59 protein-coding genes, 1 pseudogene and 1 riboswitch (2 of these 61 cut by a window edge) are annotated in these 55,357 nt (G+C 72.5%); of the genes and pseudogenes, 32 read left to right on the plus strand and 28 right to left on the minus strand.

Annotated elements, in window-relative coordinates; translation table 11 throughout:
- From hisH to TR42_RS07210, 5 genes are all read left to right on the plus strand, one after another.
- Positions 1-337: the 3' portion of an imidazole glycerol phosphate synthase subunit HisH gene (hisH, locus tag TR42_RS07190; protein WP_042214414.1), read on the plus strand. It extends 320 nt beyond the left edge of the window; 337 of the gene's 657 nt are visible here — the last part of the coding sequence; its start codon lies beyond the left edge, outside the window; its stop codon occupies positions 335-337.
- A gap of 61 nt (positions 338-398) precedes the next feature.
- On the plus strand, positions 399-806 hold the full coding sequence (locus TR42_RS07195; RefSeq protein WP_143058968.1) for a hypothetical protein: 408 nt from the start codon (positions 399-401) through the stop codon (positions 804-806).
- Positions 807-880: 74 nt separating this feature from the next.
- On the plus strand, positions 881-1,618 hold the full coding sequence (gene priA, locus TR42_RS07200) for a bifunctional 1-(5-phosphoribosyl)-5-((5-phosphoribosylamino)methylideneamino)imidazole-4-carboxamide isomerase/phosphoribosylanthranilate isomerase PriA (protein WP_042214418.1): 738 nt from the start codon (positions 881-883) through the stop codon (positions 1,616-1,618).
- A gap of 67 nt (positions 1,619-1,685) precedes the next feature.
- Positions 1,686-2,270, plus strand: coding sequence for a hypothetical protein (locus tag TR42_RS07205; protein WP_143058967.1), 585 nt, complete (start codon positions 1,686-1,688; stop codon positions 2,268-2,270).
- A gap of 30 nt (positions 2,271-2,300) precedes the next feature.
- Complete coding sequence (locus TR42_RS07210; protein WP_042214422.1) at positions 2,301-3,026, plus strand: SseB family protein; 726 nt, start codon at positions 2,301-2,303, stop codon at positions 3,024-3,026.
- Between the two features lie 13 nt (positions 3,027-3,039).
- Here the strand turns inward: TR42_RS07210 and TR42_RS07215 are convergent, their stop codons facing one another.
- The 5 genes from TR42_RS07215 to TR42_RS07235 are packed head-to-tail and all read right to left on the minus strand — an operon-like array spanning position 3,040 to position 6,241.
- The gene (locus TR42_RS07215) at positions 3,040-3,741 is read right to left on the minus strand and encodes a S1 family peptidase (protein ID WP_042214423.1); all 702 of its coding nucleotides are present in this window, start codon (positions 3,739-3,741) and stop codon (positions 3,040-3,042) included.
- Entirely contained in the window at positions 3,734-4,309 is a 576-nt protein-coding gene (locus TR42_RS07220; RefSeq protein ID WP_042214425.1) for a hypothetical protein, read from the minus strand. The genes TR42_RS07215 and TR42_RS07220 overlap by 8 nt, the downstream gene beginning before the upstream one ends.
- Positions 4,306-5,067: a S1 family peptidase gene (locus tag TR42_RS07225; RefSeq protein WP_042214427.1), complete on the minus strand. Its 762-nt coding sequence runs from the start codon at positions 5,065-5,067 to the stop codon at positions 4,306-4,308. Before TR42_RS07225 ends, TR42_RS07220 begins: the two co-directional genes overlap by 4 nt.
- Positions 5,064-5,867, minus strand: coding sequence for a hypothetical protein (locus tag TR42_RS07230; RefSeq protein ID WP_143058966.1), 804 nt, complete (start codon positions 5,865-5,867; stop codon positions 5,064-5,066). The genes TR42_RS07225 and TR42_RS07230 overlap by 4 nt, the downstream gene beginning before the upstream one ends.
- Positions 5,867-6,241 (minus strand): DUF1844 domain-containing protein, encoded by a 375-nt coding sequence (locus TR42_RS07235; protein WP_042214431.1) that lies wholly within the window; start codon positions 6,239-6,241, stop codon positions 5,867-5,869. The genes TR42_RS07230 and TR42_RS07235 overlap by 1 nt, the downstream gene beginning before the upstream one ends.
- Positions 6,242-6,319: 78 nt before the next feature.
- On the opposite strand from TR42_RS07235, the gene infC reads away from it, so the two are divergent.
- The 15 genes from infC to TR42_RS14255 all read left to right on the plus strand — a co-directional run bounded on the left by infC (position 6,320) and on the right by TR42_RS14255 (position 22,184).
- Complete coding sequence (infC, locus tag TR42_RS07240; RefSeq protein WP_236623387.1) at positions 6,320-7,108, plus strand: translation initiation factor IF-3; 789 nt, start codon at positions 6,320-6,322, stop codon at positions 7,106-7,108.
- A gap of 94 nt (positions 7,109-7,202) precedes the next feature.
- Positions 7,203-7,397: a 50S ribosomal protein L35 gene (gene rpmI, locus TR42_RS07245; RefSeq protein WP_042214433.1), complete on the plus strand. Its 195-nt coding sequence runs from the start codon at positions 7,203-7,205 to the stop codon at positions 7,395-7,397.
- Positions 7,398-7,427: 30 nt separating this feature from the next.
- Positions 7,428-7,808, plus strand: a complete 381-nt coding sequence (gene rplT / locus TR42_RS07250) for a 50S ribosomal protein L20 (RefSeq protein ID WP_042214435.1) — start codon at positions 7,428-7,430, stop codon at positions 7,806-7,808.
- A gap of 13 nt (positions 7,809-7,821) precedes the next feature.
- A complete protein-coding gene (locus tag TR42_RS07255) occupies positions 7,822-8,673 on the plus strand; it encodes a TrmH family RNA methyltransferase (RefSeq protein WP_042214437.1) in 852 nt (283 codons plus the stop codon).
- 116 nt (positions 8,674-8,789) lie between these two features.
- Positions 8,790-10,541, plus strand: coding sequence for a sensor domain-containing diguanylate cyclase (locus tag TR42_RS14240; RefSeq protein ID WP_052405761.1), 1,752 nt, complete (start codon positions 8,790-8,792; stop codon positions 10,539-10,541).
- 9 nt (positions 10,542-10,550) lie between these two features.
- A complete protein-coding gene (locus tag TR42_RS07265; RefSeq protein ID WP_042214438.1) occupies positions 10,551-11,003 on the plus strand; it encodes a hypothetical protein in 453 nt (150 codons plus the stop codon).
- A gap of 32 nt (positions 11,004-11,035) precedes the next feature.
- Positions 11,036-12,529 (plus strand): GGDEF domain-containing protein, encoded by a 1,494-nt coding sequence (locus TR42_RS15405; RefSeq protein ID WP_052405762.1) that lies wholly within the window; start codon positions 11,036-11,038, stop codon positions 12,527-12,529.
- 234 nt (positions 12,530-12,763) lie between these two features.
- Positions 12,764-13,849 (plus strand): phenylalanine--tRNA ligase subunit alpha, encoded by a 1,086-nt coding sequence (gene pheS, locus TR42_RS07275; protein WP_042214441.1) that lies wholly within the window; start codon positions 12,764-12,766, stop codon positions 13,847-13,849.
- The gene (pheT, locus tag TR42_RS07280) at positions 13,849-16,431 is read left to right on the plus strand and encodes a phenylalanine--tRNA ligase subunit beta (RefSeq protein ID WP_042214443.1); all 2,583 of its coding nucleotides are present in this window, start codon (positions 13,849-13,851) and stop codon (positions 16,429-16,431) included. Before pheS ends, pheT begins: the two co-directional genes overlap by 1 nt.
- Entirely contained in the window at positions 16,428-17,012 is a 585-nt protein-coding gene (locus TR42_RS07285; RefSeq protein WP_042214445.1) for a hypothetical protein, read from the plus strand. The genes pheT and TR42_RS07285 overlap by 4 nt, the downstream gene beginning before the upstream one ends.
- A gap of 262 nt (positions 17,013-17,274) precedes the next feature.
- Complete coding sequence (locus TR42_RS14250; RefSeq protein WP_052405763.1) at positions 17,275-18,642, plus strand: HNH endonuclease signature motif containing protein; 1,368 nt, start codon at positions 17,275-17,277, stop codon at positions 18,640-18,642.
- A 158-nt stretch (positions 18,643-18,800) separates the two neighbouring features.
- Positions 18,801-20,408, plus strand: a complete 1,608-nt coding sequence (locus TR42_RS07295) for a sodium-dependent transporter (protein ID WP_074789371.1) — start codon at positions 18,801-18,803, stop codon at positions 20,406-20,408.
- Complete coding sequence (locus TR42_RS14800; RefSeq protein ID WP_074789369.1) at positions 20,405-20,575, plus strand: methionine/alanine import family NSS transporter small subunit; 171 nt, start codon at positions 20,405-20,407, stop codon at positions 20,573-20,575. The genes TR42_RS07295 and TR42_RS14800 overlap by 4 nt, the downstream gene beginning before the upstream one ends.
- A 122-nt stretch (positions 20,576-20,697) precedes the next feature.
- On the plus strand, positions 20,698-21,348 hold the full coding sequence (locus TR42_RS07300; protein ID WP_042214448.1) for a DUF6318 family protein: 651 nt from the start codon (positions 20,698-20,700) through the stop codon (positions 21,346-21,348).
- A gap of 290 nt (positions 21,349-21,638) precedes the next feature.
- Complete coding sequence (locus TR42_RS14255) at positions 21,639-22,184, plus strand: hypothetical protein (protein ID WP_236623388.1); 546 nt, start codon at positions 21,639-21,641, stop codon at positions 22,182-22,184.
- Between the two features lie 10 nt (positions 22,185-22,194).
- Here the strand turns inward: TR42_RS14255 and TR42_RS07310 are convergent, their stop codons facing one another.
- From TR42_RS07310 to TR42_RS07320, 3 genes are all read right to left on the minus strand, one after another.
- Complete coding sequence (locus TR42_RS07310; RefSeq protein ID WP_042214451.1) at positions 22,195-23,421, minus strand: DUF2510 domain-containing protein; 1,227 nt, start codon at positions 23,419-23,421, stop codon at positions 22,195-22,197.
- A gap of 90 nt (positions 23,422-23,511) precedes the next feature.
- Positions 23,512-24,561: a hemolysin family protein gene (locus TR42_RS07315; RefSeq protein WP_042214452.1), complete on the minus strand. Its 1,050-nt coding sequence runs from the start codon at positions 24,559-24,561 to the stop codon at positions 23,512-23,514.
- The gene (locus TR42_RS07320; RefSeq protein ID WP_042214455.1) at positions 24,558-25,973 is read right to left on the minus strand and encodes a hemolysin family protein; all 1,416 of its coding nucleotides are present in this window, start codon (positions 25,971-25,973) and stop codon (positions 24,558-24,560) included. Before TR42_RS07320 ends, TR42_RS07315 begins: the two co-directional genes overlap by 4 nt.
- A 254-nt stretch (positions 25,974-26,227) precedes the next feature.
- Between TR42_RS07320 and TR42_RS07325 the strand changes: the two genes are divergently transcribed.
- The 5 genes from TR42_RS07325 (at position 26,228) to TR42_RS07345 (ending at position 29,912) form a co-directional block, all read left to right on the plus strand.
- Positions 26,228-27,139 (plus strand): ABC transporter substrate-binding protein, encoded by a 912-nt coding sequence (locus TR42_RS07325; protein ID WP_052405766.1) that lies wholly within the window; start codon positions 26,228-26,230, stop codon positions 27,137-27,139.
- Positions 27,140-27,174: 35 nt separating this feature from the next.
- Positions 27,175-28,140 carry an amino acid ABC transporter permease gene (locus TR42_RS07330; protein ID WP_042214459.1) on the plus strand — a complete coding sequence of 322 codons (966 nt, stop codon included), beginning with the start codon at positions 27,175-27,177 and terminating at the stop codon, positions 28,138-28,140.
- Between the two features lie 5 nt (positions 28,141-28,145).
- Positions 28,146-28,901 (plus strand): amino acid ABC transporter ATP-binding protein, encoded by a 756-nt coding sequence (locus tag TR42_RS07335; RefSeq protein ID WP_042214596.1) that lies wholly within the window; start codon positions 28,146-28,148, stop codon positions 28,899-28,901.
- Positions 28,902-28,984: 83 nt separating this feature from the next.
- Positions 28,985-29,329: a hypothetical protein gene (locus TR42_RS07340; protein ID WP_042214460.1), complete on the plus strand. Its 345-nt coding sequence runs from the start codon at positions 28,985-28,987 to the stop codon at positions 29,327-29,329.
- A gap of 52 nt (positions 29,330-29,381) precedes the next feature.
- Positions 29,382-29,912 carry a hypothetical protein gene (locus TR42_RS07345; protein ID WP_042214462.1) on the plus strand — a complete coding sequence of 177 codons (531 nt, stop codon included), beginning with the start codon at positions 29,382-29,384 and terminating at the stop codon, positions 29,910-29,912.
- On the opposite strand, the gene TR42_RS07350 is transcribed toward TR42_RS07345, so the two are convergent.
- The gene (locus TR42_RS07350) at positions 29,892-30,377 is read right to left on the minus strand and encodes a GNAT family N-acetyltransferase (protein ID WP_042214464.1); all 486 of its coding nucleotides are present in this window, start codon (positions 30,375-30,377) and stop codon (positions 29,892-29,894) included. The two genes, TR42_RS07345 and TR42_RS07350, sit on opposite strands and share 21 nt — an antisense overlap.
- 71 nt (positions 30,378-30,448) lie before the next feature.
- Positions 30,449-31,348, minus strand: a complete 900-nt coding sequence (locus TR42_RS07355) for an NAD(P)-dependent oxidoreductase (protein WP_074789366.1) — start codon at positions 31,346-31,348, stop codon at positions 30,449-30,451.
- 82 nt (positions 31,349-31,430) lie between these two features.
- Between TR42_RS07355 and TR42_RS14260 the strand changes: the two genes are divergently transcribed.
- The gene (locus TR42_RS14260; protein ID WP_052405768.1) at positions 31,431-32,273 is read left to right on the plus strand and encodes a phosphodiester glycosidase family protein; all 843 of its coding nucleotides are present in this window, start codon (positions 31,431-31,433) and stop codon (positions 32,271-32,273) included.
- A 15-nt stretch (positions 32,274-32,288) separates the two neighbouring features.
- Positions 32,289-33,224 carry a phosphotransferase gene (locus TR42_RS07365; protein ID WP_052405770.1) on the plus strand — a complete coding sequence of 312 codons (936 nt, stop codon included), beginning with the start codon at positions 32,289-32,291 and terminating at the stop codon, positions 33,222-33,224.
- Positions 33,225-33,241: 17 nt separating this feature from the next.
- Here TR42_RS07365 and TR42_RS07370 read toward each other — a convergent pair whose 3' ends face one another.
- Positions 33,242-33,691 carry a hypothetical protein gene (locus TR42_RS07370; RefSeq protein WP_042214466.1) on the minus strand — a complete coding sequence of 150 codons (450 nt, stop codon included), beginning with the start codon at positions 33,689-33,691 and terminating at the stop codon, positions 33,242-33,244.
- A gap of 12 nt (positions 33,692-33,703) precedes the next feature.
- Positions 33,704-33,818, minus strand: a riboswitch (SAM riboswitch).
- A gap of 85 nt (positions 33,819-33,903) precedes the next feature.
- On the opposite strand from TR42_RS07370, the gene TR42_RS07375 reads away from it, so the two are divergent.
- Complete coding sequence (locus TR42_RS07375) at positions 33,904-34,749, plus strand: alpha/beta hydrolase (RefSeq protein WP_042214468.1); 846 nt, start codon at positions 33,904-33,906, stop codon at positions 34,747-34,749.
- 20 nt (positions 34,750-34,769) lie between these two features.
- On the opposite strand, the gene TR42_RS07380 is transcribed toward TR42_RS07375, so the two are convergent.
- Complete coding sequence (locus tag TR42_RS07380; protein ID WP_042214470.1) at positions 34,770-35,780, minus strand: phosphotransferase family protein; 1,011 nt, start codon at positions 35,778-35,780, stop codon at positions 34,770-34,772.
- Between the two features lie 108 nt (positions 35,781-35,888).
- On the opposite strand from TR42_RS07380, the gene TR42_RS07385 reads away from it, so the two are divergent.
- Positions 35,889-36,725: an SDR family oxidoreductase gene (locus TR42_RS07385; RefSeq protein ID WP_042214471.1), complete on the plus strand. Its 837-nt coding sequence runs from the start codon at positions 35,889-35,891 to the stop codon at positions 36,723-36,725.
- A gap of 13 nt (positions 36,726-36,738) precedes the next feature.
- On the opposite strand, the gene TR42_RS07390 is transcribed toward TR42_RS07385, so the two are convergent.
- The 7 genes from TR42_RS07390 to TR42_RS07420 all read right to left on the minus strand — a co-directional run bounded on the left by TR42_RS07390 (position 36,739) and on the right by TR42_RS07420 (position 47,890).
- The gene (locus TR42_RS07390) at positions 36,739-37,353 is read right to left on the minus strand and encodes a sugar O-acetyltransferase (protein ID WP_236623389.1); all 615 of its coding nucleotides are present in this window, start codon (positions 37,351-37,353) and stop codon (positions 36,739-36,741) included.
- 10 nt (positions 37,354-37,363) lie between these two features.
- The gene (locus tag TR42_RS07395) at positions 37,364-40,093 is read right to left on the minus strand and encodes a cation-translocating P-type ATPase (RefSeq protein ID WP_042214474.1); all 2,730 of its coding nucleotides are present in this window, start codon (positions 40,091-40,093) and stop codon (positions 37,364-37,366) included.
- 37 nt (positions 40,094-40,130) lie between these two features.
- Entirely contained in the window at positions 40,131-42,242 is a 2,112-nt protein-coding gene (locus TR42_RS07400; RefSeq protein WP_201770788.1) for a heavy metal translocating P-type ATPase, read from the minus strand.
- A gap of 76 nt (positions 42,243-42,318) precedes the next feature.
- Positions 42,319-43,794 carry a copper resistance CopC/CopD family protein gene (locus TR42_RS07405; RefSeq protein WP_042214475.1) on the minus strand — a complete coding sequence of 492 codons (1,476 nt, stop codon included), beginning with the start codon at positions 43,792-43,794 and terminating at the stop codon, positions 42,319-42,321.
- A 78-nt stretch (positions 43,795-43,872) separates the two neighbouring features.
- Complete coding sequence (locus tag TR42_RS07410) at positions 43,873-44,283, minus strand: VOC family protein (RefSeq protein WP_042214477.1); 411 nt, start codon at positions 44,281-44,283, stop codon at positions 43,873-43,875.
- Positions 44,284-44,340: 57 nt separating this feature from the next.
- Positions 44,341-46,248 carry a DUF4914 family protein gene (locus TR42_RS07415; protein ID WP_236623390.1) on the minus strand — a complete coding sequence of 636 codons (1,908 nt, stop codon included), beginning with the start codon at positions 46,246-46,248 and terminating at the stop codon, positions 44,341-44,343.
- A gap of 175 nt (positions 46,249-46,423) precedes the next feature.
- A complete protein-coding gene (locus tag TR42_RS07420; protein ID WP_143058961.1) occupies positions 46,424-47,890 on the minus strand; it encodes a bZIP transcription factor in 1,467 nt (488 codons plus the stop codon).
- Positions 47,891-48,003: 113 nt separating this feature from the next.
- On the opposite strand from TR42_RS07420, the pseudogene TR42_RS07425 reads away from it, so the two are divergent.
- The 3 genes and pseudogenes from TR42_RS07425 to TR42_RS07440 form a co-directional block, all read left to right on the plus strand.
- Positions 48,004-48,225, plus strand: a pseudogene (locus tag TR42_RS07425) (Rv2578c family radical SAM protein); the annotation flags it as partial.
- Positions 48,226-48,293: 68 nt separating this feature from the next.
- Entirely contained in the window at positions 48,294-49,994 is a 1,701-nt protein-coding gene (locus TR42_RS07435) for a recombinase family protein (RefSeq protein WP_052405772.1), read from the plus strand.
- Positions 49,995-50,109: 115 nt separating this feature from the next.
- Positions 50,110-50,580 (plus strand): hypothetical protein, encoded by a 471-nt coding sequence (locus TR42_RS07440; protein ID WP_042214485.1) that lies wholly within the window; start codon positions 50,110-50,112, stop codon positions 50,578-50,580.
- 100 nt (positions 50,581-50,680) lie between these two features.
- On the opposite strand, the gene TR42_RS07445 is transcribed toward TR42_RS07440, so the two are convergent.
- The 9 genes from TR42_RS07445 to TR42_RS07485 form a co-directional block, all read right to left on the minus strand.
- The gene (locus tag TR42_RS07445) at positions 50,681-50,986 is read right to left on the minus strand and encodes a hypothetical protein (RefSeq protein ID WP_042214487.1); all 306 of its coding nucleotides are present in this window, start codon (positions 50,984-50,986) and stop codon (positions 50,681-50,683) included.
- Positions 50,983-51,360, minus strand: a complete 378-nt coding sequence (locus TR42_RS14265; protein ID WP_052405774.1) for a hypothetical protein — start codon at positions 51,358-51,360, stop codon at positions 50,983-50,985. Before TR42_RS14265 ends, TR42_RS07445 begins: the two co-directional genes overlap by 4 nt.
- 138 nt (positions 51,361-51,498) lie before the next feature.
- Entirely contained in the window at positions 51,499-51,795 is a 297-nt protein-coding gene (locus TR42_RS07455) for a hypothetical protein (RefSeq protein ID WP_042214488.1), read from the minus strand.
- Complete coding sequence (locus TR42_RS07460; protein WP_042214490.1) at positions 51,792-52,055, minus strand: hypothetical protein; 264 nt, start codon at positions 52,053-52,055, stop codon at positions 51,792-51,794. Before TR42_RS07460 ends, TR42_RS07455 begins: the two co-directional genes overlap by 4 nt.
- Before the next feature lie 12 nt (positions 52,056-52,067).
- Entirely contained in the window at positions 52,068-52,892 is an 825-nt protein-coding gene (locus TR42_RS07465) for a hypothetical protein (protein WP_042214491.1), read from the minus strand.
- A 370-nt stretch (positions 52,893-53,262) separates the two neighbouring features.
- Entirely contained in the window at positions 53,263-53,451 is a 189-nt protein-coding gene (locus TR42_RS07470) for a hypothetical protein (RefSeq protein WP_042214493.1), read from the minus strand.
- A 231-nt stretch (positions 53,452-53,682) separates the two neighbouring features.
- Complete coding sequence (locus TR42_RS07475) at positions 53,683-54,060, minus strand: hypothetical protein (RefSeq protein ID WP_143058960.1); 378 nt, start codon at positions 54,058-54,060, stop codon at positions 53,683-53,685.
- A gap of 23 nt (positions 54,061-54,083) precedes the next feature.
- Complete coding sequence (locus TR42_RS07480) at positions 54,084-54,971, minus strand: major capsid protein (RefSeq protein WP_042214496.1); 888 nt, start codon at positions 54,969-54,971, stop codon at positions 54,084-54,086.
- Positions 54,972-55,217: 246 nt separating this feature from the next.
- Positions 55,218-55,357, minus strand: the end of a protein-coding gene (locus TR42_RS07485) for a hypothetical protein (protein ID WP_042214498.1). It continues 397 nt past the right edge of the window; the window shows 140 of its 537 coding nt (coding positions 398-537); its start codon lies beyond the right edge, outside the window; it ends in the stop codon at positions 55,218-55,220.

Consider the following 55,357-nt stretch of genomic DNA (forward strand, 5'->3'; position numbering starts at 1 on the left):
CGGGACCGTCGAGCGCCTTCAGACGTCCGTGGTGCCCAACATGGGCTGGGCGACGGTCGAGACGCCCGAGCACACCGCGCTGTTCCGCGGGATCGAGGACGAGCGCTTCTACTTCGTGCACTCGTACGGCGCGCGCACCTTCCCGCTCGGCACCACGGAGGACACCGGGCGTTTCGCCGCGCCGCTGGTGACGTGGTCGACCGCTGGCGGCGATGCCGATGCCGACCGCTTCGTGGCAGCGGTCGAGAACGGCCCGCTCACCGCGACGCAGTTCCACCCCGAGAAGTCCGGCGAGGCGGGGCTCCAGCTCCTGCGCAACTGGGTCGCGACGCTCTAGCCTCCCTGTGCCCCCAGAAGAGGGGATCGCGCGGCGCGGCCCGCGGTGCGAGGATCACGCCATGAGACCCCTGGTAGCCGCGATGACCGCGGCGGCGCTCGGCGCGATTCCCCTCACCGGCTGCGGGCTCGAGGTCACCATCTGCCACGACCTCGAGGTGACGCTCGCGCCCGCCGAGGTGGTGGCAGGTGAGAGTGTCGAGGTCACCGTGGAGACGGTGCGAGCCAACTGCGCCGACCGCGCGGTCGAGCCCTCCTATGAGGAGGATGAGCCCGTGGTGCTCACGCTGTTCGAGCGCGGCTCCGACCTCATCTCCTCCGATGTCGGGGTGCTGCTCGACGAGGACGGGCACGGCACCGCGACCCTCGAGACCTGGACCGACATGGCGCCGGGCGAGTACGTGCTCTACGAGGGCGGGTTCTTCGAGCCCGTGACGGAGCGCGCCGCTCTCACCGTCACCGCGCCCTGACGGGCGCATCGCCGGGTAGCCTGGACCCCGCCGCATCGGCGTCCATCACAAGGTTGTCCCACGAAAGCGAGACCATGACCGCGACCCCCCGCCTCGAGCTCCTGCCCGCCGTCGACGTCGCGGACGGCCAGGCCGTCCGCCTCACGCAGGGCGAGGCCGGCTCGGAGACCAGCTACGGCGACCCGCTCTCCGCGGCGCAGGACTGGGTCGCCGGCGGCGCCGAGTGGATCCATCTGGTCGACCTCGACGCGGCCTTCGGGCGCGGCTCGAACGCCGAGCTCCTCGCGAGCGTGGTCAAGGCGGTCGACGTCAAGGTCGAGATGAGCGGCGGCATCCGCGACGACGAGTCGCTCGAGCGCGCGCTCGCGACCGGCTGCGCGCGCGTCAACCTCGGCACCGCCGCGCTCGAGGACCCCGAGTGGACCGCCCGCGCGATCGACCGCCACGGCGACCGGATCGCGGTCGGGCTCGACGTGCGCGGCACCACGCTCGCCGGCCGCGGCTGGACCCGCGAGGGCGGCGACCTGTGGGAGGTGCTCGCGCGCCTCGACGCGGCCGGCTGCGCCCGCTACGTGGTCACCGACGTGAAGAAGGACGGCATGCTGTCCGGCCCCAACCTCGAGCTGCTCCAGCAGGTGTGCAAGGCCACGGATGCGCCGGTGGTCGCGAGCGGCGGCATCAGCTCGCTCGAGGACATCGCCGCGCTGCGCACGCTCACGGGCGTGGGGATCGAGGGCGCGATCGTGGGCAAGGCGCTGTACAACGGCAACTTCACGCTGCCCCAGGCGCTCGACGTCGCGGGCCGTCCCTGACGGCCGCGCATCGTCCCCCAACCTTTCGGGCCGCCCGGGCGTCTCAGTGCTGAGGGAAGGGGTGACGATGCGGTACCTGGCGACGGCGGTCCTCGCGGCGGCGGTGCTCGCCGGCTGCTCGACGGCGGCTCCCGAGCCGAGCGCGTCGCCGTCCGCGATCGCCGCGACGTGCCCCGAGACGCTCGTCGAGCCCGACCCCGTCGAGCACGGTCTCGGGCCCTTCGAGGAGGCGACCGGCACCCCGTCGCTCCCGGAGCCCGAGGCCGCGTGGTGGTGCACCTACTCGGCGCTCGACACCGCGACGCCCGATCCGGACGGCGGTGTCGCCTACGGGTGGCGGCTGCAGGGAGAGCCCGCGACCATCGCGGCCGACGACCTCGCCGCGGTGAGCGACCTGCTCGACGGCCTCGAGATCCCCGACCCGATGCGCGCCTGCACCGCGGACCTGGGCCCGCGCCACCTGCTGGTGCTCGCGTCGGGAAGCGCGCGCATCGGCGTCGCGATCGACGCGTTCGGCTGCCACGACGTGCGCCTCACCGACGACCCCTGGAGCGTCGCGCCAGGGGAGACCACGGACCCCGACCTCGTCACCGGGGTGCTGAGCCCGCCCGACGGGATGCTGGCGGCCCTGAACGGCCTCGTCGCTCCCTGAGGCGTAGGCGGGTGGCCCTAGGCTGGACCCATGACCGACGACGAGCCCCGCAAGGAGATCCCCGAGTCGATCTTCTCCGATGACGACGGCAGCGCCGACGCCCAGCTCGCGCAGGCGCTCATCCGCTACTCGCACGGCAAGGCTCCGCTCTCGGACGTGGTCGACGCGCTCGCGTACGCGCGGGTGCTCATCCCCGTGGTGGCGTCGGGGGAGAAGCGCGTCATCGGCAAGCACGGGCTCGAGCAGGACGAGGTCGCGTCGACCGGGGTCGTCGCCGTGGAGATGCCGGACGGGCGCAGCGCGCTGCCGGTGTTCACCGACGTCGACGCGGTGAAGGCGTGGAACGACCGCGCGCGGCCCATCCCCGCCGAGGGGCCCCGCGCGGCGCTCGCGGCGGTGGCCGAGGGCTGGAGCGCGCTCGTGCTCAACGCCGGCATGGAGACCGTGCTGATCCCGCGGCCCGCGGTGTGGGCGCTGGGTCAGGGCGAGCCGTGGCGGCCGGCCGTGGTCGAGGGGGCGATCGTGCCGGACGTCCGCGAGGCGATCGTCGAGGCGGTCGAGCTGGACTCCTCGCTCAGATCCGTCGACGCCGTGCCGGGACGCGGCGCCGAGGTCGCGGTGGTGCTGCGCCTGGTCGAGGGGCTCACCCGCCCCGAGGTGGACCAGGTGGTCGAGCGGGTCCAGGCCCAGCTCGCGCGCTCGAGCGTGGTCGCGCAGCGGATCGACAGCCTCGAGCTGCGGCTCTCGACCGCCTGAGCCGACAGACCGCTCAGCAGCTCGCGTCGACGGGGATCCGCGACTCCTCGTCCGTGAGGAAGGCCTGCAGCCGCGGGAGGCTCACCGCGCCCGCGAACTCCTCGAGGTCCGAGGAGAAGAGCACGCCCACCACGTCGCCGTCGGCATCGGTCACCGGCGAACCCGAGTTGCCCTCCTGCGCGAGGAGCCGCACGAAGTAGATCGGGGCGCCGTCGGGGTCGAGCGCGTTCTCGCGGCTCTCGACGAAGGGCCCGCTGACGGACTCGAGCGGCCCGCCGAGCGCGAAGCCCGTCGCCGTGAGCTCGTCGCCGGGAGCGGGCTCCTCGTCCGCGACGGTGCCGTGCTCGGGGAAGGAGCCCTCGATGGTGATGAGCGCGAGGTCGTCGTCCTCCGCGTACTCGGCGGCCGCACCGGTGTAGCCGTTGCCCTGGTAGTCGGTGAGCTCGATGACGGTCGCATCCGCGACCACGTGCCTGTTGGTGACGGCGTGCGTCTCGTCGAGCATCCAGGCCGAGCCGTTGCGGTACGCGTCGCACGTGCGCGCCCAGACGCGCAGCGCGATGCGCTCGGCGTGCGTGAAGCCGTCGCCGGCGTCCGTCGCGGCGGTGGCCTCGACCGGCGCCGGCGTCGCGAAGGGCGGCGGGCTCAGCGTCGCGCAGCCGGCGAGCAGCGCCGCGCACGCGACGAGCGCCGTCCCGACCCGGGCGTCAGCCATGCGCGGACTGGAACGCCGCGTACGCGTCCGCGACCTCGTCGCAGTAGTCGCGGATCGAGCGCTCGGAGGCCTCGACGCTCGACGCGACGTAGCGCTCGGCGTTCCTCAGCACGTCGAAGTGGTCGGCCTGCGCGTCGATGCAGCGCTCGAAGGCCTCGATGATGTCCTCGAGCTCCTCGACGCCCTCGACCCCCTTCGCGCCCTGGTTGACGGCCGCGGAGTACTCGCTCTTGAGCGTCGCGAGCTGCTGCTCGACGGTCTCGAGCTCGGCGAGCCGCATGTTCTGCGCGGAGACCTCGTCCGTGAGGTCCTCGACCGCGGCGCGGAGGTCCGCGTTCTGGCCCTCCCACGAGTCGCGCGCGAGCGCGAGCATCACCAGCGGCACCGCGAGCCCGACCACGGCGAGCAGGGACAGCGCGAAGGCGACGGGGAGCGCGCGGCGACGCGGGCGAGGGGACGATGCGGCGGGCGCCACGGCGTCGACGGCGTCGGACGCGGCGGTCTCCACCGCATCGTCCGGAGCGGACGGGACCGCCGCGGGCCCGTCGACGTGCGCATCCTCGGTCACGGAAGCCCCTGATACTGCGACGAGGTGGTGCAGCTGGACTCGGGGACGAAGAGCGACTCCTCGCTCAGCAGCGTGTTGAGCGTCGAGACGGGGACGATGAAGCTCTGGTTCGAGTAGTTCTTCGCGTAGATGACGCCGACCACGCGGCCGTCCTCATCGAGCACCGGCGATCCGGACGACCCCTGCTCGACGCTCGCGCTCGTGGCGAGGACGGTGCCGACCGCGCCGCCCAGCGGATCGGTGGTGGGGCCGAGCACCACGCCGGCGGTGGAGGTGAGGCGGCCCCCGTTGGGGTAGCCGACCACCGTGATGACGTCGCCCTCGACCGGGTCCTCCTGGGCGCGGAACGCGTACGCCGAGCCGAGGGACTCCTCGGTGGTGATGATCGCGATGTCGGCGACCGTGGTGGTGGACGCCGCGGTCGCGGCGATCGAGCGCCCGTCGTACGTGGTGATGGTGATGCGCTTGGCGTCGGCCACCACGTGCCGGTTGGTGACGAGCGTGTGCGAGTCGAGCGCGAAACCCGTCCCCGTCGCGATGAAGCCGCAGCCGACGTTGCGTACGCGCACGGTCATCCGCTGCGCCGCGGAGAACCCGTCGGGGGAGAGCGCGCCGGTGCCGTCGCCGGGCGAGACGGTGGGCTCGGGCACGAAGTCCGTCGGCAGGGCCGCGGGCTTCGCCGGCAGCGTGACGCAGGCGCTGAGCAGGAGCGCGACGGACGAGGCGAGCGCAGCGCTCGTGAGGGCGCGACGCCTCATGGGGCCACCGACTGCTGGAACGCGACGTTGGAGTCGGCAGCCGCGTCGCACAGGGCCTCGACGCTGGTCGCGAAGCTCTCGAGCTCGTCGGGGTCGTAGTCGTCGGGGGTGCGGAGGTACTCCTCGAGCTGCTCGTGCCCCTCGATGCAGCGGCTGAGCGAGCCCGCGACGGAGGTCGCGTCCGTGATGACGTTCTCGAGCGCCGCGATCTCCTCCTGGGCGAAGGCCGCATCGTCGCCCCACTGCGCGTTCTCCGACTGCAGGCGCAGGACGGTGTCCTTGGACGCCGAGAGCTGCTGCTCGACCAGGTCGAGCTGCTCCTCGGTCTCGGTGAGGGACTCGCGCGCCGCGGCGACCTGCGCACCCAGCGCGTAGGCCTGGTCGGTGATCTCTGCGACCTGCGCCTCCCAGGCCTCGGTCACGCGCCACAGGTAGGCGCTCAGGGTGATCGCGGCGAGGAGGGTGACGGACATCAGCGCGACCGCGACGATGAGGCCGACGGGACGGGAACGATGCACGACGATCCGGGGCTCGGCGGCGCGCGCGGCCTCGACGTCGGGCTCCGCCTCCGGCTCGATGAGGGGGTCCGCCGCATCGTCCTCGCCGTAGCGGTGCGCGGCGTCGATCACCTGCGCCTCGCCGACCACCGGGATCTCGTCGGTGTCGACGCGGTCGTGCGCGGCGGGCTCGGTGACCGGGGGGAAGGGGGAGCAGTGGGTCGCGACGGTGTCCGAGGCGCGCGCGGGCACGTCCGTGCCCCGTGCGTCGGCCTCCTGCCGGCTGTGCTCCCCAAGTGTCACTACGTGACCGCCCCCGTGTACTTCTCGCCGGGCCCGTCGCCGGGCCGGTCCGGGACGACCGAGGCCTCCCGGAATGCCAACTGTACGCTGCGCAGACCGTCCCTCAGCGCACGCGCGTGCTGGTCGCCGAGGTCGGGCGCGGCCGCCGTGACCAGTCCGGCGAGCGCGGTGATGATGGTCCGCGCCTCGTCGAGGTCCTGGTGCTCCTCGCCCTCCTCCGCGAGCCCGCATCGCAGCGCCGCTGCGCTGAGAAGATGAACGCTCACCGTCGTGATAAGTTCCACGGCGCTCACGTCGGCGAGATCGCGCGCGGCACCCTCCGCCGAGGCGCCTGCCGACGCACCGGGACCTGCTTCCTGGTCTTTCTGGCTCATGGTTGCTATTCTTGTCCATCGACCGGTTGCGGCAGACGCTGCAACACGCAAGTGGAGTCCACCTCCCACCCACGGACCATGAGGACCTGGGTCTCGGTTCCGGCGGTAGGCGCGATGCGTCAGCCGTCCGGCGCTGCGGTGGCCTCTGCTCGCATTCGGGCAGGGGCCTTTTCTCGTTTCCGAGGGGGATCCCGACCGGAGGTCCGTAGACGAAAGCAACGAGAAGGAGCCGCTATCAACGAGCCGCGCATCAACGAGCGCATCCGTGTCCCCGAGGTCCGCCTGGTCGGTCCGAAGGGCGAGCAGGTCGGCATCGTCCGCATCGAGGATGCCCTCCGTCTGGCGCAGGACGCCGAGCTCGACCTGGTCGAGGTGGCGCCCAACTCGCGTCCTCCCGTCGTCAAGCTCATGGACTACGGCAAGTTCAAGTACGAGGCTGCGGTCAAGGCGCGTGAGGCCCGGCGCAACCAGGCCAACACCGAGATCAAGGAGATGCGGTTCCGTCTCAAGATCGACGGTCACGACTACGAGACCAAGAAGGGCCACGTCATCCGCTTCCTCAAGGGCGGCGACAAGGTCAAGGTCACCATCATGTTCCGCGGTCGCGAGCAGTCGCGTCCGGAGATGGGCCGCCGTCTGCTGATGAAGCTGGCGGAGGAGCTGCAGGAGTACGGCGTCGTGGAGAACGCGCCGAGCCACGAGGGGCGCAACATGTCGCTCGTCCTGGGTCCGCTGAAGAAGAAGGCGGAGGCCAAGGAGGAGCAGCGCAAGGTGCGCGAGGAGCGCAAGGCCGCCGAGGCGGCTGCGCGCGAGGAGCGCAAGGCACCCAGGGCCGCGGACGCGGTCGAGGAGCCGGCCTCCGAGTAGACGTCGCGAGACGCATACAGTCTTCGGGCGCTCGACGCCCGTGAAACGTGCTGGGTTCCACCGGGCCCAGCCAGACCTAGAAGGAGAGGCAGCAATGCCCAAGAACAAGACCCACTCGGGTGCCAAGAAGCGTTTCAAGCTCACCGGCACCGGCAAGGTGAAGCACGCTCACGCGATGAACGTGCACAAGTTCGAGGAGAAGCACTCGTCGCGTAAGCGCCGTGTGGCCGGCGATGCGATCCTGTCGGACGCCGACTCGAAGAAGATCAAGAAGCTGCTGGGCAAGTAAGCCCGTACTGAAAGCCCAAGGAGACTAGATATGGCACGCGTCAAGCGGGCGGTCAACGCCCAGAAGAAGCGCCGGTCCACCCTCGAGCGCGCTGCGGGTTACCGCGGCCAGCGTTCGCGCCTGTACCGCAAGGCGAAGGAGCAGGTCACCCACTCCCTCGTCTACTCGTACGGCGACCGTCGCAAGCGCAAGGGCGACTTCCGCAAGCTCTGGATCCAGCGCATCAACGCTGCGTCCCGCGCGAACGGCATGACCTACAACCGCTTCATCCAGGGCCTCAAGGCCGCTGGCATCGAGGTGGACCGCCGCATGCTCGCCGAGCTCGCGGTGAACGACGAGGCCGCGTTCGCGACCCTCGTCGAGACGGCGAAGAAGGCCCTTCCGGCCGACGTCAACGCGCCCGCCGCGTAAGGACGCCGTCTTCATGACAGAACGCCCCGCCGGGCCTGCTGACCTCTCCGTGACGCTCTCGAATGCGAGAGCGGAGCGGGTGAAGAGAGTCGCGGCCCTGGCGGGGCGTTCTGCGCGTTCCCGCGCGGGCGTCCTGCTCGTCGAGGGACCGCAGGGGGTGCGCGAGGCCGTGCGCTTCGCCGCCGAGCGCGTGCGGGACGTCTACCTCTCCGAGGACGCGCACGCACGCCACCCCGAGATCGCGGCCGAGGCGCTCGCCGCCGGTCTCTACGTTCACCTCGGCACCGCGCAGGTGCTCGACGCGATGAGCTCCGACGCGCAGGGCGTGGTCGCGGTGGTCGACTCCACCGGCACCTCGCTCGACGACGTGATGGCCGCCGCGCCGCGGCTGGTCGCCGTGCTGTCGAACGTGCGCGACCCCGGCAACGCCGGCACCGTGATCCGCGTCGCCGACGCCGCGGGCGCCGATGCGGTGATCCTCGCGGGCGAGTCGGTCGACCCGTCCAACCCCAAGGTCATCCGCTCGACCGCGGGCAGCCTCTTCCACCTTCCGATCGCCCGCGCGCCGCTCGCCGATGCGGTCGCGGCGCTGCGCGAGGCCGGGCTCACCGTCCTGGCGGCGGACGGCTCCGGCGAGGACCTGCTCGGCGACGCGTCGGCGGGTGCGGGCGCCGGAGGCGCCGAGTCGCTGGCCGGGCCCACCGCGTGGGTGTTCGGCAACGAGGCCTGGGGCCTGCGCGACGAGGAGCTCGCGCTCATGGACGCCGTGGTGCGCATCCCCATCCACGGCCACGCCGAGAGCCTCAACCTCGGCACCGCCGCCGCGGTCTGCCTCTACGCGTCCGCCACCGCTCAGCGCGGCTGAGCGCGCGCGTCCGCGGTGCGGGCCCGGCGCGGACCTGACGCTCGCGTGCGTGGGCTGTGACGAAGACCACGCGCGGAACAGGGGTCCGAGGGCGGCGTCCGACCGACAATGGAAGGATGCGGAACCTGCTGCCCCGGAGGAGTCGAGCGCGCCAGCGCGGGCTGCTCGCGGGCACCATCATCGTGGCCGTGGTGCTCGTCGCGCTGCTGGCGACCACGGTGCTCTCCGCGATGGTGGCGAAGCGGACCATCCAGGCCGCGGCCGAGGACTCGTACGCGTACGTCGGCGATCTCATGTCGGAGCGCGTCGCCTCGTTCGCCGGGGCGGCGTCCGACGTGGTGCTCGGCACCGGCGCGGAGATCGCGCGCCGCGACGGCGATCTCACCGGCGACGCGCTGCTGCGCGCGCTCACCGACCGGCTCGACCGCGAGCCGTCGGTCGGCACGGTGTTCGTGGCCGATGCCGGCGGCTTCCTCACGGCGGTCGCACGTACCGACGACGGCTACTCGAAGCTCGAGGTCACCCCGATCGCGGGCGGCGCGGAGGTGCTGCAGGTCGACTACGACTCCGATCTGGTCGAGACGGGCCGCGACCAGGCCGTGGGCACCTACGACCTCGAGTCGCGCCCGTGGTACGTCGTGGCGCTCGAGTCCGACGGCCTCGCGTGGTCGGAGCCGTACGTCTCCGCGCGCAACGGCGAGGTGGTCGTGTCGCCTGTGACGGCGGTGCGCGAGGACGGCGAGGTGATCGCCGTGGTGGGCGCCGACCTCGACGTCGAGCTGCTCGCGGACCTGCTCGAGGACATCCCGATCGGCGACGACGCCCGCGCCTTCATCCTCACCGGCGACGGACAGGTGGTCGCGGCGCCGGCGGGGGACCGGGACGAGTTCCGCCGCCTCGTCGAGTCCGAGTCCGGCATCCCCGAGGCCGGCGACCTGGGCCTGCCGACGCTCGGCCCCCAGCCGCCGGAGGGGTCGCGGCCGCCCACGGCGTCCGAGCCGCCTCCCGACGCGATCCGTTCCGAGGGCGACGTCGTCTCGCTCGAGCGTCAGATGGACGAGAGCACCGGCCTGGACTGGGTGCTCCACCTCGACGCGCAGGCTGACGACCTCATGCCGTCGGTGTCCACCATGAGCCGCGCGACCGTGATGGTGACCGCGATCTCCTTCCTGCTCGTGGTGATCGCAGGCATCGTCGCGCTGCGGCTGTGGCTGCCGATCCGCATGCTCCGTCAGCGCGCCGCCACCGATGCCCTCACCGGCCTCGCGAACCGCTACGAGTACCACCGGCGCGCCCGCGCGATCCTGCGGTCCGCGGAGCAGTCCGGTCAGAACGTGCTGGTGGTCGCGCTCGACCTCGACAACTTCAAGCCCGTCAACGACGAGTACGGCCACGATGCGGGCGACGTGATCCTCGCGGCCGTCGGCGACGCGCTGCTCGAGTCCGTGCGATCGCGCGACCTCGCGGCCCGCGTGGGCGGCGACGAGTTCGTGGTGGTGATGCGCCTGGGCGAGCGCGGCTCCCCGGTCGAGGTCGCGCGTCGCCTGCGCGACGACGTCGCCGAGGCGATCCTCGAGTCCTGCGGCGGCGCCGCCGGGGTGGGCGTGACGGCCGGCTTCTCCGCGACGTCGGAGCTGGGTTACGAGCTCAGGCACCTGCAGTCGGCCGCGGACGAGGCGCTGGTGACAGGCAAGCGCGCGCGCAAGGGACGCAGCTACGCGTACGGGCATCGCACCACCGTCCGGGAGGACGGGCAGGCCACGGCGCAGGCTGGTGCCCCTGCGGAGGAGGGCCCCGAGGCGGCCGACGACGCGGCGCCGCAGACGTCCGACGACGCACCGACGGCTGGTAGTCTCCCCGGGAACTGAGGAGGCTCGATGGACAACACCCGCCGGCTCGACATCCCCGGAGCACGAGGAAAGGTCGAGGTCGAGGGCGTCCTCGGGCTGCTCTACAAGGTGCGCATCGACGGCGACGTGGTGAAGCGCAAGCGCGGCGCGTGGGCCGTCCCCATGCGCGACCGGTCGACCGGCCGCCTCACCTCGAACGGGGTGCTCCCGGGCTTCCAGACGCTGCGCTTCAACGGCGAGCCGATCCTCAAGATGGGCGCGCACGTCGAGACGGCAGCCAAGATCGCGATGTTCGCGCCCGTGATCCTCATCCTCTTCGGCTTCATCGGCGCGATCGCCGCGGTGCTGATGTTCCTCACCAACGTGCTCGTGGTGAAGAACCCGCAGATGCCCGCCGGCATGCGCATCGGCCTCCCGGTGCTCAACGCCTTCGTCATGGCGCTGCTGCTCAACGCGCTCATCGGTCTGCCCTTCAGCTGATCCGCGCGCCGCACGTGTCCCGTCGCCTCGCTGTGCGCAGCCCCTCCGACCCGCTGCCGTGGGCGTTCGGCGTCGTCATCGCCGCGCTCGTCGTCATCGGGGCCACCACGCTTGTGGTGCGCGCGAGCGTGACCGAGGACTCCGCGCATGCCGCGATCGAGGGCACGACCTTGGTCGGCGATGCGACCGCGGTGCAGCTCGAGGCGGCGACCCGGCCCGCCGAGGCGACGGTGCGCGGCGTGGCGGGCGTGGTCGGGCTCGACCCGAGCGCCCTCGACGACCCGGCGCGCATGCTCGACGAGCTCGGCGGGCTCATGGACGGTCAGCCCAACATCGCCGCGATCTCCATCGTGGCGGAGGACGGGTCCGAGGTGGAGATGGACCGCCGCAAGCCGGGCTTCGTGTTCCGCACGGTCGCCGCGGACGGGACGGTCGAGGTGACCGTGCTCGACGAGACGCTCGAGCCGGTCGAGACGCGCGGGGACGCGCCTGCCCGGGCACGCCCGGAACGCGCCTGGCTCGATGAGGCGCGCTCGTCGACCGAGGTCGTATGGACCGGACCGGAGCACCTCTCCGCGGTGGGGCGCACCGTGGTCCACGCGTCGATGGCCGCGTGGGGGGCGAGCGGTGCGGGCGTCGCGGTGGTGTCCGTGCGCCTCGACGCCGAGGTCTTCTCCCGGCTGCTTAGCAGCTCCTCGGCGGTGTCCTACGGCGAGGCGTCGGTGGTGGGGGAGGACGGGACCGTGCTGGCCGGTGAGGCAGGGCTCGCGTTCCCGGACGATGCCGTGACCGAGCAGGCGTCGGAGGGCGTCGTCGCGGTGGGCGACGTGGTCACGTACCAGCGTCCGGTGAGCGGATCGCTGCCGTGGACGCTCACCGTCGTGGTCGACGGCGACGACGTGCTGCCCGCGATCGCCTCGCTCGACCGCACGATGCTGCTCTACTCGGTGGTCATCGTCGTGGTGACCCTGCTCATGAGCCTGCTGCTGTGGGCGCTGCGCCGGCCCGCCGGCGAGGTGTCCGCGCGCGCCCGGACCGACGCCCTCACGGGCCTGAGCAACCGCCACCACTTCGAGGTGCGCGGCAACGACGTGCTTCAGGCGGCGCTGCGCCGCGGCGCCGGCGTGGTGGTCGCGGTCTTCGACCTCGACAACTTCAAGTCGGTCAACGACGGTGCGGGGCACGAGCAGGGGGACGATGCGCTGCGCGCCGTCGCCGACGGTCTCGCCCGGGCGGCGGGTCCGCGTGACGTGGTCGGCCGGCTGGGCGGCGACGAGTTCGCGGCGGTGCTGTGGCTCGGCGCCGACGAGGACGCGGCGGACGCGGTCGAGCGGCTGCGCGCGAGCGCGCACCTCACGCTCGCGCGGGCGGTCGGCTCGCGCTTCGACGTGGGCGTGAGCGCCGGCTGGGTCGACACGTCGGCGGGGGAGTTCCGCCTGCCGACGCTCGTGCGTGCCGCGGACGATGCGCTCGTCGCGGGCAAGCGGGGCGAGAAGGGCCTGGCGTACGAGGGCATGCACATCTGACGTGCCCGCCGGTCCTGCCGGCGCCGCGCATCGTCCTGCTACGGTGGGCGCATGAGCACGAGCCTGGCCCGCAGCATGCGCCGCGCCGCCGTGCGCCTGTTTCTCTAGGCCCGGGGAGATCCCCCGGGCCTGACGCCATGCCCGCGCCCGCATCGTCCTGCGTCTCGCCGCCGGACGTGCCCGCGCTCCCGCTAGACTTCCCCCGGTTGTTTTCGAGGCTGTGAAGGGCCACTGATGTCTGATCTTTCTCCGCTCGACGCTGCAGGCGTCGATGCCGCGGTTTCCGATGCGCTGGCGGCCTTCGCCGCCGCGTCCACCCTGGACGAGCTCAAGGAGGCGCGGCTCGCCCACACCGGGGACAAGGCGCCGCTGACGCTCGCGAACCGGCAGATCGGCGGCCTCGAGCCGTCCGACAAGGCCGCCGCGGGCAAGGCCATGGGAGCGGCGCGCGCCGCGATGGGTCGCGCGCTCGCCGTCCGCACCGAGGAGCTCGAGGCCGAGCGCGACGCGCGCGTGCTCGTCGAGGAGGCCGTCGACGTGACGCTGCCCACCTCGCGCGCTCTGGTCGGGGCGCGTCACCCCATCGAGACGATGCAGGAGCGCATGTGCGACCTGTTCGTGTCGATGGGCTGGGAGGTCGCCGAGGGGCCCGAGATGGAGGCGGAGTGGTTCAACTTCGACGCCCTCAACTTCGACCCGGACCACCCGGCGCGCGAGATGCAGGACACGTTCTTCATCGACCCGCCGTCGTCGGGGCTGCTGATGCGCACCCACACCTCGCCGGTGCAGGTGCGCGCGGCGCTGGAGCGGCGCGACTCGCTCGAGGAGGGGCGCGGCATCTACGTCGTGTGCCCGGGCAAGACGTTTCGCACCGATGAGCTCGACGCGACCCACACGCCGGTCTTCCACCAGATCGAGGGCCTTGCCATCGACCGCGGTTTGACCATGGCGCACCTCAAGGGCACGCTCGACCACTTCGCTCGTGCGCTCTTCGGGCCGGACGCCATCACGCGCCTGCGCCCCGCGTTCTTCCCCTTCACCGAGCCCAGCGCGGAGATGGACCTCCGCTGCTTCGTGTGCGGCGGGGACGATGCGGCGTGCCGCACGTGCCGCGGCACCGGCTGGATCGAGTGGGGCGGCTGCGGCATGACGCACCCCAACGTGCTGCGTGCGGCCGGCATCGACCCGGAGAAGTACACGGCCTTCGCGTTCGGCATGGGGATCGAGCGCACCCTGATGTTCCGCCACAACGTCACCGACATGCGCGACATGGTCGAGGGCGATGTGCGCTTCTCTCAGCAGTTCGGGATGGAGATCTGATGCCCAAGATTCCGCTTTCATGGCTCGCGGAGTCGGTCGCTCTCGAGCCCGGCGCCTCGCCGGTCGACATCGCCACGTCCCTGGCGAAGGTCGGTCTCGAGGAGGAGGGGATCCACGGCTCCGGTGTCGAGGGTCCTCTGGTCGTCGGCCGCGTCATGTCGTTGGTCAAGGAGGAGCAGTCCAACGGCAAGACCATCAACTACTGCCGCGTGGACGTCGGCGCCTTCAACGACCCCGAGGGTCCGGGCCACAAGCCCGACAACAAGGTCGAGTACCCGTCGTCGAAGGGCATCGTCTGCGGTGCGCACAACTTCGTCGAGGGCGACTACGTGGTCGTGGTGCTGCCCGGCGCGACGCTTCCCGGACCGTTCCCGATCTCGGGGCGCAAGACGTACGGCCACTGGTCGGACGGCATGATCTGCTCCGCGAAGGAGCTCGGGCTGGGCGAGGACCACTCGGGGATCATCGTGCTCACGTCGATGGGGTTCTCCGCTGACGACCTGACGCCGGGGCAGGACGCGATCGCGCTGCTCGGTCTGGACGAGAAGACCCTCGAGATCAACGTGACGCCGGACCGCGGCTACTCGTTCTCGATCCGCGGCGTGGCGCGCGAGTACTCGCACGCCACGGGCGCATCGTTCACGGACCCTGCTTCGCTGCCCGTTTCCGGGGCTGCGGGGGACGCGTTCCCTGTGCTCATCGAGGACCACGCGCCCGTGCGCGGCAATGTCGGCTGCGACCGGTTCGTGGCGCGCATCGTCCGGGGCTTCGACCCGTCCGCGGTATCGCCGGGCTGGATGAAGCAGCGCCTCGAGGCGGCGGGCATGCGCTCGATCTCGCTCGCGGTGGACGTCACCAACTACGTCATGCTCGAGCTGGGTCAGCCGCTGCACGCGTACGACCTCGCGACGCTTACCGCGCCCATCGTGGTGCGGCGCGCGGTGCCGGCCGAGCAGATCGAGACGCTCGACGACGTCGAGCGCGTGCTGCACGGCGAGGACCTGCTGATCACGGATTCGCTCGGTGGCCACGGCGCCCGTCCGATCGGCATCGCCGGCGTCATGGGCGGCGCGCTGACCGAGGTCTCTTCTGGGACGACCGATGTCCTTCTCGAGGCCGCGCACTTCGACCCGATCACGGTCGCGCGCACTGCTCGCCGCCACAAGCTGGGCTCGGAGGCCTCGCGTCGCTTCGAGCGTGCGGTCGACACCGCGCTGCCGCCCGTCGCGGTGCAGCGGGCTGCGAACCTGCTGGTAGAGTTCGGCGGCGGTGTGATCGAGGAGATCTACACGGACGTGAACAACGTCCCGGCGGTCGAGGCGATCGAGATGGACGCCGACTTCCCGGCGCGCATCGTCGGCGTGCCGTACACGGCCGCGCAGGTGATCGACTCTCTGACGCAGGTGGGGTGCTCGGTCGAGCGCGACGGCGAGGTGCTCATCGTGACGCCGCCGACGTGGCGCGCCGACCTGGAGGCGCCCATCAACCTGGTCGAGGAGGTCGCGCGCCTGCAGGGCTACGAGGGCATGCCGTCGGTGCTGCCCGTGGCGCCTCCGGGGCGCGGCTACACGCACTCGCAGCTGGTCCGGAAGTCGGTCGCGCGTTCGCTCGCCGAGGCCGGTCTGACGCAGGTGCTCACCTACCCGTTCATCTCCGAGGCGCGGCTCGATGACTGCCTGCTGCCTGCCGACGATGTGCGTCGTGACGTGATCCGCCTGGCGAACCCGATCTCGGCCGAGCAGCCGCTGCTGCGGACTGCCGTGATCGAGACGCTGGTGGATGCGGTGCGCGTGAACCTGGGCCGTGGCGCGCAGGACGTGGCCCTCTACGAGACGGGGCGCGCGTACCTCGGGCGTCTGGTCGGGGCGATCCCGGCGACGTACTCGGGCACGTCGATCACGCCGGACGACGTTGAGGCCTTGAACGAGGCCATCCCGGGCCAGGTGCGCCGCGTCGCCGGCGTCATGGCCGGCAACCGCGTGGTCTCCGGCTGGGACGGTCACGCGACGCCGTGGCGCTGGACGGACGCGATGGCGATGGTCGAGAAGGTCGAGCGCGCGTGCGGCGTGGTGCTCGAGATCTCGTCCGAGGTGGGGGAGCGTCAGTCGACGGCGCCGTTCCACCCGGGCCGTGTGGCGGTCTACCGCCTCGCCGGCGAGATCGTCGGCCTGGCCGGCGAGCTGCACCCGAAGGTCTGCGAGAACCTGGGCCTCCCGGCGCGGACGGTGGCGTTCGAGCTGCTGCTCGACCCGCTGATCGACGAGTCGGAGGGCGTGCTGGTGACGGCGTCGCCCGTCTCCGGCCAGGTGCTGGCGAAGGAGGACTTCGCCTTCGTGGTTCCTGCGTCGGTGGCTGCCGGTGCGCTGGTCGACGCCGTCCTGGAGGCCGGTGACGGCCTCGTCGAGGACGCGCGCGTGTTCGATGTCTACACTGGAGAGCAGATTGGTGGCGGGAAGAAGTCGTTGGCCATCAACGTGAAGATGCGCGACGCAGACCACACGCTCACGGCCGACGAGGTGCTTGAGGTGCGCAACGCGATCATCGTGGCGGCGGCAGAGAAGTTTGGGGCAATCTTGCGGTGACAGGGGTCGACTACGAGCTGCTGGCGGAGTGGGAGCCCGAGGAGGGCACTGATACCTACATCCGTCGCAAGCCCGTACGACTCAGAGATCGCGAGGCGCTCCTGGCGTTGCTGAGGCGATTCGAACGCTACGCGGGCACGAACAACTTCATGTTCTCGGCCAACGAGGAAGATTTCGATTCGACGGTCGATTTCAGCGAGCTCGTCGATCGGCTTCCGAGCCGCGTCTCGGTGCTCCATCTTCAGACCTACTCGGAACCTTTCATGGTGGTGCGGCTGACCTCGTGGGAGGGAGGCCAGACTTGGGTGGATGCGCCTGAGGGCGACGTGTTCGACAGTCCACGACGGAGCCTGATCGGTGTGATCGAAGGGAACTCGCGGCCTATCGGCTTCCGGCGAAGACTGACCAAGTCGCGTTGGCGGTGGCTGGCTCGGCGGGCGCGTGTGTCAGTGGTCGAGCGTGACCGGCGTGACGTTCTGTCCGAACGCCGCTTCGACCGACGGACGGCGATGATTGGCGCGGTCTTCGGTCTCATCGGCGGGCTCGCGGCCGTGCTCTTCGCCGCAGTGATCGGTGACTAGCGCCGTGCGTGCGTGACCGTCGGCGAGCCTGTTTTCAGGGCGCAGCTCGACGAGAGTGTGTGCAACCGCCAAACGCTGGCTTGGGAACGCTGCCCAGTTGGGTGGCACCGGGACCTCCAAGGGTGTCCCTGTGTGTCCCTTCACCCACTGAGCGCGTGCTGGGTCGGCGATGTCCCCAGGCTCGAAACTGGTCGCAAATTCCACAGGTACCAGGGGTGATATCTGGGGTTGAGTGTCAGACCCGGGTGGTTGACTGGTGGTCATGGAGATCACAGAGGCTGCGGCGGCGGTGGAGCGGGCGTTGGATGTGCTCGTGCCTGCTGAGCCTGGTGCGCTGGCGGGGTTGAGCGAGGCCGATGTCGCGGCCCGTCAGGCCGCGTGGGCGCGGATCCGACGCCTCGTGGACGTGCGCGGCGCGCTGCTGGCCGGTGTGGTCGCCAAGCGCTCCGACGGCGCGGGCGGTGGGATGGCGCGCCGGCATGGGCATCGCAACGCGGTCGGGATGGTCGCGCAGGTGAGCGGCGGGTCGGCGAAGGAGGCGCGTGACCTCATCGCCGCCGGGGAGCTGCTCTCCGGGGACGATGCCCCGCCTGGGGCTGCGGCGGCGGGGGCTACGCCGCGGTGGTCGCAGGTCGCGGCCGCGCTGCGGTCCGGGGTCTTGTCGGCGGCGCAGGCGGCATTGCTCAAGGACACCCTCGAGCGGCTCGAGGGCGCCGACGAGCGACTTGAGGCGCGCCTCGTGGCGAAAGCGCAGCGGCTGCCGCTGGCGGATCTGCGCAAGGCCTGCCTGGATGTGACCGCCCGCTGGGACCTCGACAGGTGGGAGGCGCGGGAGAAGCGTCAACGCGCCGACAGGTACGTCACCGTGTCGGAGCGGGCGGACGGCATGATCGCCCTCAGCGGCGTCCTCGATCCCGCCTCGGGGGCGGTCATCAAGACCTGGCTCGACGCGCAAGTCAGGGACGCGTTCGCCCGGCGCCGCAACGAAGGCCTGGGCCCGGCCGAGCCCGGGGAGGCCGGACGGATCCGCGCCGACGCGCTGGTCGATCTCGCCCGTCACGGGATGCGCTGCGACCAGCCGGGCGCCGGTGTGTCGACCCAGGTGGTCGTACGCGTTGATGAGCCGGGACTGCGCACCGGACTCGGGCTCGGGTCGTGCGACGCGATCTCCACCCCGATGAGTGCGGGCCAACTGCGGCGGATGGCCGTCGACGCGAAACTCCTCCCCGTCATCCTCGGCGCCGGGTCGCAAGCCCTGGACGTCGGCTACGCCCGCCGCTACTTCACCCCGGCGCAGCGGATCGCGCTGGCCGAGAGGGACGGCGGCTGCGCCTTCTGCCATGCACCCGTCTCCTGGTGCGACGCGCACCACATCCTGGAATGGTCCAGCGGCGGGCCTTCGAACCTCGCCAACGGGGTGCTCCTGTGCACCAGGTGTCATCACCGCATCCACGACGACGGCTGGACCGTCAAAGCCACCGCCACCGAGGTGTGGTTCACCCCGCCCCGCACGATCGACCCCACCCGCACACCCCGACAAGGCGGTAAAGCGGCCCTGCACGTCGACATCGGAGCGAGAGAACGCGAGCCGGAACCGGCCCGCGACCACCGCGAACCCGTACCCGTCTGACCACCCCGCCCCAAAGCGCCACCTACCCGGTGAGCGCCGCAGCGGCGCGCCCGCCGCCCGCAGTATCGTGCCCGCCCGCATCGTCCACCCTCACCAGGCACGATGCGCCGCCTCGGCATACCGTGGGAATCGCGCGCACCGCGCGGAGGGAGGCCCCGATGGCAGACCAGCCCGCAGCAGCACCCCACACCCACGAGAAGCGCGAGCACTGGTCCGGCCAGACCGCCTTCATCCTCGCCGCGATCGGCTCGGCGGTGGGGCTGGGCAACATCTGGCGCTTCCCCGGCCAGGCCTACGAGCACGGTGGCGGCGCGTTCATGATCCCGTACCTCGTCGCGCTCATCACCGCCGGTGTGCCGATCCTGTTCCTCGAGAACGCCATCGGCCATCGGTTCCGCGGCTCGGCGCCCCTCGCCATGAAGCGCGTCCACCGCAACGCCGAGGGCGTCGGCTGGCTGCATGTCGCGATCTGCTTCGTCATCGGGCTCTACTACACCGCGATCATCGCGTGGGCGCTCAGCTACTTCTTCTTCAGCTTCAACCTGTCCTTCGCCGACGACCCGGCGGGCTTCTTCACCGCCGACTACCTCGAGCTAGGGGAGTCCGGCACCGTCAGTCTGAGCTTCGTCCCGCAGGTGCTGATCCCGCTCGTCGCCGTGTGGGCGATCGTCATCGTCATCCTCGCGCTCGGCATCCACCGCGGCATCGAGCGGCTCAACATCATCGGCATCCCGGTGCTGGTCGCGACCTTCCTCGTGATCGTGGTCCGCGCCCTGTTCCTCGCCGGCGCCGCCGACGGCATCGAGGCGCTCTTCACCCCGGACTTCGCCGCGCTCAAGGATCCGCAGGTGTGGATCGCTGCGTACGGGCAGATCTTCTTCTCACTGTCGCTCGCCTACGGGATCATGATCACGTACGCCTCGTACCGCCGACGCAGGTCGAACATCACCGGACCCGGGCTGGTGGTCGCGTTCGGCAACAGCTCCTTCGAGCTTCTCGCCGGGATCGGCGTGTTCGCCGCGCTCGGGTTCCTCGCGCACGAGCAGGGCACCACCGTCGCCGGTCTCGACAACCTCGCGGGGCCCTTCCTCTCGTTCGTGACCTTCCCTGCAGTGATCGCCGAGATGCCCGGCGGGCAGCTCTTCGGCGCGCTCTTCTTCGCCTCGCTGGTGCTCGCGGGACTCACGTCGCTCGTGTCGGTGCTGCAGGTGATCTCCGCCGCGCTCCAGGAAAAGTTCGACCTGCACCCGCGCGGGGGCGCCGTCGCGGTCGGCGTCGTGTCCGCCGTGCTGTCGATCTTGGGCTTCGGCACCACCACTGGGCTCTACCTGCTCGACACCGTCGACCAGTGGTCCAACCAGCTCGGCATCGTGGCCGGCGCCATCACGATGATCGCCGCTGCGCTGTGGTTCGGCCGCCGCGGGCACGAGCTCGAACGGCACCTCGCCGCCGTGTCGACGATGCGTCCCGGCAAGTACTGGATCTGGCTCGTCAACGCGGTCGCCGTGCTGCTCATCTACATGTTCGCGGAGAAGACCGTCAGCCTCGCCAGCGAGGGCTATGGCGGCTATCCATCCTGGTATCTCAACGTCTTCGGATGGGGCACCGCGGCCTTCCTGCTCGCGGTGGCGCTGTTGATGCCGTTGCTGCGGTGGCGACGCGACATCGTGCACTTCCACGCCTGGCCGTCGCGCGCGCAGCTGGCGCTGCCTGACGAGGTCGGCGAGCGCCATAGCGAGGACTACGACCCGAAGGGGGAGTCATGAGCGGGCAGGCGATGGCGCTGCTGATCGTGTCGATCGTCCTGGTGTGGGGTGGGCTCGTGGCGTCGATCGTCGTGCTGGCTCGACGTCCGGAGAACGACCACATGCCCGCCGGCGGTGAGGACACGCGCGTCCCCGACGAGGACGACCGGATGCCGCGCGATCTCTAGGTTCGGGTGGACGATGCGGGGTGCAGGTGGCACGCGCCTTCCCGTCGTGGCGCGCGTCGAGTTTGTCCCCAATGTAGGCGAATCCTCTTCTGCCAGGGCGTTTCGCCCGATATCTTCGGCTCATGCGGGAGGCTTCCGGGGGGTCGCTGCCGCGTCGCACGGCTGTTGCGGCGTGGACGATGCTGGTGTGCGCGGGCGTCGCAGCTTGCACGGCGGAGGCCGAGCCGATCGTCTCGGAGATGCCCTCCGTTGCCGGGACCGCTGTCGCGGTGAGCGCATCACCGTCGCCCTCTCCGTCGGTGTCGGTGAAAGTCGCTCCACTGACGAACGAGGAGCTGTGGGCGTTGATGCCTGACGGTGCGGACCATACGGACCTGTGGGGCGCGATGATCACGGCCGAGTTCTTCCTGGAGCAGTACGCGCCCATGTTCCACACCGGTGACACGCGCGTGTGGGAGGCCTTGTCGGAAGAGGGATGCGGGTACTGCGCAGGTGAGCTCGAGAACGCCGAGTGGGTTCGCGACAAAGGGTGGGCCGCGCGCGGGGGGAGCATCGAAGTCGATGACTCGACGGTTCGCGCGCACTTGAATGGGACGGACCGCGCCTACTACCTCGCTGAAGTGGTTCGTGACACGGCGTACCTGACCCCGCCGGGTGAGCCGGAGAAAGTCTCAGCTGAGGCGCATCGGGCAAAGTTCGAGTTCGCGTTGTACCTCACTGACGGACGCTGGCGCGTTGCTGGCGTAGTGACGAGCCTGGTGGATACCGAGTGACGCGCCTCGGAGCGCTCCTCCTGGCACTGGCGCTGGCGGCGCAAACTCCGCCGCCGCACGGAGAGGGGTCATTTGGCGGTTCTGTTGACGACGACAGCGACACTGCAACGGTCGACGGTGAAGCGGTGATTGACCGCCAGGCCGGGGCGCCGTCCAAGCGGTCTGCGAGCGGGCCCGTCATCGAGTACATTTACGCGGTTCCATGCGTGGGCGGCTCGCCTATGGAGACGAACGGCGCATGCGCTCCGCTCGTGGTTGACGCCCTCGCATGCCCCGCGGGGATGGATCCCTTGCTTCCCCTGTGGTCCCGGACCCAACTTGACGACGGCACCTGGACCGAGTGGACGCTGGAGAACTGGGGGAGTTGCCCGGACGAGTCCGAGCTCCTCGCACTGATCGAGCACGAGTGGACCTCGCTCCAGCTCGACTCACCCGAGGTATCGATCCAGCCGGCGACCGGCCAGGTGATCGCCACCGTCCCGACCATCGCCTACGCCGACGGGAGCCCCCGGAGCCACGCCGCGACCCTGCTCGGCGCCGACGTCGAGATCCGCGCCACCCCCACCACCTTCACCTGGGCCTGGGGCGACGGCGAGGTCACCGTGACCGAGGACGCAGGCGCTCCGTACCCCGACCAGACCGTCAGCCACGCCTACGGGCGCGCGCTCGACGAGGCGAGCATCGTGCTCGAGACCACCTGGACGGGGGAGTGGCGCGTCGCGGGCGGCACGTGGACGGGCTTCGACGAGAGCATCGTCACCACGGCGCCCGGCATCGTGCTCGAGGTGCTCCAACCCCGCGCGCGGCTCGTCGACGGGCCTCTGACGACGGGATGAGGGGAGCGGGTCAGCCCGCGTACGCGAAGAGGTTCTCGTCGACGATCCACTCCGCATCGGTGGTGCGGGTCAAGAGGATCGGATCGCTATCGGACACCAGGAGATAGTCGTCGCGCGTGCCCGGACCGCCCTCGACGTCGTCCCAGGTGACGTCCACAAGCAGCCAGCGCCCGTCGATGAGCACCTTGTTCCACGCGTGGTCACCGCCGGTGGCACCGCCCGTGTCGGAGCCGGTCACCTCGACCGCCTCGAGGCCGACCGCGTGCGCCATCGCGAGGAAGGCCTGCGCGTAGCCGTTGCACACCGCGGTGCCCTCGACCAGCAGCCCGTAGGCCTCCTGCGAGCGCGAGACCAGCGCGGACGTCGAGTCCCCGGCGCTGATCGCCTCGAAGGCGGCCATGTCGTAGGAGCCGACATCCACGAGGTAGTCGTGGATCAGGGCCACCTTGTCGGCATCGTCCGTCGCGTCACGAGCGCCCGAGGCGGACAGGCCCACCTCGACCGCCGAGGCCGTCGCGACCCGGCGGCGCTCCGACTCGCCGTAGTCGTAGGTGTACTCCGGCATGATCGTCGCCCCGCCCATGCCGATGCGTGAGAGCCAGCCGCGCGCATAGATGTAGGGGTTCTGCGTGAGCGCCTCGCGCATCGCGTCGTCGACCGCCTCCTCGCCGACCGTGCGCTGCCAGTACGAGACGTTGATGGACTCCTCCTGCGCGACCATCGCCGCCGCGAGGTACTCGACCAGCTCGGTCGAGCCGTTCACGGGGTAGCGCGTCGCGACGGGCTCGGGCTTGGTGGCGCCGACCACGAGATCGGCAGCACGTGCGGTGAGGTCCGCCGACTCGGGGAGCAGCCCAAGGCGGCTCGCGACGCTCGTGCCGAGCAGCGCGATGAGCCCGACCAGCACCACGGTGAGCAGCATCGACGCCGGCTTCCGGCGCCTTCGGCCCCGCTGGAGCCGACCCGTGCGAGGCGGCTCCCAGCCGGGCGGCGCGATGACCCGCTCGATGCCGGTCGCCCGGTCCCGTACGCGTGCCGTCCAGCGGTATCCGGTCCAGAAGCGCTCGAGGTCGGGATCGCTCGGGTCGGGCCGCCAGCCGGACTCGGGGATGCCGGGGGCATCGGTCGATTCAGCGGCGCCAACGGCACCGGTGGGCCAGTCAGCGCCCGGAGCATCGGAGATCCGCGACGGCGCGCTCGGCCCCGGGTCCTGCCCGAAGCCAGGCGTGAACGTCACGGATCCTCCTCGATGGTGCGGGTGCCTCAGGGACTGTATCGGCCGGAAGCTAGCAGGAGTGACGTTGTTCGGGCCCCGGAGTGGCCAACGTCACGCCTCGACGGCCTGCGCCGCGTCCGCCACCTCGCCCACGAGCCGCTCGATGACGTCCTCGAGCATCGCCGCACCGAGCACCTCGTCCGAGCCCGGAGCGCGCACCAGCGCGAGGTGCGTGCCCCGCGACTGCATCGCGGCGAGCGCCTCCTCGAGCGACGCGTCGGGGGAGATGGAGGTGAGCGGGCGGATCGCATCGTCCGGGATCGGCCGGGTCGCGCCGCCGCGCGGCACCGACGCGAAGTCCTTGAGGTGGAGGTAGCCCGCGTACGAGCCGTCGGCGGCCACCACCGGGAAGCGCGAGAAGCCGGTGCGCACGCACTCCTTCTGCGCCCGCTGCGGGGTGACGTCGACGGGCAGCGTCACGAGCGTCTCGACCGGCGTCATCACGTCCCGCACCGTCTCGAAGCTGAGGGTGAGCGAGCCGGAGAGCACCTGGTGCTCGTGCTCGTCGAGCAGCCCCTCGGAGCGCGACTGCGCGAGGAAGCCCTCGACCTCCTCGGCGTGGAAGGTCGACGAGACCTCGTCCTGCGGCTGGATGCGCGCGAGGCGGAGCACCAGGTTCGCGGACTGGTTGAGCAGCCAGATCAGCGGCTTGAGCACCCACACGATGCCGTAGAGGACGGGTCCCAGCGCCATGGCGGAGCGTTCCGGCCCCGCGATCGCGATGTTCTTGGGCACCATCTCGCCGAGCACCATGTGCAGCGCCACCACGATGATGAGCGCGATGGTGAAGGCGATGCCGTGGAGCAGCGCGCCCTCGATCCCGATCGCCGCGAGCGGCTTCTCGAGCTGATGCGCGACGGCAGGCTCGGCGATCGCACCGAGGCCCAGCGAGCAGGCCGTGATGCCCAGCTGCGCGCCGGCCATCATGAGCGAGACGTGCTCCATCGCGCGCAGCGTGAGCCGCGCCGAGCGGGAGCCGGCCGCCGCGCGAGGCTCGATCTGGGTGCGGCGCGCGGAGATGAGAGCGAACTCGGCCCCCACGAAGAAGGCGTTGCCGAGCAGCAGCAGGACGGCGATGCCGAGGGCGGCGTAGTCGTTCATCGGTCGGCCTCCTCGGCATCGGACGCACCGGATCCGGGCGCATCGGGCCCGGATTCGTCATCGGACCGGACCGGCACCGCCTCGACGACCACGCGGTCCACGCGGTGACCGTCGACGCGCGTCACACGGACGCGCGCGATCACCGGCGTCGCGATGCCGTCCTCGTCGCGGACGGACTCGTCGCGAGCGTCGAGGTCGACGGTGTCGCCCACGTGCGGGAAGCGCTCGAGCCGCTCGGTGAGCAGCCCGCCCAGCGTGTCGGACTCGCGGGCCTCGGGCAGCTCGAGGCCCATGACCTCGCCCGCCTCGTCCGGGCGCAGCAGCCCGGACAGCGACCAGCGGCCGTCGCGCAGGCGGCGGTGGCGGCTCACGGGACGGTCCTGCTCGTCCTCGATCTCGCCGACGATCTCCTCGACCAGGTCCTCGAGGGTGACGATGCCGTCGGTGCCGCCGTACTCGTCGACCACGACCGCGACCTGGGAGCCCTCGCGCAGCGCGGCGAGCACCGAGGTGAGGGGCATGGTCGACGGCACCGAGGTCACCGGCAGGCCGATCGCGGACACCGGCGTGTCCTTGCGGGCGCGCGCCGGCACCGCGAGCGCACGCTTGAAGTGCGCGACGCCCACGATCTCATCGACGTCCTCGCCTGTGACGGGGAAGCGGGCGTGGCCCGTGCGCGACGCGAGGACCAGGAGGTCCGCGACAGAGTCCGTGGCGGCGAGGAAGTGCACGCGGGTGCGCGGGGTCATCGCGTCGGAGGCCGTGCGCTCCTTGAGCTCGGCGGCGCGCGCGAGGCGGCGGGCGACCCGCGGCTCGAGGGTGCCCTGCTCGGCGGAGCGCTCCGCGAGGGACTGGAGCTCCCGCGCCGACCGCGCCGACGCCAGCTCCTCGCGCGGCTCCATCCCGAACGCGCGGACGATGCGGTTCGCGGCGCCGTTGAGGACGTGGATGAGCGGCCCGGCGAACCAGGTGAAGCCCCGCTGGGCGCCGGCGACTGCGCGTCCGACGCGCAGCGGCTCGGCGATGGCCCAGTTCTTGGGCACCAGCTCGCCGAAGACCATCTGGGTGCCGGTCGCGAGAAGGAAGGCCAGCGCGAGCGAGACGCCGAGCGCCGAGGACTCGGGCAGACCGAGGCTCTCGAGCGGCACGCGCACGAGCGTCGCGATCGACGGCTCCGCGATGAAGCCGACCATCAGCGACGAGACCGTGATGCCCAGCTGCGCGCCCGAGAGCTCGGTCGACAGCTTGCGCAGCCCCTTCTGGAGGGACGATGCGCGGCGGTCGCCGGCCTCGGCGGCGCGGTCGACCGTGGGCCGGTCGACGGTGACGAAGGCGAACTCGGCGGCGACGAACAGCGCGTTGACGCCGATGAGCACGATCGCGAGGAGCAGGAGCAGCCATGCCTCGGTCATCGGCGGGCTCCCTCGCGGGCGTGGTGGACGGGGGCTGGCGCCTGGCGCGGCTCGGGGGCCGCGTGCCGGCGCTCGGGACTATGGCCGTCGGACATGGAGACGAGTCTAGGCGGGCCCGGGACCTGTGGTGTGCTTCGGACCATTCGGACTCATGCATAATGATGCATAGCGATGCATGGCCACGCCGCGAGAGTCCCCGCGGAGTCCCCGATCGGGCCCGGCACATGCACCCCCCTCATCAAAGGAGCACCCCTATGCGCACGCCTGCCCTCGTCGCGATCGCGGCCACCGCCGCCCTCGCCCTCACCGGCTGCACCTACGCCTCGCAGGAGCCGACCGGCACCACGGGCTCGACCGCCGGAACTGCCGAAGAGGCCTTCAACGCGAGCACCGTCGCCGTCAACGAGGACGCCGCCGCGCTCCTCCCGGCCGACATCGCCGAGCGCGGCACCCTGCGCGTGGGCATGGAGACCTCGTACGCCCCGGCCGAGTTCCTCGACGTCGACGGCCAGACCCCGATCGGCTACGACGTCGAGATCGCGACCGCGCTCGCGGCCTCGCTCGGCCTCGAGGTCGCGATCGAGTCGGCGGCCTTCGACGGGATCATCCCCGGCATCGGCACCAAGTACGACGCGGGCATCAGCTCCTTCACCGTCACGCCCGAGCGCGTCGAGGTCGCCGACATGACCTCGTACCTCTCGGTGGGAGAGGCTTTCGCCGTCGCCGCGGGCAACCCCGCCGGCATCGACGCCGACGACCTCTGCGGCGCCACCGTCGCGCTCCAGACCGGCACCATCCAGCAGGACGAGGCGAACCAGATGGCCGCCGACTGCGAGGCCGCCGGCAAGGACGCCCTCGAGATCCTCACGTACGACTCGAACGCCGACGCCGCGACCAACGTCGTGGGCGGCAAGGCCGACGTCCTCTTCGCCGACTCGCCGATCATCGGCTACGCCGTCACCCAGACCGGCGACAAGCTCGAGCAGCTGGGCGAGTCCTTCGCGACCGCGCCGCAGGGCATCGTCACCGCGCAGGGCTCCGAGGTCACCGACGCGATCGCCCTCGCCCTGCAGGGCCTCATGGACGATGGCACGCTGAAGTCGATCCTCGACGCGTGGGGCGCCGCCGACGGCATGCTCACCACCGCCGAGGTCAACCCGGCCTGACCCCCGGCGCGACGCCCGGCCTGAGAGGTGCCCGCATGACCACCGCATCGTCCACCGACCCGGTCCCCAACCGCATCCACGCCCGCCCCGTCCCGCGTCCGGGACGCTGGGTCGCGGCCGTCATCGTCGTGGTCCTCGCCGCGATGGCGGTGCACGGGCTGGTGACCAACCCGAAGTTCCGCTGGGACATCTTCTGGCTGTACCTGCGCGACGTCACCGTGATCCGCGGCGTCGGCTGGACGCTCATCCTCACCTTCGGGTCGATGGTGATCGGCGTGGTGCTCGCGGTGATCCTGGCGATCATGCGGCGCTCGGACAACCCGGTGCTGCGCTCGGTCAGCTGGTTCTACATCTGGCTGTTCCGCGGCACCCCGATCTACACGCAGCTGGTGTTCTGGGGCCTCATCTCGGTGCTCTACCCGACGCTGTCGATCGGCATCCCCTTCGGGCCTGAGTTCGTCACCTTCCAGACCGACGTGGTCATCACGGCCTTCTGGGCCGCGCTGCTGGGCCTCGGGCTCAACGAGGCGGCGTACCTCGCGGAGATCGTCCGCGCCGGCCTCGGGTCGGTGGACCCCGGTCAGGAGGAGGCCGCCCGCGCGCTCGGGATGAAGGAGTCGCGGATCCTGCGCCGCATCGTCATCCCGCAGGCGATGCGCGTCATCGTGCCGCCCACCGGCAACGAGACCATCTCGATGCTCAAGACCACCTCGCTGGTGCTCGCGGTGCCCTTCACGCTGGACCTCACGTACGCGACCAACGCGATCGGCAACCGGCTGTTCGAGCCGATCCCGCTGCTCATCGTGAGCGCGTTCTGGTACCTGCTCATCACGTCGATCTTCATGGTGGGCCAGAGCTACCTCGAGCGGTACTACGGCCGCGGCACCGGGACCGAGCGTCCCCGGCGCACCGGCCCTCGACGCCCCCGCTTCGGCCGCCAGGCCGCGATCAAGGCGTCCGGCACGGCCAAGGACGACCCCTTCCTGGAGGTGACCCCGTGACCCCGATGGTGGACGTGCGCGCGGCGCACAAGATGTTCGGCGACCTGCATGTGCTCCGCGGCGTGGACCTCGTGGTCCAGCCCGGCGAGGTGTGCGTGGTGCTCGGGCCGTCCGGCTCGGGCAAGTCGACGCTCCTGCGCTGCCTCAACGAGCTCGAGCAGCTCACGGGCGGCTCGGTGCGGATCGACGGCGAGCTGCTCGGCTACCGCGAGGACGAGGCGGGCACGCTGCATCGCCTCCACCCGAGCGACATCGCGAAGCAGCGCTCGCGCATCGGCATGGTGTTCCAGCGCTTCCACCTGTTCCCGCACATGACGGCGCTCGAGAACGTGATGGAGGCGCAGATCCAGGTGCTCAAGCGTTCGAAGGCGCAGGCGAAGGCCAAGTCCGTCGAGCTGCTCGAGCGCGTGGGCCTGGGCGACCGCATGGACCATTACCCGGCGCAGCTGTCGGGAGGCCAGCAGCAGCGCGTCGCGATCGCCCGCGCGCTCGCGATGGACCCCGAGCTCATGCTCTTCGACGAGCCAACCTCGGCCCTCGACCCCGAGCTCGTGGGCGAGGTGCTCGCCGTGATGAAGGATCTGGCCGCGGGCGGCATGACGATGGTCGTGGTGACCCACGAGATCGGCTTCGCCCGTGAGGTCGCGGACCATGTGGTCTTCATGGACGAGGGCGTCGTGGTCGAGGAGGGGCCGGCCGCCCAGGTGATCGACGGGCCGACGCAGGACCGCACCCGCGACTTCCTCGCGCACGTCCTCTAGCGAAGCGTCCCGTCTCCCCTCGTAGGCAGGGGTGACGCAGGGACGATGCGCCGCTAGGCTCCGGGCAGCTGAGGGGAGCGGCGATGGTGACGGTGCTGTCATGGGTGGGCGTCGTGGCGCTCGCGTGCGCGGTGGTGCTCGGGGCATCGGGGCTGGTGCTGGCCGCGATCGCGCGCTCGCGAGGCTTCCGGATCATCGTCCCTGCCGTGCGCGGTGCTCTCGGTGTGGTGATCGCCGCGGCGCTCGCCGTCGCGGTGCTCGCAGGCGGGCGCGTCCCGGCCTGGGTGGTCCCGATCACGGTCCTGCTCGGCGGCGCGGGCGGAGCGTTCCTCGCGATCGAGGTCGCGAGGCGGATGCCGCACGACGCCGACGCGGACGCGACGGCTGACACCGCGCGCGGCGCTCAGCCGAGCTCGCGGCAGAGGTAGAGCGCGCGTCGGTCCTGGACGCATCGTGCCTGGGTAGGCGACGATGCGTGGCATGAGCGTCGCACAGGACTCCCCATCCGTCCGGGAACGGCGCGAACCGGGGCTCGGCTCCCAGGCCGTCGTGCTCGTCCTCGGCCTGGTCGTCGCCTCGGGAGCGTCGTGGTGGGCGGGCGGCGTCCTGATCCTGCCCCGGGTGGCCGATGGACGCGACGCGGGTTGGGTGGTGCTGGCGTACGTCCTCGGCGCGCTGCTCATGACGATGGTGCTCGTCGCCGTGCTCGGCGTCTTCCTCGCCGTCCGCGGCGTGGTCCGGCTGCGCCTCGGGCGGATCCTCTCGCCATGGTGGGGCTACGGAGCCCTCGCGGCGCTCACGCTCGCCTTGCTGGTCTCGTACGTGGCGGCGGATCCCACGGACGCTGTCGTGTACGCCGCGCCGATGCTTGCGACCCTCGCGCTCCTCGTCCCGGTAGTGCCCCTCGCGCGGAGAGCATGGCTCCCGAGGTGGGCGGTCCTCGGCCTCGCCACGCTGCTGGTCGCCGGGGCGGTGGTGCTCGGCGCCCCGCTACTCGGACTCGGGTGGTGAGGCGGGCAGCTCGCGGCTGAGGTAGAGCGCGCGCTCGTCCGTGTCCGGCTGGAGCACCGCGAAGCCCTCCCGCTCGTAGAAGCGGAGCGCGTCCACGTCGCCCTCGTCGACGTTGACCTCGAGCAGCTCGACCTCGCGCTCACGGGCACGAGCGACGACGGCCCCGACGAGCGCCGCACCGATCCCGCGGCCGCGGGAGCCCGCCCGCACGTACAGCTCGTCGAGCAGGGCCACCGGGCCGTCCCACCACACGTTGGTCCGGTAGGTCACCAGCGCGACCCCGATCGCCGGGCTCCCCGCGAGGAAGGCGTCCGTGCCGGCGCCCGCCAGGAGCTCGAGCAGCCGCTCCTCGAGCACGCGCGGGCCGGGGGAGGGGGTGTCGTACGCGACGTTGAACTCGTGCAGCAGCCGGGCGACGCGCGCCGCGTCCGCGGGGGACGCGCGGTGGATGGTCGCCGTGCTCACCTCGCCACGCTAACCCCGGGCCGCGCCCGTCGGCGAAGCGGGCCCAGCGGGTATGGCTCCCGTCCCGCGGATCAGCCCAGGGACGAGGCCCGGACCGCCGCGGCCATGTCCTCGGAGCCATGCCCCGCCGCGACCACGCGGTCGAGGCGCGAGCGCGCGCCGTCGAAGGCGTCGACGTGCACCCCGGCGGACCGGGCGGCGTCGGAGATGAGCGCCGCGTCCTTCGCCGCGACCGCGGCGCCGACGCTCGTGTCCTCGAGCCGGTCCTCGAGGATCAGCGCGGACTTGGCGCGCAGGTAGCCCATGTCGAGCGGGCCGCCCTCGACGAGGTCGAGGAACGTGCGCGGATCGAGACCGAGTCCCCGGGCTAGGGAGAGCGTCTCGCCCGCGGCGTTGTTGACCGCGATCACCCAGCTGTTGGCGACCAGCTTGAGGCGCTGCGCCGAGCCGTCGGCCGCATCGTCCCCCGTCCAGAGGGTGCGCGTCGCGAAGGAGTCGAAGACCGTCATCGCCGTCTCGCGGACCTCCAGCGGACCGGCCGCCATCACGGTCAGCTCGCCGGCCTCGGCCGGCTCGCGCGTGCCCAGCACGGGCGCATCGACAAGGACGAGGCCCAGCTCGTCCGCGACAGACGCGAGCTCGGGCATCGCCTCGAGCCCCACGGTCGACTGCTGCAGCCACAGCGTGCCGGGCCGCAGGCCGGGAGCGGCCTGGCGGATGACGTCGAGCACCACGGGGCCGTCGTGGAGCATCGTGAGGACGGCGTCGGCCTCGTGGACGGCCTCGGCAGGGGTCGTCGTCACCGTCGCGCCGTCGGCGAGCATCGCGGCCGCGGTCGCGTGGGTGCGGTTCCACACGCGTACGGCGTGGCCGGCGCGCACGAGGTTGCGCGCCATCGCCGCGCCCATGATGCCCGTGCCGAGGACGGCGACGACCAGGGGACGGGGTGCGGCGGCGGGGTTGTCGGTCACGGGTGCTCCTCGGCGGTGGGGTTCGGGTCCGGTGTGACAACGGTTGGCGGGCCTGTGCGCTTCCCTCGGTTAGCCTCGGTGCGTGCGCACCGCCCTCCTCGCCGCTGTCGCGGCCGTCTCGCTCGCCGGCTGCTCGCTCCTCAGCACGATCGGCGAGGACCTCCCGGCCTCGAGCGCGGCCGAGACCGCCGCGAGCGCGGCGCCGACCGAGAGCACCGCATCGTCCGCGCCCACCGAGGACGTCGACGATGCCGACGCGGTCGAGGTGCCCACGCAGGTGATCGACCTGGGCGAGCACGGCTCGTACGGCGTGGCGACGCTCGACCTCGCGGACTGGGACGTCCGCGTCGACTGGCCGCAGGACGAGGACGGCACCGACCTCGAGGAGTACATCGACGCGCATCCCGGGATCGCGGTGCTCACCAACGCGGGGATCTTCTCGGACGACCTCACTCCCGGCGGGCTCACGGTCGCCGACGGCGAGGAGCTGCGCTCGCTCAACCTCTCCGACGGGTACGGCAACTTCCACCTCAAGCCCAACGCGGTCTTCGAGATCCTCGAGGACGGCACCGCGGCCATCGTCGACTCGACGCTCTACGAGCCCGACGGGGTGATGCAGGCGACGCAGTCGGGGCCCGCGCTGCTCCTCGACGGCGAGGTCCACCCCGACTTCACCGAGGGGTCGACCAACACCGCGCTCCGCACCGGCGTCGGGGTGAGCCCCGACGGGGGGACCGTCTACCTGGTCATCACCCGCTCGTACGTCAACCTGTGGGACTTCGCGACGATGTTCCGCGACGAGCTCGGCGTCGAGGACGCGCTCTACCTCGACGGGCAGATCTCCCAGCTGTGGGTGTCGGGCGGCACGCTTCCGACGTCCTACCTGGGTCCCTACGGCGCGGTGATCGCGGCGTATCCGCGCTGACGCTACGGTCGGAGCATGACGCTCGACGCGCCGGTCGCCGACTGGGTCGCCTCGCGCCTGGGGTCGGCGCCTGAGGGCGAGTTCTTCGAGGCCTCCTCGATGTCCGAGGTGTGGGGCGTGCGGCTCGCCGACGGCAGGTCGGTCGCCGTGAAGCGACGCGGCGGGGGAGCACGGCTCGCGATCGCGTGCGCCGCGCATCGTGCGGCGGCGGCCGCCGGGATCGACACCCCCGCCCTCCTCGCGGGGCCGGATGCGCTCGGCGGTGAGAGAGGCGGCGCGGACGATGCGTGGCTCACCGCCGAGGACTGGCGGCCCGAGGGCGCCTTCTCGCCCGAGGGGGACGCGCCGGTGCTGTTCGCGGGCCTGCTCGCATCGCTGGTCCGCGCTCTCGCGGACGTGGACGCCGCGGGGCTGACCCCGCCGCCATGGCTCTGGTACGACCACGACGACGAGGACCGCGTGTGGCCGCCCGCTGCCTCGGACCGCTGGGACCCGCACCGGATCGAGGCGGACCTCCCGCCCGCGCTCGCGGCGATGGCCCGCGCCGCCCGCGCGCGGCTGCGGGCGAGCGCCCTGTCGAGCGTGCTGGGGCACAGCGATCTCAACGCGCTCAACGTGCGCTGGGTGGGCGACCGGCCGATCGTGCACGACTGGGACTCGGTCGCGGTGCGTCCCGAGGCGGTGCTGGCCGGCACGCTCGCGCTCGACCATCCGGCCGCCCCCGACGCCGGGGCCGCGGCGGACGTCGCGACGGGTGCGCGCGTCATCAAGGCCTACGAGGACGCCCGCGGACGTGCCTTCACCGCGGACGAGCGCGAGGTCGCCTGGGCGACCTCGGTGTGGCTCGCCTGCTACAACGCGGCCTTCGAGCACCTCCACGGCGGTCCCGGCACCGTCACGGCCGTGATCCTGCGGGACGGCGAGGAGCGGCTCGCGCTCGCGGGGGCGTGAGCGCGAGCCGCGCCACGTCACACGATCATCCACGTCCCGGTGTTGGCAGGAGAGGCGGCGAGGTCGAGCGCCTCGTCGGCGCAGCCGACCCGTCTGCCGTAGCCGTCGAAGCGGAAGTGGCCCACCGGCCCGCCGAGGTTTACGTCCGTGGACGCGCACTCCAGCCACCTGGCATCGTCCGCGCAGTAGGAGATCGCGACGCCGCCCACGACGGCCAGCGCCGTGCCCTGGTCGTGCAGGTGCGTGAGCCCGCGCGCGAGCGCGGCGCTCACGTGCTCGCGTCCCCGTGGGTGGAGGCGCCAGGTCGCCGCTGACCCGTCGCCCGCGACGACGACTCCGGTCGGGGTGACCTCCAGGATCTCGAGCCGCCGGTGCGGTCCGCGGTGCAGCGCACGCTTGACCTGGATGAAGTGGGGCGAGTGGCCCGGGCTGCTGAGGGCGCATCGCGGGTACGTGAGATGAGACATGGGTGCTCCAGTCGTCCGTGCTTCCGCGGGCCGGTCGGCACGCGGCGGATCTTCCTTCAGGGGCACCGTGTCGGGAACGCGGTTGCCAGCCGGCGAGCTGAAGGGCTTGGCGCCGGGCTTCTTGATCCTGAGCTCACCGTAGCGCGACGGTGGGACGACGCAAGGTCTCGTCGCGCGCCGTAAGCCTCGTCACCGATAGTGTCGAAGGAGCGATGCAGACGCCATCACTCACGCCGCTGGAGCGGGAGCAGGTCGACGCCGCGAACGCGGCGGACGGCCCCGCCGTGGTGCTGTTGCACGATCTGTGGACCCTCGCAGGCTCATGGGATCCCTGGCGCACGATGCTCGCCGAGCGGGGCTTCCCATCCGTCGCCGTCCCGTGGCCGCACGAGCCGGCATCGGTGGCCGAGGCGCTCGCGGACCCGGATGCGGCGGCCGGGGTGAGCCTGCGCGACATGCGCGCCGCCGCGACCCGCGTGGTCGACGCGCTCGACCGCCCGCCGATGGTCATCGGTCACTGCTTCGGCGCGCTCGTGGCGCAGCAGCTCGCCGGCACCGGGCGCGTGCGGGCGACCGTCGCGATCACGCCCGCGCCGATGAAGGGCTCGGTGCAGGCCCCCGAGCTCATGCTCGTCGCCGCCGCGCCCGTGCTCAAAGACCCGGCCAACCGCGAGCGCGCGATCCGCTTCGCGTATCCCGAGTACCGCTACGCGTGGGCGAACACGCTCGGCGTGGAGGAGGCGCGGGAGCTCTGGGAGACCTCGCACGTGCCCGGATCGGGGACGGCGGTCTTCGAGGTCGCGCGCGCCCGTCGCGAGCAGCGCTCCGCCGCATCAGTCGACACCATCAACCCCGACCGCGGGCCGATGCTCGTGGTGAGCGCGGCCCGCGACCGCCTGGTGCCGCCGGTGATCTCGTCCTCGACCTTCCGGATCCAGAGCCGCAACCCGAGCCCCACCGACTTCGTCGAGTTCTTCGACCGGGGGCACTCCCTCACCCTCGACTCGGGCTGGCCCGAGGTCGCCGACCGGGTGATCGAGTACCTCGAGCACCAGTAGCGCGCGCCGGCCGCACCCGCTCAGACCCCGAGGATCGCGTGGAGCCGCGCGCGGTTCGCGCGGATCGACGCACGATGCCCGTCGAGCCAGCCGCCCTCGAAGCCCCGCGGACCGATCTCCGTGAGCTGCACCGCCATCGACCACAGCCGGTACAGCGCGACACGCAGCTCCGCGGAGCGGTCCAGGCGCAGCGGGCGGCCGGTCGCGGCCTCGTAGCCGGCGACCTTGGCCGCCTCGAACGGCCCCGAGGAGTGCGTCTCGCCGCCCGCGAGCCCCCACAGCGGGTCCCCGAACAGCGAGCGCTCGAAGTCGACCACGCCCGTGACGTCACCGTTGTTGGGGTCCACCAGCACGTTGCCGTGCCACAGGTCCGCATGCACCAGCGTGGGGGCCGAGACCTCGGCGAGCGCCTCCGCCGCCGCCTCGACCCCGGCGAGCAGTCTCGCCGGCTCGATGTCGACCTCCCAGGCCGCCGCATCGTCCACCGCGGAGGCGACGAGGCGCTCGAGGAAGCCCGGCCAGGTCGGGTCGCCCAGCCGGAACCCGTCCGCGGGGAGGCCGAAGCGCTCGCCGATGACGCCGCCGAGAACGGCGAGGATCTTGCCCACCTGGTGGTGTGCGCGGGCGTTCGACTCGGGCGTCATGACGTCGGTCGCGTCGTCCCACGGCATGCCCGGCACGAGCGTCATCACCAGCACGTCGACATCGGCGACGGCGCGCGAGAAGTCCTCGTGCAGCACCCGCGGCGCGGGGACGGCATCGAGGGGCGCGACGAGGCGCAGATGATCGCGCTCGGCACGGAGCATGTCGTGCTCGTAGCCGAGCAGCCGCGACCGGCCCCGGGCGTCGCGTGCCTCCGGCACCGAGGTCTTCACCACGACGGTCTCGCCGCCGTCGAGCTCGACCCCCTGCACCGCGGAGAACGTCCCGCCCGACAGGAGCCACGAGTCGCTCACGCGCCCGAGCGGAGCGAGGATCGCCTCGAGCTCCTCGCGCGTGAGCGCGCGCTGGGTGGGCAGGAGGTCGGTCACGTCCTCAGGGTAGGACGATGCGCGCGACCCCTTCGCACGCAGGGACGATGCCGCTAGCGTGTGGCCTGCGCGGTCCCCGCCGCGCGTCCCCGAGGCGAAGGAGCCGACATGCAGACCGCGATCATCACCGGAGGAGCGGGAGGCATGGGCCTCGCGACGGCGCGCATCCTGGGGCGCGACCACGCCGTCGTCATCGCCGATGTGAGCCAGGATCGGCTCGACTCCGCGGTGGAGGAGCTGCGCTCCGAGGGGATCGACGCCACCGCGGTGGTGTGCGACATCACCTCGCGTGACTCGGTCGACGCGCTGATCGCGACCGGGAACGCGACCGGGGAGCTGCGCGCGGTGGTGCACGCGGCCGGGGTGAGCCCGCTCATGGGGGACGCCTCGATGATCGCCCGGATCAACGCGATCGGCACCGTCAACGTGGTCGAGGCCGCGCTCGAGGTCGCGGGAGAGGGCTTCGCGGTGGTCAACGTCGCGTCGATCGCCGGACACATGACGCCCAAGGCGCTCCAGCCGGCCCGGACCTTCAGGCTCGCGCTCACGGACTTCGACGCCTTCGCTGAGCGGCTCGACCGCAGGGTCAACCGCGGCCCGAGGAAGATGCGCTCCGGACAGGCGTACTCGACCAGCAAGTCGTTCGTGATCTGGTACTCCCGGGCGATGGCGGCCGCCTTCGGGGCGAAGCGCGCACGCATCGTCTCCGTCTCGCCGGGGAGCTTCGACACCGCGATGGGGCGCCTCGAGGAGGCCTCGGGCTCGGGCAAGCTCCTCGACTACGCCGCGCTGAAGCGCTTCGGCCGGCCCGAGGAGGTAGCCGAGGTGCTCGCCTTCTGCGCCTCCGACGGGCCCGGCTACCTCACCGGCACCGACATCCTGGTCGACGGCGGCACCAAGGCAGGGCTCACGCTCAAGGGCATGATCGCGATGGCGCGCGGCTGACGCGCGCGGCGCGCTACAGCGTCTTGATGACCCGCGCGGGGTTGCCCGCGACCACGCTCATCGGCGGCACGTCCTTGGTCACCACCGCGCCCGCCGCGACCACCGAGCCGCGGCCGATGGTGACGCCCGGGCAGATCACCACGGACCCGCCCAGCCACACGTCCGACTCGAGCGTGATGGGGAAGGCGCGCTCCCAGCCCTCGCGGCGGATGTCCACGTCGAAGGCGTGATTGACGGTGTAGAAGCGCGCGTCCGGGCCGATGAGGGCGTTGTCGCCGATGGTCACCACGCCCGAGCCGAGGATCATGAGGTTCGAGTTGATGAAGACGTTCGCGCCGAAGCGCACGCGCTCCTTGTACTCGAGGTAGATCGGCGGCCGGAAGTCGAGACCCGTGCCGCACTCGCCGACCAGCGCGCTCAGCGCCGCGGTCGAGCCCTCGGGGTCCTCGAAGTAGCGGCCGTTGAGGTCGCGCAGGCGGGCGAGCGTCGCGCGCTGCATGTCCGCGAGCTCCGGTCCGGCGCGGTACTTGAACCACTCGTCGTTGCTGAGCTTCTCGTACTCGGTGCGGGTCGGGTCCTCGACCGGGACCTCCGCCATCGCGGCCTTCATCTGGTTCTCGTGCGTCACGGTGTCCAACCTACGGCCGCACGACCCGCGCGTCTCGGGACCTCAGCACCGCCTTGAGCCCCTCGATGCTGACCGGCACCGCCAGCGCCATCGCCACGCACGTGCCCCATTGCGCGAGGTCGAGCGGCGCGGTGGAGAAGGCGTCGTTGAGCACCGGGAGATGCACCACCGCGACCTGCAGCGCGAGCGACAGCGCGACCGCGCTCCACAGCCACGGGTTGGTGAACAGCCGGTGCAGGGTGCTCGTGGTCTCCGACCGCGCGGCGAAGGCGACGGTGAGGTTCGCGATCACCAGCACCGTGAACGCGGCCGTGCGGGCCGTGTCGAGGTCCGCTGAGCCCTCGACGAGCCCGCCCGGCAGGAACAAGTCGAAGGTGAGCAGCGTGACCGCCGCCATCGCCGCGCCTGTGACGGCCATCCACACCCAGGTGCGCGGCCCCAGGATCGCCGTGCCGGGCCGGCGTGGCCGACGCGACATGAGGTCGTCCGCGTACGGCTCGGCGCTCACTGCGAGGGCCGGACCGAGGTCCGTGAGCAGGTTGATCCACAGGATCTGCGTGGCCAGCAAGGGAGCGACCACCGCGCCGGAGCCGTCGCGCAGCCCCAGCCAGGCCGCGAGCACGACTCCGAGGAAGACCGCCAGCACCTCGCCCAGGTTCGAGGCGATGAGGAAGCGCAGGAAGCGGGTGATGTTGTCGAGGATCCCGCGCCCCTCGCGGACCGCCTCGACGATGGTCGCGAAGTCGTCGTCGGTGAGGATCATGTTCGCGGCCTCGCGTGCGACCTCGGTGCCGCCGCGACCCATGGCCACGCCGATGTCCGCCGAGCGCAGCGCGGGCGCGTCGTTGACCCCGTCGCCGGTCATCGCGACCACCTCGCGGTGCGCCTGGAGCGCGTCGACGATGCGCAGCTTGTGCTCGGGCGCGACGCGCGCGAACACGGACACCTCCCGCACCGCGGAGGCGAGCGCCGCATCGTCCATCGCGGTCAGCCGCGCCCCGGTCAGCGCCGATGCGCCCGGCGGGACGATGCCCAGCTGCGCGGCGATCGCCGTGGCCGTGCGGGGGTGGTCGCCGGTGATCATCACGACGCGGATGCCCGCGGCCTGGGCCTCGGCGACCGCGGCACGCGCCTCGTCCCGGGGAGGGTCGGCGAGCCCGACCACGCCGAGCAGCGTGAGGTCGGCCTCGTGCTCCTCGCGGGCGGACGATGCGGGGGCCTCCCTGATCGCGACGGCGAGGGTGCGCATGCCGTCGCCGGCGAGCGCGTCGATCGAGGCCTCCAGATCGGTGAGCCGCGCGCCCGTCAGGGCGACGTCGCCCGATTCCGTGCGGACCCGCGTGCAGCGTGCGAGCACCACGTCCGGCGCGCCCTTGACCGCCAGCAGGTCGGCGCGCTCGGGATGGGCGGCGAGCACCGACATGCGGCGCCGCTCCGAGCTGAAGGCCACCGCGTCGACGCGGTCGAAGCCCGAGCGCAGCGCCTCCGCCTCGAGCCTGCGCTCGGCGGCGAGAAAGGCCACCTCGGTCGGGTCGCCCTCGAAGCCGCCGTCGGCCGCGACCGTCGCGTCCGAGGCGAGCGCGCCGAAGGCGACCGCCTCGCGTGCGATCCGGGTCGCCTCGGACGGTGGCCCGGCCCAGTCCGCGGTCACCAGCGACGTGATCGCCATGCGGTTCTGCGTGAGCGTGCCGGTCTTGTCCGAGCAGATCACGGAGGCCGACCCCAGGGTCTCGACCGAGGCCAGGTCCTTGACGATCGCGTTGCGGCGCGCCATGCGCTGCACTCCCAGCGCCAGCACCACCGACATGATCGCCGGAAGGCCCTCGGGCACCGCCGCGACGGCGAGCGCGACGCCGAGCAGCAGGACGTCCACGGCGTCGGTGAGCGTCGAGACGTCGCGCGTGAGCATGACGGTGGCGACCACGACCGCGGCGATGGCCAGCACCGCGAGCCCGAGCACGCGGCCCAGCCGTGCGATCTCCCTCTCGAGGGGCGTCGGATCCGACTCGGTCGCGCCCAGCAGGCGGGCGACCTCACCCATCTCGGTCTCCATCGCGGTCGCGGTCACCACCGCCCGCCCGGCGCCGCGCGTGACGGCGGTGCCCGCGAAGACCATGCAGGCGCGGTCGCCCACCTCGGCGGGCTCGGAGAGCGCCTCGGGGGATTTCGCGACGGGCGCGCTCTCGCCGGTGAGGGGGGCCTCCGCGCACCACAGCGCGCCGTCGACCAGGCGCGCGTCCGCGGGAACCGCGTCGCCCTCCGCGAGCACGAGCAGGTCGCCGACGACCACGTCGAAGGCCGATATGCGTGCCAGGCCCCCGTCGCGGACCACCGCCGCGTTCGCGGCCGCCATCCGCTGCAGCGCCGCGACCGCCTGCGCCGAGCGGCGTTCCTGGATGAAGCCCAGCGCGGCGTTCGCGAACACCACCACCAGGATCACGACGACGTCGTAGGGGACGCCCTCGGCTCCCTCGACCGCCCAGGCGACCAGGGACACCGCGGCGGCCGCGAGCAGCAGGTAGACCAGCGGGTCCGCGAACTGGGACAGCAGCCGCCGCCACGCGGGCACGGGGCGCTCGGCCTCGAGGCGGTTCGGGCCGTCGCGATCGAGCCGTGCGGCGGCCTCGACGGCCGCGAGACCCGCGTCCGGGTCGCTGCCGAGCGCGCGGACCACGTCCTCGACCGGCAGCGTCGACGGGTCGCGCGCGACGTCCGGGGTGGGTGCCTCGGCTCCGCTCATCGCGCCTCCCGGCCGCGGGCGCGGCCCTCCTTCCACGCTAGTCCGCGGGCGTGTCCTCTGGCTTGAGCTGGACGCGGCGCAGCAGTTGGGCGTTCGCGGCGACCACGATGGTCGAGAGGCTCATCGCGATCGCGGCGACGGCGGGCGGCATCGTGATCCCGGCCCATTGGAGCGCGCCCGCGGCGACCGGGATCGCGATCGCGTTGTAGGCGGTCGCCCACACGAGGTTCTGGCGCATCTTCCGGTAGCTCGCGTGCGAGAGCTCGATCACGCCGACCACGCCACGGGGGTCCGAGCTCGCGAGCACCACGCCGGCGGCCTCCATGGCGACGTCCGTGCCCGCGCCGATGGCCAGCCCCACGTCGGCGCGCGCGAGGGCCGGCGCGTCGTTGACCCCGTCGCCCACCATGGCGACCTTCTTGCCGTCGCCTTGGAGGTCCGCCACCGCCTGGTCCTTGTCGTCGGGAAGGACCTCGGCGAACACGTCGTCGATGCCGAGCTCGCCCGCCACCGCATCGGCCACGGCCAGCGAGTCGCCGGTGATGAGGGCGACGTCGATCCCGCGGGCGTGGAGCGCCTCGACCGCGCGGCGCGACTCCTCCCGGATCGGGTCCGCGGTGGTGAAGGCCCCGACCGCCTCGCCGTCGACCACGACGGTGAGCACGGCGCCGCCCTTCTCGCGCCACCGGGCCGCCGCATCGTCCAGCGACTCGGGCGCCTCGATGCCCAGGTGGTCGAGCAGGCTTGGCCCGCCGACCGCGACGTCGTGACCGTCGACGCGCGCGCGGACCCCGCGACCCGGGAGCGTGTCGGCGTCCTCGGCGGTGGGAAGGTCGAGCCCGCGGACCTCGGCCGCCGCGACCACGGCCCGGCCGATGGGGTGCTCGGAGTCGGACTCGGCGGCTGCGGCGAGCGCGAGCATGCGGTCCTCGTCCCAGCCGTCGATCGCGACCGCATCGGTGAGCGCGTGCTCGCCGCGGGTCAGCGTGCCGGTCTTGTCGAAGAGGACGGCGTCGACGGTCCGCATGGCCTCGAGCGCCGCGGTGTCCTTCACCAGGATGCCCTGCTTCGCGGAGGTGGACGTCGCGATCGCGATCACCAGGGGGATCGCGAGACCGAGCGCGTGCGGGCACGCGATCACCAGGACGGAGACGGCGGCGGTGAGGCCCTGAGCCGGCTCCCCGAGGGCGGCATGGACGGCGAACGTGAGCGCCGCCGCGCCGAGAGCGATCCAGAACAGCCAGGCGGCGGCACGGTCCGCGAGCCTGCGGGTGCCCGAGCGGCTGTTCTGGGCGTCCTGGACCATGCGCTGGATCCCCGCGAGCGCCGTGTCGTCGCCGGTCGCGGTGACCTCGACGCGCAGGGAGCCGTCGGTCGCGACGGTGCCGGCGACCACGTGGTCGCCCTCGGTCTTCGCGACGGGGGAGGACTCGCCCGTGATCATCGACTCGTCGACGCTCGCCTCGCCCGTGACGATGGTGCCGTCGGCGGGGACACGGCCGCCCGGCCTGACGACGACGACGTCGCCGCTGCCGAGGTCGCCGATGCTCACGTGCTCCGTCCTCCCGCCGCCGTCCGCGCTTACGCGCTCCGCGTCATCGGGCAGCAGCTCGGCGAGCGCCTGCAGGGCGCCCTGCGCCTGCCCGACCGCCTTCATCTCCTGCCAGTGGCCGAGCAGCATCACCACGATCAGCGCCGCGAGCTCCCACCAGAAGCTCAGTCCGCCGATGCCGAGCGTGGCCGCGGCGGAGGCGAGGAAGGCGACGGTGATCGCCAGCGAGATGAGAGTCATCATCCCGGGCTTGCGGGCCGTGAGCTCGTCGCGCCAGGCCATGCTGAGGAACGGCCAGCCGCCCCACACGAAGATCACGGTGCCCAGCAGCGGCGGGATCCACGCGCTGCCGGGGAGGTCGTAGCCGAGCCAGCCCTCGACCATCTCGCTCGTGGCGATCACGGGGACCGCGAGCACCAGGTTCCACCAGAAGAGCGTCCTGAAGAGCGCGGCGTGGCCGCTGTGGTCCGTGCCGTGGTGGGCGTGCGAGCCGTGGGCGTCCTGCGCGTGCTCGTGGTCGTCGGGATGGGCCTCGGAGCGGTCGTGGTCGTCGGGCGCGGGCGCCTCGTGCGCCATCGTGCCGTGGTCGTGTGCCATGGGGACCTCCTCAGGAGAAGCAACAACTCCGCACGCTATTCCTTCCATCCCGCTGGAAGGTCAAGGGGTGTGGTGCTCACACATGCACGGAGGAGGCGACGAGGATGGCCGTCGCCACGACGATGCCTCCGAAGACCACCGTCTCGACGACGGTCCCGCGCCGCAGATGCGCGTGGGCCGGGTCCTGCTGCCCGCCGGCGGCGCCTCGCTCGAGCGCGGGGACCACGCGGAAGTGCGTGTACGCGCCGATGCCGGCGGCGAGGAGCACCAGGCCCGCCTTGACCAGCAGCGTGACGCCCCAGCTCGACGTCCACAGGTCGCTCGGCTCGTCGACGATCGCCCAGGTGAGGGCCACTCCCGCGATCCCTACGACCACGACCGATGCGGCGGCGGCCACCCCGAACCGCGAGGCCATCGCCGCGGCCGCCGGGGGCCGGTCCTCGCGGCCGCGCCTGCGCATCACCGCGGCGAGCGTGACGGCGCCGCCCACCCAGACCGCCGCGGCGGCGAGGTGCGCGATGTCCGCGGCGAGCACGAGCGCCCGGGGCTCCGCGGTGTGGCTGTGCCCGCCGAGCACGTGGCCCGCGCCCGCGAGCAGCACCCCGGCGATCGCGCCCGCGGACGCCGCCGCCGAGCGCCACGCGCCGAGCAGCATGAGCGCCCCGCCGGCGGCCTGCAGTCCCGCCACCCCGGCGAACGACCCCGCGAGGGCGTCGCCCAGCGCATCGGCGCCCAGCCCCTCCGAGAGCGAGCCGCCCGCGATGACCGCGGACCTGCCGACGATGCGCAGCGCGAGTCCGCCGAGCAGCAGCGCGCCGCACCAGCGCACGCCGGCGATGACGCGCGGCTCGTCGACGCGATCCGGTCCGCGCATCGCGATCGCCGCGAAGGCGAGCGCGCCCGCGCCGACCAGGAGGGCCCACAGCGCGGTCGCGCTGCCGGCGCGTGCGAGGACGGTGGCGGGGGCGTCGCCCGTCTCGTCGTCCATCGCGGTGCCGTCGGTTGCCGTGATGGCGGGCGCGGGCGCGGGCGAGGACGACGTCGAGTCGGTCGCCGTGGCCGCGGGGGTGGCCGTCGGCGTGGCCGATGCACTCGCCGCGGCCCCCGCCGACGCTGTGGCGGACGCCGAAGCGGTGGGCGCCGGTAAGGCGTCGACGACCGTGAAGGAGGACGTGCCGTCGAGCGGGTGCCCGTCCTGCGCCGCGACCGTCCACTCGACGGTGTGCTCGCCGTCGACCAGCGGCTCGGCCGGCGTGGCGATCACCACCGCTCCCTCCTGCTCCTGCGTCACCTCCGCCGCCACCGCCCCCTCCGGTCCGGCGACGGTCGCGCCGTCGCCCAGGATCGTCACGGGCAGGGTGAACGTGAGGACGATGCGGTCGACGGGGCCGCTCACCGTGGCGCCGTCGGCGGGGTCGGTCGAGTCCAGCGCGGTGTGCGCGGAAGCGTGGGTGGCGGAAAGCAGGACGACTGCGAGCGCGAGCATCACCGCGACCAGCGCGCTGGCGGGGCCCGTGACGGGCCGCCGACCGGGGGAGTCGGGGACGCGCATGCGTCACGAGCCTAGGCGCGGGCACGAGGACGCGCGAGGGGTGCCTCCACGCCGGAGCCCGGCCCGGGGTGAGGCGCGCTACTCCGGCTCGACCTGCGTGAAGAGCGTGAGCTGCACGCCCAGCGGCGTCTCGAGGCGCGCGTTGAGCGAGCCCCACGGCGTGCGGGTCGGCGGCGCGACCTCGACCGCGCCGCCCGCGAGCGCGGCGTCGGTGGCCGCCGCCGCATCGTCCACCTCCAGGGCGACGCGCATCTCCCGGGAGACGGGGCGTCCGACCTCGAGCTCGTCGATGAGGTCGCGCTGCGGCGTGTTGACCAGCTCGAGCGTCGCGCGTCCCGCCTCGAGCACCACGACGCGCGCGTCGCCGTCGTCGGTGGGGGTGGTGAGGTCGAGCTCGGCGGGCATGCCGAGGGCGTCGCGGAAGAGCGCGAGGGCGCCGTCGAGGTCGTCGGCGTGGAGGACGAGGCGGAGCTGCAGGGTTCCGGTCATGCCGCCACGGTGCGTCCGCGGCGGCATGACCGTCAACCGTTCAGAGATGCATCGGGCTCAGAGGTACATCGGCGTGAGCGCCTCGTAGTCCTCGACCTTGGCGTCCGTGAGGCAGGCCTGGATGATCTCGCGGCCCAGCGGGTCGAGGTCGTCCGTGAGGAACTTCTGGAGCTCGGACTTGAAGAAGCCGGTGAGGATCGCGCAGCCGGCGTCGTAGGCCGCGGTGCCCACCTGGGACTGCATCTCGGGGCGCAGCAGGGTGCGGCGGATCGGCTGGCCGTCGAGCGTCATCTCCTTGGGCGAGTAGCCGAACAGCGGGCAGCGGGCGGGCTCCAGCTGGTCGGCACGCATGCGGCCGCCGCCCTTGCGCGCCAGCCACTCGCGCGTGAGCCACTCGGCCGAGAAGCCGACCTTGTAGGCGCCGATGTGCTGGTTGGGGGTGAGCACGTAGCGCGTGCGGTTGAACTCGAGGATCTGCTTGAGGAGCAGGTTCGCGGCCTCGACCTGGGTGCCGGTCGAGAACGGCCAGTACGAGCCGACGCCCTCGGACACCATGCCGCCGTGCTCGAGGCGCTTGACCGCATCGGCCGCCTCGCCGATCGACGGGTTCTTGTCGCCGCGCGGGGCGATGAGGCGCCACAGCCACGCGATGGCCGGCGGCACGAAGTGCGTCATGCCCATGATCCCGTAGGTCGGGTTGTCGGCGGTGCACGCGGGCATGCGGGCGCCGAACGTGCGCACGTCCACGGGCTCGGGCTGGTGGACGATGCCGTGGATCATCGAGCGGGGGATGACCACGCGCGGGTTGGGGCACGGCTTCCCGGTCGAGTCGAGCGTGTGCTCCCACGGCAGCACCGTGGCGTCGGGCGTGCCGTCGAGGCTGAAGAACACCAGCGGGGTGTCGGGGTGGATGACGGCCCGCTCGAAGTGGACGTCCGCGCCGTACGCCTTGAGGTTGTCGACGCGCACGAACCAGCCGTCCTCGGCGTCGGCGACGACCATCTTGCCGCTGCCGTCCTGCACCGCGGGGTGGCACAGCGTCATGTCGTCGGTGACGGGTGCGAGATCGCAGGTCTCGGACAGGGTGATGAGGTACTCCTCGCCGGTGACCACGTTCTCGCCCAGCAGGATGCGGCCATCGTCCTCGCGGCGCAGGTCCTGGCACATCTCGGACTTGCCGCCGCCCGAGGCGCCCTCGTGCATGATGACCGTCTCGTTGTCGTACGGCGTGGTGACGCGCACCGACGAGGCGTGGGCGGTGATCCAGCCCTCCTGCTCGCCGATGTCGAGCAGCACCGAGAACACGCCCTTCTTGGCGCTGGGGCCGGGGTAGAGGTTGTACGCGAAGATCTCGTGGAGCGTCTCCGAGCGGTCGTGGACCACCACCTGCTTGCCGTCGAAGTGCGTGTGGCGGAACGGCGGGGCGACGTAGAGGATCGAGCGCGGCGCGAAGTCGTCGAGCTCGTCGAAGGTCACCCAGCCCTGGAGGTCGACCAGCGCGGTCGCGAAGAACGCGGAGTTCACCGGCATGATCGCGATCGACGGCGAGCCGTGCGTGAGGCCGCCGGCCTTGAACGGCACCACCACGAGGTCCTGGTGCCTCAGCCACTCCATCGTGTCCGCGCGCGTGCCGTCGAAGGCGTGCCCGAAGCGGTCGAAGAAGCGGGTCTTGTCGGTGGGGCGGTCGTCCGCGATGACCATGCACTGCGGGTCGCGCCGGCGCATGTAGTCCTCGGGGTAGTTGACCGCGATGCCGTTGCGGCAGCGGGTCACGGTGGCCTCGGTGAGGACCTCGCCGTCGACGTCGTAGTCGACGCTGAAGACCGGGCCTCCGTCCGGGCCGAGCGCCAGGGCGTAGAGCTCCTCGCGCGTCGCCGGCACCGTCACCGAGGGGGCGGTGGCGAGGACGTCGCGGACCTCCGGGGAGAGGGTCAGCTTGTCCAGGTAGGTCAGGGTGTGCAGCACGCTCGACTCCTTCGGCTCGCGTTGTGGACGGGCGCAGAGCTGAGGGTGCGCGCCCTCCGGCGAGTGTGCCGAGTCAAAAGGAAAGGTAAAAGGGACGTAGGTCACGGGTCATGGACCGGGTCGCGTGGCCGCGCAGGAAGCAGGGACGATGCGTCGCGTCGGGGCATGGAAAAGTTCAGATCGCCGGGTCGTCGGCGGGTGCGGGCGGCTCCTCGGGCGCGCCTTCCGGCATCGTCCCTGAGCCGTCCTCGGCGATGCCTTCGGCGGCGCCCTCGGGCGAGCTCTCCGCGCGCAGCACCGCGAAGACCGCACCGGCGAGCGCGATCACGAGCGTGCCCAGCACCACGCCGACCGGTGTGAAGGGCCGCAGCGTCGCGTACAGCAGCAGGAAGACGGCGGCGAGCCAGATCCACAGCAGCCAGCCTCGCCTGCGGAGCAGCGCGCCGACCGCGGGGGAGCGCCAGCCGCGCTCGTCCAGCGCGGACGCGCCCCGGTCCGCCCAGCCGAGGCTCCGCTCGCGCGCGCTCGCGGCCGCGCTCGACCGCCCGAGCACGAGGCCCGCGAGGATCGCGACCGCGCCGGCGACGACGTACGCGATGAGCACGGCTCCCGGCTCGGCGGTGACGGCGCCGTAGATCGCGCCGGTGGTGGCCGTGGGGACCTCGGTCGCGATCGCCGCGGCGACGATGTCGCCGGCGGTCGCGAGCACGAGCGCGAGGGTGGCGCCCACGATGAGCAGGAGCGTTCCGGCGACGATGCTCGCGCGGGGCCGGCGCGGGTGGACCAGGATGCCCGCGGCGATGAGGGCGAGCGCGATCCACGGCAGCACCGAGCCGACGGTCTTGAGGATGGAGTAGCCCAGGCGCGCCTGCGCGACCTTGGGGACCTCGGCGAGCGTGACGCTCACGTCGACGGTGGGGATCGAGTCCGCGAGGGTGAAGCCCGCGTCGACGAGCGCGGGCCTGAGCTCGTCGATGATCGGCGCGAGCTGAAGCGCGACCACCCCGGTCTCGTCGATGGTGACGGCGCCGTCCGCATCGGCCTCGAGCACGCCGACCACCTGCGCATGCGCGAGCGCGAGCGCCTGCTCCCATACGGTCACGAAGGCCTCGGTGCCGACCACCTGGGTGAGCGCGCTGCGGATCGCGACGCGCGCCTGGTCCGCGAGGAGCGGGCCCAGCACGTCTGCGGCGTTCGCGAGGCGCGGGGTCGAGCCCTCATCGATCACGCTCGCGAGGAGGTCCTCGACCAGGGCGTCCGTGTCGAGGGCCTCGTCGATCGCGGCGGTCGCCTCGTCGACCACGAAGGCCTGGACGTCGGGATCCTCGGCGAGCGGTGCGAGCGTGGCGACGAACACGTCGGTGTCGCCCACCATGCGGGCCGCGTAGGCCGAGACCGTCGCGAGCGGTGCGACCAGCGTGCCGAGCACGATGAGCAGGACGCCCAGGAAGGCGCGGCCGCGGGCGCTCGCTGGCGCCGGCCCCGGCGCGGCTGCCGCGGAGACAGGCCCGGGGGCGGGCGCGGCCGTCTCGAGCGAGGCGCGCAGCCGGGCGTTCTCGTCGATGGCCTCCTGGAGGCGCGCGTTCTCCGATTCGAGCTCGTGCAGGCGAGCCTCGAGCTGCGCCTTGGTCATCCCTGCCATGGATCCTCCTCGCGACGCGCGCCCGATGTGCCGTCGCCCCTGGTCTCGAGCCTAAGGGACGCAGGTCCGCGCGGCGGATTGACCTGCGATCGAACAGGTGTTCGAATAGATGCATGCGGTGGGAGGGACAGGCGCTGCGCGCCGAGAGCGACGAGGCGCTCCCCGCGCTCGCGAAGATTTCGAACCTGGTGCGGACGGTCACCACGCCAGAGTTCGCCGGGGTGACGTTCCACGAGGTGCTCGCGAAGAGCGCGCTCAACCGGGTGGGACCGGGCAGCGCGGTGCCGTTCACCTGGACGGTGAACCCGTACCGCGGCTGCACCCACGCGTGCGTGTAGTCACTATTTTCATCTAGGTTCGTCCTCGGAGGGCTTCACGCCCCGCATGAGAGAATCGAGGACCGATGACCACCAAGCCCCGCGCCGCGCTCTACCTCCGCCTATCGAAGACGACAGAGGCGTCGACGTCGATCGAGCGCCAGGAGGCGGATCTCCGAGCGCGCGCCGAGCGCGAGGGCTGGGCGATCGCGAAGGAGCACGTCCTCGTCGACGACGGTCTCTCAGGGCGCAAAGAGCGTGCGAAGGCGACCGAGGCGCTCGACCTCCTGCGGAGCGGTGCCGTACAGGTGCTCATGGTGTGGAAACTCGACCGCTTCGGGCGCCGTGGCGCGAAGGATCTTGCCGAGATCCAGGGCGCCCTCGACGACGCGCCGGGGTCGCGCTTCGTCGCGCTCCGGGACGGCCTCGACAGCGACCAGCGCGCGGGCTGGCACGTGGTCTCTGGTGTCCTCGGAGGGCTTGCGGCGGCCGAGGCGGAGAACATCTCGACGCGGTCAAAGTCGAGCCGCGCGCACCTGGTCACGGTCGGACGGTGGCCCGGAGGTCGCGCGCCCTACGGCTACCGGACCACGCGCAACCCCGACGGTCCCGGGCGGGTGCTGGTCCAGGTCGACGGCGAGGTCGCCGAGGTGCGCCGCATGGTCGACGCGATCCTCGTAGGCGACGCGAGTGCGAACGGGCTCGCGAGGGACCTCACCGCGCGGGGCGTGCCCGCGCCGCGATCGGCATACAGGGCCGCCGCGCTCCGCCGCATCGAGGACCCGAGCGCGCCGGATCCCAAGGGCCTCGACCGGGGCGCATGGCAGGCGAGCACGGTGCGCGCGCTCCTGCGCGGGAACGCGATCGCGGGCTACCAGACTCGCGACCCGGAGCGGGTCGGGAAGGGCAAGCGGCCGGATCCCGCAGAACTCGACATGGTGCGCGACTCGGATCGGATGCCTCTCGTCGTCTGGGATGCGATCGTGACCGCCGACGAACTCGCGGCGCTCCGCAGGAGATTCCCGCCGAAGAAGGACCGTGTGAGCGAGCACCGAGGGCGGCCGCCGCGCGCGCTCCTCAGCGGGAAGAAGGGGCTCGGACGGTGTGGCCTGTGCGGTGGACCGCTCTACATGGGCACCAGCGGCGGAGTGACGTCCTACAGGTGCGCGCGTCCCGGCGGGGGCGCGGTCTGTATGGGCGTGTCGATCCGATCGACCGCGACCGACGCCGAGGTCGGCGAGGCGCTCCTCTCGGTCGCCGGAGAGTGGCCGGTCGTCGAGCCTGTCACGCTCTCGGAGGCGGCCGCGCTCGACGCCGAGCGGGCGCGCGTGGAGGCGGCGCTCGACGAGATCACGCGCCAGAAGCGGGCGTCCTCGCGGGCGGAGCGGAAGGTGCTCTCTGAGCAGGAGGAAGCGCTCCTCGAAAGGCTCGACGCGCTCGCGGAGCAGGAGCCGGAGACGCGGGTCGAGATCCGGGAGACCGGCGAGACGTTCCGCGAGGCGTGGGAGCGCGCGGGCGTGCCCGAGCGCCGCGTGATCCTCGCGGGCGCGCTCGACGCGGTCGAGATCACGCCGAAGCGTGTGGACGGGCCCCGCTTTGACGCGAGTCGCATCGTGCTTCACTGGCGCGAGCGCGGCGAGGACGGCGCCGTCGAGATTCTCTCCGGCGACGCGCTCCGCGAGGCGATCGCGACGGATTCGACGCGGCGCAAGGTGACGCCGGAGCGCCGGGCCGAGATCGTCGCCGAGCGCGAGCGCCGCGAGGCCCGCGAGACCGCGAGCGCGTAGCGCGTTCACACCCGACGCCGAGCCCCCGGTCGCCAAGTGCGGCCGGGGGCTTCCGCGCATGAGTTGCGGCGTGTGCTCGCTGGCTTGACGCGGCGCGTGCGTGAGACTGTGAAACGTGAATAGCCCCTGGTTGCTTCTGGTTGTCGGCGCCGTTCTCGGTTGGCTGCTCGACGTCTTCTTCGGATCCGCATTGCGGAGGCGTGTCGAAGCGTCGATCGACCGTCGGAGCACGCGGAAGCGCCTTGCGCGGGAAGCGAGGGATGCGGCCTACAAAGCGCGCGTCGCCCTGCTCGCAGCATCGCCGAGCCTGTTCATCATGGAACGGACGCGCCTCGCGGCTATCGCTGGCTGGCGTGCGACGGTAGGCGTGGGAGCCCTTGTGATTAGCGCAACGGTTCTTATCGTCTCCGAGGTCAGCGCACTCGGCGACTATCCGGACTGGCTCGTCGCGGCGTCTCGGGTGCTCGCCGGGCTCGGCTTTGTTGTTGGCTCGGTGATGGTGAGCGGCGCGGTAGCGGCGGCGGAGGACCTCGCGAGCGTGGCCTCGTCGTTGAGTGATCTCGGGGGCGAGGGCGCCGCCGACTAGGCCCGCTATTCCGAGGAGCCCCCAGGACGCACGAAAGGCCCCCGACCCGGGCCCTGGGAGGGGCGTCGGGTCGAGGGCCTGAGAGGGGCGCGGAGGGCGCCTAGAGAGCGAGGACGTCGCGGCCCGCGAGGCGGGCGCGGATCTCGGCGCGGGCGAGGGGCGTGGGCCGCGAGGCGCCGGGAGCAACGGCGTCGGCGATCGCGCGGAACGCGGCGCGGGCTCCGGCCCGGCCGAGGTCGTGGTCGAGCGCGTAGGTCCGGGCCGCCTTCGCGGCGCGGTCGAGGGTCCAGCCGCCGCGCCGGGGCGGGGTGAGGACGAGGGGCGGGAGGGTCTCGTCGGGCTTCCAGTGGCGGGGCTGGAGTTCGATCTCGGAGGCCGCGATCGGCGCCGAGGCGGGGCGCCTCACTGGCCGCTCCAGCGGGTGCGAGCGGCGCCGCGAGCCTTCGCCGTGCGGGACGCCGGGCCGGAGGCCGCGAGGCGGGCGAGGATCGTCGCGGCGGCCGTGCGCGCGAGGCGCGACTCCACGCTCGCCGGGTGGACGACGGGCTGGCCCATCGAGCCGGTCGAGACGTACCCGGCCGCGCGGGCGGCCTCGTCGAGGCGGTCGGCCGAGGAGACCAGGGCGGCGGCCTGGGAGAGGCTGGAGAGTTCCGCGCCCGCGAGGTCCGGGCGCTCGTCAAGGACGCCGAGGAAGACGTCGCGGGCCTCGGGGGTCCAGTCGTCGGGGAGGGGCCACTCGTCGGCGGTCGACGGGGCGGCGGGGGCGGGGGTCGCGGGCATCGGATCTCCTTCCGGAGGGTGATTTGAGGACGTCGAAAACTGGGGGGATCGAGCATCGAGACAGGGAGGCGCTATGCCCACCGGGCTTCTGTGCGACCCCCTGGGGGGAGGGGGCCCCAGGGGGTCGCGGCGAGCGGGTCAGGCCCCGGCGAGGACGGCGACGCGGGCGCGCTCGCCGAGGGACGCGAGCGGGCCCGAGGCATAGCGCGCATCCCTGGGGATCGGGCCGGTCGCCGAGAGCGACGCGACCGCTCGCGCGTTGAGCCGGTCGAGGATCTCGCGGGCCTCGGCGACGTGGGCCGGGTCGCCGAGGATCTCCGAGAGGCGGCGCTGATCGCGGCGGCGATCCGAGAAGCGCGCCGCGCCAGGGAGCGGGTACGGGCAGGGCGGATCCACGACGGCCGCCAGGCGTGCGGCGACGACGGGCGCGATCATCCGAGGTGTCCCGGGACGCCGACGAGGACGGGGAGCGGCTCGTCGTGGGCGGGTACTGCGAGCGCCGGGACGGGGCGCCAGGGATCGGAGGCGGGGTCGGTCATGCGGGCGGGTCCTTCCGGTCGAGGGGTGGCGGGGAGGGAGTCGGCCAGGCGCGGGCGGTTGCTCGGCAGGGACGCCGAGGCGAGGGCGGTCGCGGCGAGGTCCTCGGCGTCGAGCGGGCCCGTCGGGCGGGCGGTCCAGGGGTGCGCGGGAGTCATGCGGTCGGGGTCCTATCGGGTCAGGCGGAGGGCGGGACGGCGGTCGGTCAGGGGCGCCGGGCGGAACGTGATCGTGCCGCGACGCTTCACGGGGGCGCCCCAACGCTCGGCGGCCAGGGCGTAGAGCGTGGGCAGGTCGGCGAGGGCGCCGGGAGTGCCCGCGTCGGCGTAGGCGCGGCCGAGGTCGGGGCGGGCGATCGCCTCGGCGTCGTCGTAGGCCGCCAGGAACGCCCCTACGGCGTCCGCGTCGACCACGGGGCGACCGTCGGGCAGGTACGGCCGGACGAGGGCCAGGGCGGCGGTCTGGGCGCCGCGCGAGGTGCGGAGGTCGCGGGCGGTGTGGGCGAGCGCGTCGGCGTGCGCCGCGAGATCCAGGGGCAGGCGAGCGAGGAGAGAGTCGAGCCGCTTCGCCAGGTACAGGCCTTCGGCCGGGGTCGCCGGATCGCGCCAGAGCGACGCCGAGGCGGAGGCAGGCGCCGCGAGGATCTCGGCCGCGTCGTCGAGGATCTCGGCGGCCAGGCGGGCGGCCTGCGAGGGCTCGACGGGCGAGCCGTGGATCGCGTAGCCGAGGCCGTGGCGGTACGTCAGGCCGCGAGCGGCGAGATCCGCCGCGAGGGGCTCGGGGGCGAGGAGGCCCACGGGCCAGGCGGTCGAGAAGCCCCGGCGCTCGATCCGGCGGGCGAGGGCCGGGAGGGGCGAGGCGTCGGGCTCGGGCGCGAGGCACCAGGCGGCGAGGCCGCCCGGGGCGGCGGTTAGGAGGGCGGGCAGGCCGAGGCGGGCGCGCGCGTCGGCGAGGACGTCGGCGAGCGGGCGGTCGGCGAGGAGGGTCGAGGGCATGGTCGGGGGCCTTTCGGGGTGGGGAGCGGGCGGGGCCCGGCGCGTCGGCGGCGTGCGGGGCGGGGGCGGAGCCCTGGGCTGAGGACGGGCGGAAGATGGGCGCCCAACGGATTAGCCGCCTGTGTAAACGGCCTCCGGCCGTGGCAAGGCGGGGAACCCGCCCCCGGCGCCTGAACAGCGCACTTGCCAGCGCAACTAATAAGGGCGGCAAGGCAGGGGGCAAGGGGGGGCAGGCGAGGGGTCGGCCGGCGATTTAGAAGCTCCTGCTAGTTCGCACTAGGGGGCAAGGGGGCAAGGGGGCACCTAGGGAGAGAGAACGCCATAGCAACTAACCAGAAACACACTCACTTTCATCACTTCACCACCGGACCTAGGCCGAGGCGCCGAGGAGGGCCCGGAGTCGGGCGATCTCGGAGGCCTGGGCGGTGATCGTCGCGCGGAGGTGCTCGACGTGGGCCCGCTCGCGGGCGCGCTGGGCGGCCTTGCGGCAGGCGGCCGAGTGCGCCGAGGTGGCCGAGGCGGGGTCGCATCCGAGGCAGGGGCGAGAGGTGGCGGGCATGGGGTCTCCTTTGTGAGTCACGCAAACGGGCCGAGCGAACGCCCCTCCGGCGCGGGTGAGCCTTTAGGACCGGGCCGGAGGGGCGTTCGGGGCAGGAGTAGGCCGGGGAGGGCCCTCCTGCTCAGGAGAGCCTCAGAGGCTCTCCAGGGCCGCTCTCGCGGCCATGCGTGCGAGGCCTAGGCCGGGCACGGGTGGCACGCGAAAGGGCGGGAGCGGGGCGCCTGCGATTTGTCAGGCGGTGGCGTCGTAGGCCGAGGGCGTGCGGACGTCGCCGACGTAGCCGCCGGGGCGGCCAGTGGCGAGGCGCTTCAGGTCGGCGCGCTCGCGGTGCGTGAGCATGACGCCGGTCGCCGTGTCGAGCGTGAAGCCGTTCCCGTCGAGGGTCTCCGAGCGGAGGCCCTGCGGGTTCTCCCACTCGCGCCGGGCGGCCTTCAGGGTGATGACGCGCGCCAGGGGCGGGGCGTCGGTCTCCCAGGTGGTCGCGACGCGCTCGGGGACGGTGGCGAGCACGACGGCCGTAGCGTCGTCGAGGGCGGCGACCGCGCGGGCGAGGTCCGAGCCCTGGAGCCCGCCGGGCTCGAAGCCGAGGCGGGTCTCCAGGGCGGACACGTCAGGCGGCAGGGCCGCCACGCTTACGCGCCGGTCGTGTTGATCGCGACCGCGCCGATCCCGTCGGTGAGCACGGTCTCGCCGGTCTCGGCGTCGTGCTTCGGGATCGGCAGGAGCGCGGCGCCGACGAAGGTCGACACGGTCGAGAGGCTCTGACCGTTGGCCGGGTTCGTGCCACGGAGCACGCGGACGGCGAAGCCGCCGTCGGCGGTGCGGTGCGCGGCCGAGTTGGTCTCGTCGAGCGGCTCGGGCGCGACGATCGCGAGGCCGATCGCGGCGCGGACCATCACGACGAGGGTCTCGGGCGCGACGCGGTTGTTCTCGACGATCGTCATCCCGGCGACCTTCGGCATGGCGTCCGAGGTGTCGACGTCGTCGCCGGACAGGAGGAGGTGCTCGTACGCGGTCGGGCCCGCGACGACGACGATCTCGCCGGGGACCTGGTTCGCGCGGAGCATCGCGCGGGCCTTGACCAGCGCGGCCTTCGGGTTGGCGCTGTCGTAGGTGATCGAGGCCTCGGTCGCCATGCCGTCGAGGAGCGCGGCGACCTTGCCCTCGATCTTGCCCGCGACCGCGCGGGCCTGCGGGGCGAGGATCTGGCGGGTGTAGTCCTCCAGGTCGAGGGTCGACTCCGAGAGCGAGAGCGACACGGTCGAGTAGGCCTCGGTGTCGAGCGTGATCGGGAAGGTCTGCTCGACGACGCCGTCGACCGAGTAGTCGGAGGTGTCGCCGAGGGCGCGCTCCGAGGCCGAGGTCGAGCCCGGGACCTCGATATTCACGGTCGAGCCGTGGCCGGGCTGGAAGCCGATCGACGCCGAGGTGTGGACCAGGCCCGCGAGGCCGAAGTCGGCCTTCGCCAGGTCGGCGGTCACGTTCGCGAGGTCGCGGGGGTCAAGAAGGGTGTTCGTCATGGGGGATCCAATCGGGAAGGGGTGTGAGGGTTGGACGTCCTCGCCGGACGGCGATGCCGGGCCGCGTCATGCGCTGGCCGGGGGCGAGGTTTCTGGGCTCCGTCCGCGCCTGGCGATCGGAGGGGTCTGGGCTCGGGGAGACAGAGACGCGAGAGCCCCCGGCGGACCTGTCTCACGGGTCCGGCCGGGGGCGGTGCGTCGACCGCGTCGCGCGAGCCCAGAAGCGCGAGGCGGGAGTCGGTGGGGCTAGATCCTCTCGGCGGAGATCTTCGCCGCGAGGGCGCCGAGATCAGTCGGCGCGGGATCGGCGTCGCCGGACGAGTGGCCCGGGACGCCCGCGAGGCGGGGCTCCGGGCGGGTCCGGAGATCCGAGCCCGGGGCGGGCA

Origin of the sequence: Demequina mangrovi, from assembly GCF_000759715.1 — a bacterium.
Taxonomy (GTDB): Bacteria; Actinomycetota; Actinomycetes; order Actinomycetales; family Demequinaceae; genus Demequina; species Demequina mangrovi.

Bases quoted from the DNA above. Each gene is read 5' to 3' on its own strand.
- TR42_RS07195 (WP_143058968.1), top strand. From the start codon at position 399: ATGAGACCCCTGGTAGCCGCGATGACCGCGGCGGCGCTCGGCGCGATT.
- priA (WP_042214418.1), top strand. From the start codon at position 881: ATGACCGCGACCCCCCGCCTCGAGCTCCTGCCCGCCGTCGACGTCGCG.
- TR42_RS07205 (WP_143058967.1), top strand. From the start codon at position 1,686: ATGCGGTACCTGGCGACGGCGGTCCTCGCGGCGGCGGTGCTCGCCGGC.
- TR42_RS07210 (WP_042214422.1), top strand. From the start codon at position 2,301: ATGACCGACGACGAGCCCCGCAAGGAGATCCCCGAGTCGATCTTCTCC.
- TR42_RS07215 (WP_042214423.1), bottom strand. From the start codon at position 3,741: ATGGCTGACGCCCGGGTCGGGACGGCGCTCGTCGCGTGCGCGGCGCTG.
- TR42_RS07225 (WP_042214427.1), bottom strand. From the start codon at position 5,067: ATGAGGCGTCGCGCCCTCACGAGCGCTGCGCTCGCCTCGTCCGTCGCG.
- TR42_RS07235 (WP_042214431.1), bottom strand. From the start codon at position 6,241: ATGAGCCAGAAAGACCAGGAAGCAGGTCCCGGTGCGTCGGCAGGCGCC.
- infC (WP_236623387.1), top strand. From the start codon at position 6,320: ATGAGGACCTGGGTCTCGGTTCCGGCGGTAGGCGCGATGCGTCAGCCG.
- rpmI (WP_042214433.1), top strand. From the start codon at position 7,203: ATGCCCAAGAACAAGACCCACTCGGGTGCCAAGAAGCGTTTCAAGCTC.
- rplT (WP_042214435.1), top strand. From the start codon at position 7,428: ATGGCACGCGTCAAGCGGGCGGTCAACGCCCAGAAGAAGCGCCGGTCC.
- TR42_RS07255 (WP_042214437.1), top strand. From the start codon at position 7,822: ATGACAGAACGCCCCGCCGGGCCTGCTGACCTCTCCGTGACGCTCTCG.
- TR42_RS14240 (WP_052405761.1), top strand. From the start codon at position 8,790: ATGCGGAACCTGCTGCCCCGGAGGAGTCGAGCGCGCCAGCGCGGGCTG.
- TR42_RS07265 (WP_042214438.1), top strand. From the start codon at position 10,551: ATGGACAACACCCGCCGGCTCGACATCCCCGGAGCACGAGGAAAGGTC.
- pheS (WP_042214441.1), top strand. From the start codon at position 12,764: ATGTCTGATCTTTCTCCGCTCGACGCTGCAGGCGTCGATGCCGCGGTT.
- pheT (WP_042214443.1), top strand. From the start codon at position 13,849: ATGCCCAAGATTCCGCTTTCATGGCTCGCGGAGTCGGTCGCTCTCGAG.
- TR42_RS14250 (WP_052405763.1), top strand. From the start codon at position 17,275: ATGGAGATCACAGAGGCTGCGGCGGCGGTGGAGCGGGCGTTGGATGTG.
- TR42_RS07295 (WP_074789371.1), top strand. From the start codon at position 18,801: ATGGCAGACCAGCCCGCAGCAGCACCCCACACCCACGAGAAGCGCGAG.
- TR42_RS14800 (WP_074789369.1), top strand. From the start codon at position 20,405: ATGAGCGGGCAGGCGATGGCGCTGCTGATCGTGTCGATCGTCCTGGTG.
- TR42_RS07300 (WP_042214448.1), top strand. From the start codon at position 20,698: ATGCGGGAGGCTTCCGGGGGGTCGCTGCCGCGTCGCACGGCTGTTGCG.
- TR42_RS07315 (WP_042214452.1), bottom strand. From the start codon at position 24,561: ATGAACGACTACGCCGCCCTCGGCATCGCCGTCCTGCTGCTGCTCGGC.
- TR42_RS07320 (WP_042214455.1), bottom strand. From the start codon at position 25,973: ATGACCGAGGCATGGCTGCTCCTGCTCCTCGCGATCGTGCTCATCGGC.
- TR42_RS07325 (WP_052405766.1), top strand. From the start codon at position 26,228: ATGCGCACGCCTGCCCTCGTCGCGATCGCGGCCACCGCCGCCCTCGCC.
- TR42_RS07330 (WP_042214459.1), top strand. From the start codon at position 27,175: ATGACCACCGCATCGTCCACCGACCCGGTCCCCAACCGCATCCACGCC.
- TR42_RS07335 (WP_042214596.1), top strand. From the start codon at position 28,146: ATGGTGGACGTGCGCGCGGCGCACAAGATGTTCGGCGACCTGCATGTG.
- TR42_RS07340 (WP_042214460.1), top strand. From the start codon at position 28,985: ATGGTGACGGTGCTGTCATGGGTGGGCGTCGTGGCGCTCGCGTGCGCG.
- TR42_RS07345 (WP_042214462.1), top strand. From the start codon at position 29,382: ATGAGCGTCGCACAGGACTCCCCATCCGTCCGGGAACGGCGCGAACCG.
- TR42_RS07365 (WP_052405770.1), top strand. From the start codon at position 32,289: ATGACGCTCGACGCGCCGGTCGCCGACTGGGTCGCCTCGCGCCTGGGG.
- TR42_RS07370 (WP_042214466.1), bottom strand. From the start codon at position 33,691: ATGTCTCATCTCACGTACCCGCGATGCGCCCTCAGCAGCCCGGGCCAC.
- TR42_RS07375 (WP_042214468.1), top strand. From the start codon at position 33,904: ATGCAGACGCCATCACTCACGCCGCTGGAGCGGGAGCAGGTCGACGCC.
- TR42_RS07385 (WP_042214471.1), top strand. From the start codon at position 35,889: ATGCAGACCGCGATCATCACCGGAGGAGCGGGAGGCATGGGCCTCGCG.
- TR42_RS07395 (WP_042214474.1), bottom strand. From the start codon at position 40,093: ATGAGCGGAGCCGAGGCACCCACCCCGGACGTCGCGCGCGACCCGTCG.
- TR42_RS07400 (WP_201770788.1), bottom strand. From the start codon at position 42,242: ATGGCACACGACCACGGCACGATGGCGCACGAGGCGCCCGCGCCCGAC.
- TR42_RS07405 (WP_042214475.1), bottom strand. From the start codon at position 43,794: ATGCGCGTCCCCGACTCCCCCGGTCGGCGGCCCGTCACGGGCCCCGCC.
- TR42_RS07410 (WP_042214477.1), bottom strand. From the start codon at position 44,283: ATGACCGGAACCCTGCAGCTCCGCCTCGTCCTCCACGCCGACGACCTC.
- TR42_RS07420 (WP_143058961.1), bottom strand. From the start codon at position 47,890: ATGGCAGGGATGACCAAGGCGCAGCTCGAGGCTCGCCTGCACGAGCTC.
- TR42_RS07435 (WP_052405772.1), top strand. From the start codon at position 48,294: ATGACCACCAAGCCCCGCGCCGCGCTCTACCTCCGCCTATCGAAGACG.
- TR42_RS14265 (WP_052405774.1), bottom strand. From the start codon at position 51,360: ATGCCCGCGACCCCCGCCCCCGCCGCCCCGTCGACCGCCGACGAGTGG.
- TR42_RS07455 (WP_042214488.1), bottom strand. From the start codon at position 51,795: ATGATCGCGCCCGTCGTCGCCGCACGCCTGGCGGCCGTCGTGGATCCG.
- TR42_RS07460 (WP_042214490.1), bottom strand. From the start codon at position 52,055: ATGACTCCCGCGCACCCCTGGACCGCCCGCCCGACGGGCCCGCTCGAC.
- TR42_RS07465 (WP_042214491.1), bottom strand. From the start codon at position 52,892: ATGCCCTCGACCCTCCTCGCCGACCGCCCGCTCGCCGACGTCCTCGCC.
- TR42_RS07470 (WP_042214493.1), bottom strand. From the start codon at position 53,451: ATGCCCGCCACCTCTCGCCCCTGCCTCGGATGCGACCCCGCCTCGGCC.
- TR42_RS07480 (WP_042214496.1), bottom strand. From the start codon at position 54,971: ATGACGAACACCCTTCTTGACCCCCGCGACCTCGCGAACGTGACCGCC.